Below are 51,070 nucleotides of genomic sequence, written 5' to 3' on the forward strand. Positions count from 1 at the left end.
TTACGACGCGCAGCCGCCCCATTTGGGCTGTCTTCGCGCCGACTGCCGGCTATCATCGCGGCTCGCTCGGTGGCCTTTATGTCGGCGCCGTGGCTGAAGCCACGCTTGGCGCCGGTGTCGGTGCGAATGTCTTGGTCGGTGGTACCGCGGGATCGATCCATCTCCAGCCTCTCAGCGTAACAGGCCAGCTCGGTCTCAATATTGCAGCGGCCGGCGCGTCGATGACGCTAACCCCGGCCTGACAAATTGCATTAGGGCCCCTTTCGTCATCGGAAGGGGCGCCAAGCTTGGATGAGGAGTTTGATGGTTGATTCGGCAAATATAGCAAAAGCGTCCGCTGGAGCGTGTAAGGCTCGCGGTCTCGCGCTGTTTATGCCGGCTCGTGGGAAAATCAAAATCGTAAGCGCAACCGGTCAAGCGTGGAATCTTTCGATTTTCCGCGCGCGGGAATCAGCAGCAGCGGCATTAGAAGCCCTTTGCGGCCTCATGTCACGTCCTGAAATGTGCTGATATCGCACTGGCGCCTTACGAATTAGGATATAGTATAGTTAGTTTGATTGGAGCCAAAACGACCGATGGATGCACATTTTTGTGCATTGCTATAGACGGCCGACAGGTGTCCAATCAATTCACGAAACATATTGATTCTCAACGAAATGTTGTTTCCATTGCGGTGGTACGGCTATTTCGGGAGCCTGTGGCATAAACCTTGAATGGAGGGCCCATGCTGAATGAATCCGTGTTCGATGCGTTTACGCGTAACTATGAAACGCGACGCGAAACTGAGATGTCCATCACAGAATACTTGTCGCTCTGCAAGCAGGAGCCGCTTGCCTATGCCAACGCGACGGAGCGTCTCCTTGCAGCGATAGGCGAACCGGAGGTATTGGACACCGCCAAGGATCTACGTCTCGGCCGGGTCTTCATGAACAGGACGATCCGGACCTACCCGGCCTTCACTGGCTTTTACGGCATGGAGGAGACGATCGAGCGTATCGTTTCGTTCTTCACACATGCCGCACAGGGGCTCGAGGAGCGTAAGCAGATTCTTTATCTGCTCGGTCCGGTCGGCGGCGGCAAGTCGTCGCTAGCTGAACGATTAAAGCAGTTGATGGAAGTCCATCCGATCTTTGTGCTGAAGGCGGGCGAGGAGGTCAGTCCGGTCTTTGAAAGTCCGCTCAGCCTCTTTGATCCAGCCACAATGGGGTCGCTGCTCCTTGAGGAATACGGCATTCCGACGCGGCGGCTGACCGGGCTAATGAGCCCGTGGTGCCTGAAGCGGCTTGACGAGTTCGGTGGCGATATTTCCCAATTCCGCGTCGTCAGAATGCAGCCTTCGCGGTTGCGCCAGATCGCCATCGCCAAGACCGAGCCGGGCGACGAGAACAATCAGGATATTTCTTCCCTGGCGGGCAAGGTCGATATCCGCAAGCTTGAGACCTATTCCCAGAATGATCCGGACGCCTACAGCTATTCCGGCGCGCTCAACCGCGCCAACCAGGGCCTGCTGGAATTCGTCGAGATGTTCAAGGCGCCGATCAAGATGTTGCATCCCCTGCTGACAGCGACGCAGGAGGGAAATTACATTGGTACCGAAAATATCGGCGCCATTCCTTTTTCGGGCATTGTTCTTGCGCATTCCAACGAGGCCGAATGGCAGAGTTTCAAGGCGAACAAGAACAATGAAGCTTTCATCGACCGCATCTGCGTCATCAAGGTGCCGTATTGCCTCCGGGTCACCGAGGAGCAGAAGATCTACGAGAAACTGATCGAAGGGTCGGAACTCGCGGATGCTCCTTGTGCACCGGGGACGCTTAAAATGCTGGCGCGCTTTTCGGTGCTTTCGCGCTTGCGAAAGCATGAAAACTCGACATATTTTTCCAAGATGCGCACCTATGACGGCGAAAGCCTCAAGGAGACCGATCCGCGAGCCCGTAGTGTCCAGGAATATCGGGATGCAGGCGGCGTTGACGAGGGAATGGACGGAATATCGACACGTTTCGCCTTCAAAGTGCTCGCTTCGACCTTTAATCATCACACGAGCGAAGTGGGGGCCGATCCGGTTCATCTGATGTACGTTCTGGAACAGGCGATCCGCCGCGAGCAGTTTCCTGACGAGATCGAGAAACGCTACATGGAGTTCATCAAGGCCGAACTCGCACCGCGCTATGCGGAGTTCATCGGCAACGAGATTCAGAAAGCCTATCTGGAATCCTATGCCGATTACGGACAGAATCTTTTCGATCGCTACGTGGACTATGCCGATGCCTGGATCGAGGATGTGGACTTCAAGGATCCGGATACCGGCCAGCTTCTCGACCGGGAACTGCTCAATCAGGAGTTGACGAAGATTGAAAAGCCCGCGGGTATCGCCAACCCGAAGGACTTCCGAAACGAAATCGTCAAGTTCTGCTTGCGGTCGCGTGCAAACAACAGCGGGAAAAACCCGTCTTGGACGAGCTATGAAAAGATCAGGGAGGTGATCGAGAAACGCATGTTCTCGCAAGTCGAGGACCTGCTGCCAGTTATTTCGTTCGGCACAAAGAAGGACGGCGAAGCCGAAAAGAAACACAGTGAATTCGTTTCGCGCATGACCACGCGCGGCTACACCGAAAGACAGGTTCGGCGCCTAGTGGAATGGTACATGCGCGTTAAGCAGGCAAGTTAACGCTCACGCGGGAGCTATCATGCACATTGTCGACCGCCGGCTCAATCCGCGCGGTAAAAGCTTGGAAAATCGTCAACGGTTTCTTCGGCGCGCGAAAAGCGCCGTGCAGCAGGCGGTGAAACGTTCTCTGCAAAGCCGTAATATTCGGGACGTGCTCGACGGTGGCGAAATCACCCTGCCGATTGACGGCCTGACAGAGCCGGGTTTCCGCCGGGGCGAGGGCGGCATCAGCGATCAAATTCTGCCGGGAAACAGAGCCTTCGTTGAGGGGGACATCATCCCGCGGCCGCCTGGCAGGAGCGGCGGCAGGCCGAAGGAAGCAGGTGAAGGCGACGGCGAGGATGGTTTCCGCTTCGTGCTGACGCGCGAGGAGTTCCTCGACGTCTTTCTTGATGATCTGGAACTGCCCGATCTCGCCAAGCGGCGGCTGACGGAAACTGAGGAAGAAAGCCCTGTGCGGGCCGGTTATTCGGTATCCGGTTCACCGTCCAACATTGCCGTCGGCCGCACGACTCGGATGGCGATGATGCGACGGATCGCGCTTCGCCGCCCGCGCATCCAGGAGATGGAGGCACTTCGGCGTGAGATCGGCGAATGCGAAGACGACGAGAAGCGCCTGGCTCTTGAGGCTAAACTCAAAGCGTTGACGGAAAAAAGCCGGCGCATTCCTTATATCGATCCGCTCGATGTGCGCTATCGCCGCTTCGAAAGCGAGCCGAAACCGGTGGCGAAGGCCGTCATGTTCTGCCTGATGGACGTCTCCGGCTCTATGTCGGAGCATATGAAGGATCTTGCGAAGCGGTTCTACCTGCTGCTCTACCTTTTCCTGTCGCAGCGCTACAAGAAGGTCGAGATCGTCTTCATCCGCCATACGGACAAAGCCGAAGAAGTCGACGAGGAAACCTTCTTCTATGGTCCGGCGACGGGCGGTACGCTGGTATCAAGCGCACTTGCGGCGATGCGCACGATTGTCGCGGCGCGGTTCGATCCGGCAGAGTGGAACATCTATGCCGCCCAGGCTTCCGATGGTGACAACTCCTATTCGGACGGCACCATGACAGGGCAACTGCTGCGTCATGAGATTTTGCCGCTGTGCCAGTATTTCGCCTATATCGAGGTCGGCGAGGAAGACAGCGACTCCTCCGTGTCCCGCTCACCGCTCTGGACGCTTTACGAAGGGATCCGTGCCGAACAGGTGCCCCTGTCCATGCGCAAAGTGTGTCGGCGCAACGAAATATTCCCGGTCTTCCACGATCTCTTCCAGAAACGTGATGCACAGTCGAAGGTGGCGCCATGACGACCACGTCGATGTCAAAGCAGCGGTTGCTGTTTAACGGCGCCGACTGGGATTTTCCAACGCTCCAGCGCGTTCATGACGCCTGCGAGGAGATCGCGCTCGGCGAACTTGGCCTGGATGTCTACCCAAATCAGATCGAGGTCATCACTTCGGAACAGATGCTGGATGCCTACTCGTCGACCGGCATGCCGCTCTTCTACCGCCATTGGTCCTTCGGCAAGCATTTCGCCCATCACGAGGCTTTCTACCGTCGCGGGATGCGCGACCTTGCCTATGAAATTGTCATCAACAGTTCGCCCTGCATCTCCTATCTGATGGAGGAAAACTCGGCGACGATGCAGACCTTAGTTATCGCGCACGCCGCGTTCGGACATAATCACTTCTTCAAGAACAACTATCTCTTCCAACTCTGGACGGATGCCGATGGCATCCTCGACTACCTCAATTTCGCCAAGAGCTACATCGCCCGTTGCGAGGAGCGCTACGGCGAAGTCGAAGTCGAGCGCACGCTCGATGCCGCGCACGCGCTAATGTCGCATGGCGTGCATCGGCACGCCGGCAAGACGAAGGTCGACCTTCGTGACGAGGAGCGGCGGGAGCAGGAGCGCCGGGTCCACGAAGAGCAGGTGTTCAACGATCTTTGGCGCACTGTTCCCACCGGCAAGAAGCGCACGGCAGCCGATGTCGGCCTGGAGAAGCGGCGCCTCGCCCTTGGCCTTCCTCAGGACAACATCCTCTATTTCCTCGAAAAATCAGCACCATTGCTGCAGCCATGGCAGCGTGAGATTTTGCGCATCGTCCGCCATGTCGCGCAGTATTTTCACCCGCAGCGCCAGACCAAGGTGATGAATGAGGGAACGGCCACCTACGTCCACTACCGGATCATGAACAGGCTTCACGAGCGCGGGCAGATCAGCGACGGAAACTTCCTCGAATTCCTGAAATCACATGCCAATGTCGTGTTCCAGCCAAACTACGACGATCGTCGCTTCTCGGGCTTCAATCCCTATGCGCTGGGTTTTGCAATGATGCAGGATATCGAGCGGATCGTGACGGCACCGACGGAAGAGGACAGGGCGTGGTTTCCGGACATTGCCGGACAAGGCGATGCAATGTCGGTGCTGCGTGACATCTGGGCCGATTATCGGGACGAGAGTTTCATCAATCAGTTCCTGAGCCCCAACCTGATCCGCCAGTTGCGCCTTTTCCATCTTTACGACGACCCGGAGCAGGAAGAAGGAATTCTGGTTTCGGCAATCCACGACGAACGCGGCTATCGGCGCATCCGCCGTCAGCTTTCCCGCGAATACGACATCGGCTGGATCGACCCGGGAATAGACATCGTCGATGTCGATCTTGCCGGTGACCGCCGCCTTCTCTTGCGCCACAATGTCACGAATGATTGGTTTCTTCAGGAGGCCGATACGAAGCTCGTCCTGCAGCATCTCGCCAATCTTTGGGGCTATGACGTCTTGCTTCAGGAAATCGATAGTTCAAATGAAGTGGTGAAGGAACACACCGCCAGCCCTCGCAGGCCCATTCAGTGATGCACTATCCGTATCGAGGGCTTCCTCGGAATGTTTTGGTGATCCCGGCGCGATTCGAACGCGCGACCCCCAGATTAGGAATCTGATGCTCTATCCTGCTGAGCTACGGGACCACTCCGTGCCATGCATACAAAAGGCTTGGCGGGAAGCCAAGCTTTTTTGAGGCTCTTATCGCGTATAGATTTTCACGCGCCCAAACGCTGTTCGGCAAGGCGGACCCAATAAGAGATGCCGTGGGAAATGACTTCGTCGTTAAAATCATAGGCCGGATTATGAAGGCCTGCGCTGTCGCCGTTGCCGATGAAGATGAAAGCGCCGGGACGGGCGTTGAGCATATAGGAGAAATCCTCGCCTCCCATCATCGGATCGATTTCAGGATTGACGTTTGCTGCGCCTGCTATGTCGCTGGCGACGGCAATCGCATGGGTGGTCTCGGTGGCATGGTTGACGGTGACGGGATAGTTGCGGTGGAAACTGATATCGGCCTGCGCGCCATGGGCAGCGGCCAGGCCGTTGATGATCTGCTTCAAGCGTGTTTCCGCCAGATCACGGACTTCGGCGTCGAGCGTGCGGATCGTGCCGGCGATCTGCGCGTCATTCGGAATGACGTTGTGGGCGAAACCCGCATTGAACTTGGTAACCGAGACGACGACAGAACGCAGGGGATCAGCACTGCGCGAAGCGATCATCTGCAGGTTGGTGACGATCTGCGCACCGATCGCAATCGGGTCGATCGTACGGTGCGGCTGGGCGGCATGACCGCCGAGGCCCTTGATTGTCACCGTGAACTCGTCCGTTGCCGCCATGATCGCGCCTTGGCGGGTGGCGAACTGCCCGACGGGAAGGCCCGGCAGATTATGCATCCCGTACACCTCCTCGATACTGAAGCGCTCCATCATGCCGTCCTGGACCATCAGGTTGCCGCCGCCGCCGCCCTCTTCGGCCGGCTGGAAGATTACGGCGATGTTGCCGTTGAAGTTGCGGGTCTCGGCAAGATATTTCGCGGCGCCAAGCAGCATTGCCGTGTGGCCGTCATGTCCGCAGGCATGCATCTTGCCGGGTGTCGTCGAGGCCCAGGGCTTGCCGGTGATCTCCGTCATCGGCAGGGCGTCCATGTCGGCGCGGAGGCCGATCGTGCGGCTGCCCTCTCCCTTGCCCTTGATCAGGCCGACCACGCCGGTGCGGCCGATGCCGGTCACAATTTCGTCAACGCCGAACTCCCTGAGCTTGCCGGCAACGAAGGCCGCCGTGTTTTCGACCGCGAAAAGAAGCTCCGGCCGGGCGTGGATATAGCGGCGCCATTCGGCCACTTCGGCTTGCATTTCAGCGGCTCTGTTTAAAATCGGCATACGTAACTTCCTGTCGCGAAATCGGGTTGTCCGGCGGCTTGCGCAATGCTGCGCCGCGGAATAACTTATTCAATGACCTTTGCCATGTCATGGCCATATAAGCTAAATAGGTGAAGCTTTCGAGATTTCCGGACATCTTAGGGACGAACCGTGTCAACGCGCCAGAAACGTTTGATTTCATTCGCAGCCACCGCTACCGCCGCTTTTTTCTTCTCGGTTCCGCTGGCGCAGGCCAATCCGCATATCCTCGTCGATGTCCAAAGCGGCCGCGTGCTGGAGCATGAAGAAGCCTTTCGCAAATGGTATCCGGCATCGCTGACAAAGCTGATGACGGCCTATACGGTGTTCAATGCAATCCGCGCCGGCGAGATCAGCCTCGAAACGCCGATCGTCATCAGCAAGCAGGCGGCTGCCCAGCCGGCTGCGAAAATGTATTACAAGCCGGGGCAGAAGCTGACGCTCGACAGCGCGTTGAAGATCCTCATGATCAAGTCGGCGAATGACGTCGCGGTTGCCGTGGCAGAGGCCGTCGCTGGGACCCAGGATGCCTTTGTCCTGCGCATGAATTCCGATGCAGCAAAGCTCGGCATGTCGGATTCGCATTTCGTCAATCCGAACGGCCTGCCAGGCAGGGGCCAATATACGACGGCGCGCGATCTCGCAGTCCTGACAGTCGCGTTACGGCGTGACTTCCCGCAATATGCGGGCTATTTCGCTCTTGAAGGCTTTACCAACGGCAAGACGAACACGGCCAATATCAATCTGCTGATCGGCCGTTTCGCCGGTGCGGACGGCATGAAGACCGGTTTCATCTGCGCGTCGGGCTTCAACCAGATCGGTTCGGCGACCCGGAACGGCCGCACCATCATTTCGGTCGTTCTGGGCACAGACAGCCTCGCGGCGCGTGCGGATGCGACGGCGAACCTGTTGCAGAAGGGCTTTACGACACAGTTTCCCGCAGTCGATACCTTGGGTTCGTTGAAACCCTACGGACTGGGGCAGGATCAGGTCACCGACTTGAGCGCCGATATCTGCAGTGCAAAGGGCGCCAAGGTGCGCAGCGAAACGCGCGACGAGGTCGGTCGCATGAAAGTGCAGTCGCCCTATATCCAGGAAATGGATCACGAGCCGCGCTACGTCTTTGCCGGCCTCATTCCCGGCCAGGAAGTCCAGCCGGACAAGATGGCAAAGGCCGAGGCAATCGGCGACCTTGCCAATGTGCCGGTACCGCTGCCGCGCCCGACGTCCTTCTAAGGCAAAGGAAAATGAGCAGTCATCACGACACGATCCCGGTCACGATCCTGACCGGCTTTCTTGGCGCCGGTAAGTCAACCTTGCTGAACCGCATCCTCAAGGATCCGGCGATGAAGGATGCCGCCGTTATCATCAACGAATTCGGCGATGTCGGCATCGACCATCTGCTCGTCGAAAGCTCGGGAGATGCGATCATCGAGCTTTCTGACGGCTGCCTTTGCTGCACGGTGCGCGGCGAGCTCGTCGATACGCTGGCAAACCTCATCGATGCGGTGCAGACCGGCCGGGTCAAGCCCGTGAAACGTGTCGTGATCGAGACTACCGGCCTTGCCGATCCGGCGCCGGTCATGCAGGCGATCATGGGCAACCCGATTATCGCCACCAATTTTGAGCTCGACGGCGTTGTCACGGTCGTTGACGCAGTCAATGGCCTTCAGACGCTCACCAATCACGAGGAGGCGCGCCGGCAAGTCGCAGTCGCCGATCGCCTCATCGTGTCGAAGCAGGCGATGGCATCCGCCGAGCTGTTGTCGGTGCTGGAGGCGCGGCTGCGATACCTCAATCCGCGCGCGGTGCCGATGGATGCTGACAGCGCATCCGCCGGTAGCGCGGAGATTTTCGTAAACGGTCTATACAACCCGGCAACGAAGATCGCCGACGTCAGCCGCTGGCTTCGCGACGAAGACGAGCATGATGATCGTCACCATCATGGCCACGATCACCACCACCATGGTCATGACCATCAAGATCCCCATGATGTGAACCGTCACGATGCGTCGATCCGGTCCTTCTCGATTGTCGAAGACAAGCCGATCGAGCCGATGGCGCTCGAGATGTTCATCGACCTATTGCGCTCCGCGCATGGCGAAAAGCTGCTGCGCATGAAGGCAATCGTTGCCGTTTCGGACAGGCCGGAGAGGCCCCTGGTCCTGCATGGCGTGCAGAATATCTTTCACCCGCCGGTGCGCCTTCCGGCCTGGCCGGATCCGGTCGACCGGCGAACGCGCATGGTACTGATCACCAAGGATCTGCCGGAGGATTTCGTGAAGAACCTCTTCGATGCATTTCTCGGAAAGCCGCGGATCGACACGCCCGATCGCGCGGCTCTCAGCGACAATCCGCTCGCCATTCCTGGCATGAAGATCTGAGATTATCGCTTGCGGATCAGGAAACGGTGACCGGTTTCGGTTTTCACCGTTTCCAGTAACGCGTGGCCGTCTTCCTTACAGAAATGAGGGATGTCGATCCCAGCCAGCGGGTCGGTCGTTTCTACCCGAATCAGCGCGCCGCTTGTCATGGAAGAAAGCTTGCGGCGGGTCTTCAGCACGGGTAGGGGGCATTTCAGGCCCCGCAGGTCATAGGAAAAGGCGTCCAAGCCGCTCAGTTCCTGGCCCAGAATTTCCAGAACGGCTTCTTGGTGGCTTCTGCCGTTTCCTGCGGAGGCAGTTCCGGCGCGAAGGCCAGAGGGTTCTGCGTCGGAACGGGGACATTGGCAGGTGCTACCGCTGCAACAGCCGTCGCATCGTTCTGAGCAGGGGCTGATGCCGGCGCCGGTGTTGCCGCGGCGGTCGCCGTCGCATTTGCCGCAGGTGCAGCGGGCTTCGACATCATTTCCTCAAGTTCGGCTACCTTGACCATGCGGCCTGCCTCCAGCGACGTGCCGGTCGGAGCATAAGCGAGTTCACGGCCCTTGCGCTGCTTGGCGACGACGGCTTTACGCTCGGCTTCGGTTGGGTCGTACCAAGCCATGCCGTCGAACTTCCTTTCGGCCCTGGCGAAGTCGGTCGCGTATGTTTTGTTATAGGCAGCAAGTGCTGAGGCCAGCGCTGGCGGCGTGGACATCGCTGGGCACTGGCCTGCCGGATTGAAGGCGGCGCTGCCCTGCGCCAACTGCTGGTTGAAGACATATTTCTTCTCGCAGACATTCACTTCCGGCGGACGCTTGGTGACCTCGAAATTGTCGTAGCCGACCTTCAGCATCTTCCAGAAGTCATAGTTCTGGTTCAGGCGATGCTTGAACATGTTTTCGGCCGTCATGCGGAAGGGAAAAGCCTGCAGCTGAACGGTTGCCTGGCCGCCCTTGAAGGCATCACGCGCGAAAGCGTAGATTTCCAGAACCTGCTCGTCGGTCATCGAATAGCAGCCGGAAGACGAACATGCGCCGTGGATCATCAAGTCCGAGCCTGTGCGGCCGTTGACGGCGTCGTATCGGTTCGGAAAGCCGGTGTTGATCGCCAGATAATATTTGGAGTTCGGGTTCAGGTTCGCTCGCGTCAGGTTATAGAAGCCCTCAGGCGCCTGCCGGTCGCCAGTCTTGACCTTCGGGCCCAGCCGGCCGGACCACGCGCAGATCTTGTAATCCGCGATCTTGTCGAAGCGGTTGTCCGTCTTTGCCTTCCAAACTTCGAGAGCGCCTTCTTCCTTGAAGATGCGGATCATGATCGGGGAATTGCGGTCCATGCCTTTCGTCCTCATATCGGCGAGGATACGTGCCGGCAGAGGTTGCTCAACCTTGTTCTTGACCTTCGACAGATCAGTATGGGTGACGTCCAAAGCGTCGTTGCAGCCGGCAAGAGCCAGTGCCATCAGCGAAACATAGGCAAAATGACGAATGCGCATTTCCCAACAAGCCCATTAAATCGATACGACCCGATCCGCGTCCATGGAGTCCGGGCGATCCCAGAATCATAGACGGCATATACTTCACAATTTCTTACCAGCCTATGACTTGCCCAAGGATATCCCGCAAGCGCGACTGTTACAGATAACATTATTGTGGCCAAGGTTTGGCCGCAATCCGGTCACGTATGCCGGGAGTTATGCGAGATTCCGGCCCATGGCGAGGAATTTCTGGCGGCGGTCGTTGCGCAACTGTTCGCCGGAACGCGGCGAAAGTTCGGCAAGGGCGCTGGCGATGACATCGCCGGTGGCGGCGATGACGCTGTCCGGATCGCGATGCGCGCCGCCGAGCGGTTCGGGAATGATGCCGTCGATGATGCTAAGCGACTTCAGGTCCTCGGCGGTGATCTTCATGTTGGTTGCTGCTTCCCTGGCGCGGGTCGAATCTCGCCATAGAATGGAGGCCGCGCCTTCCGGTGAGATCACGCTGTAGATCGAATGCTCGAGCATATAGACCCTGTTTCCGGTCGCGATCGCGATTGCGCCGCCGGAGCCCCCTTCGCCGATGATAACGGAGATGATCGGCACTTTCACGCCAAGGCACATTTCCGTCGAGCGCGCGATTGCTTCAGCCTGGCCGCGCTCTTCAGCACCCACGCCTGGATAAGCGCCAGCGGTATCGACGAGGGTGACGAGCGGAAGGCCGAAACGGTCAGCCATTTCAAGAATGCGGATCGCCTTGCGATAGCCTTCAGGGCGGGCGCTGCCGAAATTGTGCTTCAGTCGGCTCTTGGTATCGCTGCCCTTTTCCTGGCCTATGACGGCAATCGGCTGGCCGCGAAAGCGTGCAAGGCCTGCCTGGATCGCCGCGTCTTCGGAGAACTTGCGGTCGCCGGCGAGCGGCGTGAACTCTTGGAAGAGAATTTTAGCGTAATCGACGAAGTGCGGGCGCTGCGGATGGCGAGCAACCTGCGTCTTTTGCCAGGCGTTGAGCTTGGAATAGATATCGACCATCGCTTCGCGAACGCGAACCTCCAGCCTGCCGACCTCATCGGACGTGTCGATGCTCTCGTCTTCGGAAGCGAGCTTCTTCAGTTCGATGATCTTGCCTTCGAGGTCGGAGATCGGCTTTTCGAAGTCGAGATAGTTGTGCATGAGGTGCGTTTCCGTTCCTTGTGCCCGGGGCATCTTGCTGGCCTTGCCCCATGTCGCCGGTCCTATTCGTGCTTTTTCGCCTGTTTGGCAAGGGGGTGATGCGTCTGAACCAGTTGCTGCAGCCTTTCTTCAAGGACATGCGTATAGATCTGTGTCGTCGAAATGTCGGAATGTCCGAGGAGTTCTTGAACTACGCGAAGGTCGGCGCCATTAGCAAGAAGATGGCTTGCAAAGGCGTGACGCATGACGTGCGGCGAGATCATGGATGGCGTCAATCCCGCACGGATCGCAAGGTTTTTTAGTTCCCGGGCAAAAACCTGGCGGGGCAGATAGCCTTCCTTGGAGGCTGCCGGAAAAAGCCATGGACTATCAATCGGATCCTTCGCCTCGGCGTTCTTTTCTGCGAGCGAGCGGCCATAGGCCTTGAGTGCAGCGATTGCCGATTGAGATAGAGGTACGAGCCGCTCCTTATTGCCTTTACCGCGAATGATCAGGAAACGACCTTCTTGGTCGAGAACGCGTGCCGGCAGCGAAACGAGCTCGCTGACGCGCATTCCTGTCGCGTAAAGCAGCTCCAGAAGCGCCAACATCCGCTGGCGCTGCAATTGGCCGTCCGCAAGATTGTTGGCTTCGGTTTCGGCCTGGGTCAGTAGTCGCGTCACCTCCTCGACGCCCATTGTCTTTGGCAGAGCTCGTGCCTTCTTCGGCGCGTCGAGAACGCCCGTCGGGTCATCTACACGCAGGCCTTCGGCATAAAGGAACTTGTAGAATTGCCGCATGGCTGCCAGCCGGCGGGCCTGGGACGAGGACTTGAAGCCCCGTTTCGAGAGCGAGGAGAGGTAGGCAGCGAGATCGCCGGAGGCCGCTTCGGTCAGCCGCACGCTTTTGCCGTTCAGGAATGCATGGAGGTCGTCCAGATCGTGCTCGTAGGACTGCAGCGTGTTCACGGCAGCCCCTCGCTCTGCACTCATCATCTCAAGAAAGGCTTCCACGTGGACGCGGCTCAGATCCTTCATCGGATCACTTCTTCGCCGGTTTGATCGTGCCAGTTGCCGGCGGGTTGATCCGTTCCGACGGGATGCGGATCGTCACGTCGCGCGGCTGTGGCTCCACGAAGGTCACGAGCGCCACCATCCCGCCATAAATCGCCCCGGCGATCATCGCCAGGACAGCCAGTAGACGCAAGAGGGTCGGCATTTCGCAACTCCATGAGCTCTGCCTCTTTTATGAAGAAGCGGGTTTGCGTGCAAGAAGCGGCTTTTGAACCATGTTTCCCTGGTCCGCGACTTGACGCTACACCCGCATTTGTCGATACCGTTTGCAAACAAAGTGTGAATGGACCGATGAGTGACCCAGTTGTGAAAGTGGGAGACAGCCTGAAAGACAGAGCTCGCGCCACGCTCGGGTCCCGCAACCTGATCCTCGTCGGCCTTATGGGGGCCGGCAAATCCTCCGTCGGCCGTATCGTCGCCCATCAGCTGGGTATTCCTTTCATCGACAGCGACGGAGAGATCGAGCGCGTTTCCCGGATGACCATCTCGGAGCTTTTCGCAGCTTATGGCGAAGATGAGTTCCGTGCGCTTGAAACACGCGTGATGAAGCGGTTGCTGAAAAACGGGCCGCGCGTGGTATCTACCGGCGGTGGCGCTTTCATCAACGATCGGACGCGCAAGCACATCAAGAAGAGCGGTCTTTCCGTCTGGCTGAAGGCCGATCTCGACGTGCTGTGGGAGCGGGTCAGCAAGCGAGACACGCGCCCGCTCCTGAAAACCGAGAATCCAAGGCAGACGCTCGAAAACCTGATGAACGCGCGATACCCGATCTATGCCGAAGCCGACATCACCGTGTTGTCGCGCGATGTGCGTAAGGAAGTCATGGCTGACGAAGTGCTGAAAGCCGTGATCGAAGCCCAAACCGAAAGTACCCTATCATGAATGCGATCACCTCCTCTGCCGAACGAAAGGTTCACGTACCGCTCGGTGAGCGCGCCTACGATATATTGATCGGGCCGGGTCTGATTGCGCGTGCTGGAGCGGAAATAGCGTCCCGGCTGAAGGGTCGCAAAGCTGCGATCATCACGGATGAGCATGTGGCGCCACTCTATCTCGAAGCTCTCGTTAAAAGCCTCGAAGGCGCAGGTATCGTGTCCGCGCAGCTTGTGCTGCCCGCCGGCGAGAAGACGAAGAGCTTCGAGCATCTCATGACCGTCTGCGACAAGATCCTGGAGGCGCGCGTCGAGCGGAATGATTACGTCGTTGCGCTTGGCGGCGGCGTTATTGGCGATCTTGCCGGCTTTGCCGCCGGCATCGTGCGTCGCGGCGTGCGCTTCGTGCAGGTCCCGACGTCGCTGCTTTCGCAGGTCGATTCTTCCGTCGGCGGCAAGACGGGCATCAACAGCCGACACGGCAAGAACCTTATCGGCGTCTTCCATCAGCCGGATCTGGTCCTTGCCGACACGGATGTTCTTAACTCTCTCAGCGGGCGCGAATTCCGTGCCGGCTATGCAGAAGTCGCGAAATACGGTCTTATCGACAAGCCGGATTTTTTCGCTTGGCTAGAAACAAACTGGAGCGCCGTCTTTGCCGGCGGCTCTGCGCGTATCGAGGCGATTGCCACAAGCTGTCAGGCGAAATCCGATGTCGTGGTCGCTGACGAGCGCGAGAACGGCCCACGGGCGCTTCTCAATCTCGGCCATACTTTTGGGCATGCTTTGGAGGCGGCCACAGCCTATGAGAGTGCGCGCCTGGTGCACGGTGAAGGCGTTTCGATCGGCATGGTCCTCGCGCATGAATTTTCCGCGCGCATGAACCTTGCAAGCCCTGATGACGCGAAGCGGGTTGAGAAACATCTAAAAGAGGTCGGCCTGCCGACGCGTTTGTCCGATATTCCGGGCGCTCTTCCGCCGGCTGAAACGCTGCTCGAGGCGATGGCGCAGGACAAGAAAGTGAAAAACGGCAAGTTCACCTTCATCCTGACGCACGGCATTGGCCGGTCGTTCATCGCCGATGACGTGCCGGCTTCCGAAGTGTTGGGCTTCCTCAAGCAAAAGCAGCCGCAATGACACTCGACGGCACGCTGGCATTTCTTGCGGTTTACTGGCCGGAAATCGTATCCATCGTGGCCCTCGTGCTAATATCAGCCTTCTTCGTTGGTTCGGAGACTGCACTGACGGCAGTCTCTCGCAGCCGCATGCATACGCTGGAAGCCAACGGCGAAATGCGCGCCGGTCTTGTGCGCCAGCTGATCGAGCGGCGCGACCGGCTGATCGGAGCGCTGCTGATCGGCAACAACCTTGCAAACATCCTGTCTTCGTCTCTGGCGACCAGCTTGTTTCTCGGTCTCTTCGGCAGCTCGGGCGTGGCGCTTGCAACGCTTGCGATGACCGTGATCCTCGTCATTTTCGCGGAAGTTCTGCCGAAGAGCTGGGCGATCTCGTCACCTGACCGTTTTGCATTGAGCGCGGCATTGCCAATCAAGCTCTTTGTCGCTGTCGTCGGCCCGATCTCATCTCTCGTCAATGCCGTCGTCCGCCGGATCCTGGGGATCTTCGGCGTCACCCTCTCGCGTGAAATCCCGATGCTGACGGCGCACGAGGAATTGCGCGGTACCGTCGATCTGTTGCATCGCGAGGGGGCGGTGGTGAAGGCTGACCGGGATCGTCTTGGCGGTATACTCGACCTTAGCCAGCTCGAACTCTCCGATATCATGGTCCACCGCACGGCGATGCGCGCGATCAATGCAGACGACGCGCCTGAGGTATTGGTTCGCACGATCCTCGAGAGCCCGTATACCCGCATGCCGCTGTGGCGCGGCACGATCGACAACATCATCGGCGTCGTCCACGCAAAAGACTTGCTGCGCGCGCTGGCCGAGCCGAACGTGGGGCCGGAGAATCTCGATATCGTCAAGATTGCCCAGAAACCCTGGTTCGTGCCGGACAGCACGAATCTCGAAGATCAGCTCAATGCGTTCCTGCGCCGCAAGCAGCACTTCGCCCTCGTCGTCGATGAGTATGGTGAGGTGCAGGGCATCGTGACGCTCGAGGACATCCTGGAAGAGATCGTCGGCGATATTTCCGATGAACACGACATCGATATGCAGGGCGTGCGCCAGGAATCCGACGGCTCGATCGTTGTCGATGGCAGTGTGCCGATCCGGGACCTCAACCGCGCGCTCGATTGGCAGTTGCCCGACGAAGAGGCGACGACGATCGCCGGCCTCGTCATCCATGAATCGATGACGATCCCGGAGGAGCGGCAGGCCTTCACTTTTTACGGCAAGCGCTTCATCGTCATGAAGCGCGAGAAGAACCGCATCACCAGGCTACGCATCCGTCCTGCTGCGGAGAACGAGACCAAACCGCTCTGAATCTTATCCGGTCGCTCCGTGGCTGGTGAGCAGGCGCAGGATTTGCACTTCCTTCGGCAGTTCGATCAAAAATTCGCTGTCGCGTTCGAGGTGATGGATCTTCGTGGGATCGGTGCCGGCAAAGGTGCTCATCGCCTCGATATTTTCCCAATAAGAGATCGTCACGAATTCGCTTTCCGTGTCGCGGTCTTCGCGAAAAGTCTGGACGCCAAGTGCTTTCTCGATCAGCGGCTTGATGCCCGCTTCGTAGTTATAGGCTTCGTATTCGTCAGCTTTTTCTCTTGGCGTACGCCCGCGCCAGATGCGGGCAATCGTCGGCTTCATCATGCCTGTTTCCTCCTTGGTGAAAGGAGAGCAAACGCTTATATGAGGGACGTGTTCCTACCAGCTGGTTGCTTCGCCGGGTGCGGCGAGCTCTACGGCGAGCGCATGCAGCCCTGCGTCAAGTTCCGGCTTCAGCAGTTCGGTGACGGCGCGGTGGCGGGCGAGCCTCGTCATTCCTGCAAACTTGGCTGAGACGATGCGCACGCGCATGTGCGTTTCACCGGTGCCGGTGAAACCCGGCTGATGGCCGGCATGAAGGCGGCTTTCGTTGATGACGCTCAGGCGCTCGGGCGCAAAAGCTTCGGTCAGTTTTTCTTCGATGCGGGTCTCAAGGGTCACGATTTCGTCCAGTTGCTTCGCAAAAAGGGGGTTCCCACCAAGCCAGCAACATTCGTGTTTGTCAATTCTTGTCGTCGCTTCGCGGCAGGCCCATAATTAGCGCCGTCATGAGACTCGATTCCAAATATTTCGATCGCATCCGCACCCGCCGCAAACGCGAGCAGGAAACCGAGCAGGCTCCTCCGACCTGCCAGTGGGACGGCTGTGATAAAAAAGGCGTGCATCGCGCTCCTGTCGGACGCAATGCCGAAGGGCAGTTCTTTCTTTTCTGCTTCGAGCACGTCAAGGAATACAACAAGGGCTACAATTATTTCTCCGGCCTCTCGGATGGCGAAATCGCCCGCTACCAGAAGGAGGCGGTCACCGGACATCGTCCGACCTGGACCGTCGGCGTCAACAAGGCGGCGAAGGACAGCCCGCTGCATTCGGACATCCGCTCCGGCGCCTATAGCCGTGTGCGCGATCCCTTCGGTTTCGTCAGCGGCGCCAAGGGCAGCGGTCCGCGTTTCCCCGAGCAACGCAAGTTGAAGAGCCTGGAGGCCAAAGCCTTCGATACGATGGGGCTGCAGGCAGGTGCCACCTCTGCCGAGATCAAGACCCGCTACAAGGAACTGGTCAAGAAGCATCATCCCGATGCCAACGGCGGCGACCGCGGTTCCGAAGAGCGCTTCCGCGCCGTCATCCAAGCCTATCAATTGTTGAAGCAGAACGGTTTTTGTTAATTCCTGTCCTTGCTCTCCGCCTTCAATCGGGTATGGTCCAAATCGGCTGAGGCCGCAGGCAACCGCGGCATGGATCTGTGCGTTTTGCCAACGCCGCCTTTGCCAACCTTCCGGACGCGGCGTTTCTTGTCCGGGACTTTGTTCCAGAATGCTCGCAAGCGGTCATTATCCCGCCGAGGTTTCGCTTCAGTCCCGGAGAGGTATCGTGGACGTTCCACCTTGAACGGGCGCAGAACAAAGCTGCGGCGTCATGGTTGCGAAATGGCCTGAGATAGTATGGCAGGGTGGAAGCACCCGCCTTGGAGACATGATGAGCAAGATTGACCTTGATATTTCCGAGCTTCCAGACACCACCGTTTCGGTCAGGGAAGTCTTTGGGATCGATTCCGATATCCGCGTTCCGGCTTACAGCAAGGGCGATGCCTACGTTCCGGACCTGGATAACGACTATCTCTTCGACCGCGAGACGACACTCGCCATTCTTGCAGGTTTTGCCCACAACCGCCGCGTCATGATCTCCGGCTACCACGGCACCGGTAAATCCTCTCACATCGAGCAGGTCGCTGCCCGCCTCAATTGGCCCTGCGTGCGCATCAACCTCGACAGCCACGTCAGCCGTATCGATCTCGTCGGCAAGGACGCGATCGTCGTCAAGGACGGCCTTCAAGTCACGGAATTCAAGGACGGCATCCTGCCCTGGGCCTATCAGCACAATGTCGCGCTCGTCTTCGATGAATATGACGCCGGCCGTCCGGACGTCATGTTCGTCATCCAGCGCGTGCTGGAATCTTCAGGCCGCCTGACGCTGCTCGATCAGAGCCGAGTCATTCGTCCGCACCCGGCCTTCCGCCTCTTTGCGACGGCAAACACCATCGGCCTCGGCGATACCACCGGCCTCTATCATGGCACGCAGCAGATCAACCAGGCGCAGATGGACCGCTGGTCGATCGTCACCACGTTGAACTACCTGCCGCACGACCATGAAGTGAACATCGTCACCGCCAAGGTGAAAAGCTTCCAGAAGGACAAGAACGGCCGCGATACCGTTTCCAAGATGGTCCGCGTCGCCGATCTGACACGCGCTTCCTTCATGAACGGCGATCTGTCGACTGTCATGAGCCCGCGTACGGTCATCACCTGGGCCGAAAACGCCGATATCTTCGGCGACCTCGCCTTCGCCTTCCGCGTCACCTTCCTCAACAAGTGCGACGAACTGGAGCGTCCGCTGGTCGCCGAGCACTATCAGCGCGCCTTTGGTGTCGAGCTCAAGGAGAGCGCAGCCAACATCGTGCTGGAGGCTTAAGGCCCGTCGATCATGGCATCACGTGGTGACAATTCGAAAGCAAGACCAAACGCCCCGGTCGACGTCGAGCCCTTGCGGCGCGCGATAACCGGCTGCGTGCGCGCGATTGCAGGCGACGGCGAGGTCGAGGTGACTTTTGCCAACGAGCGCCCCGGCATGACGGCTGAGCGTATTCGGCTACCCGAGCTTTCCAAGCGGCCAACGGCGCATGAGCTGGCGGTGACGCGCGGTCTAGGCGACTCCATGGCGCTTCGGCTTGCCTGCCACGATGAAAAAGTGCACGCGACGATGGCGCCGCAGGGCTCGGACGCGCGTGCGATCTTCGACGCCGTCGAGCAGGCGCGCGTCGAATCGATCGGCACGCTGCGCATGGAGGGCGTGGCTGCGAACCTGCGTTCGATGACCGAGGAGAAGTACTCCAAGGCGAATTTCACCGGCATCGAGCGGCAGGAGGATGCGCCGATCGGCGAGGCCGTCGCCATGATGGTGCGTGAGAAGCTGACCGGCCAGAAGCCGCCCGCCTCCGCCGGAAAGGTTCTCGATCTATGGCGACCCTTCATAGAGGAGAAGGCGGGTTCCGAACTCGATGACCTTACAAGCGTCATCAACGATCAGCAGGCTTTCTCGAAGGTGATCCGCCACATGCTCTCCGCTATGGAAATGGCGGAAGAATACGGCGACGACGACAGCGAAAACGATGAGGACAACGAGCAGGATCAGGAAGACCAGCCGAGCGGCGATGAGTCAAATCAGGACGAGGTCGATGATGACGCGGGCACCGATGCCGCGCCGGTCGAAGATAGCGAAGTTGCCGACGAGCAGACGGAGGACGGCGAGACCGAAGGCGCCGAGATCTCCGACGACGACATGATGGAAGAGGGCGAGGACGAGTCTGAAACACCGGGCGAAACCCGTCGTCCAAACACGCCCTTTGCCGACTTCAACGAGAAGGTCGACTATCACGTCTTTACCGAAGAGTTCGACGAGATCATCACCGCCGAGGAGCTTTGCGACGCTGCCGAGCTGGAGCGCCTGCGCGCCTTCCTCGACAAGCAGCTCGCGCACCTGCAGGGCGCTGTCGGGCGGCTCGCAAATCGATTGCAGCGTCGCCTGATGGCGCAACAGAACCGCTCCTGGGACTTCGATCTGGAAGAGGGCTATCTCGATACCGCCCGCCTGCAGCGCATCATCATCGATCCGATGCAGCCGCTTTCCTTCAAGATGGAGCGGGACACGCAGTTCCGCGACACGGTCGTGACGCTTCTGATCGACAATTCTGGCTCCATGCGCGGGCGCCCGATCACCGTTGCTGCCACCTGCGCCGATATTCTGGCCCGCACGTTGGAGCGTTGCGGCGTCAAGGTCGAGATCCTTGGCTTCACGACCAAGGCCTGGAAGGGCGGGCAGGCGCGTGAGAGCTGGCTTGCCGGCGGCAAGCCGCAGACGCCCGGCCGCCTCAATGACCTGCGTCACATCATCTACAAGTCGGCAGATGCGCCGTGGCGCCGTGCGCGCACCAATCTCGGCCTGATGATGCGCGAAGGGCTGCTGAAGGAAAATATCGACGGCGAGGCGCTGATCTGGGCGCATAATCGTCTTCTGGCTCGCCGCGAACAGCGCCGCATCCTGATGATGATCTCCGACGGTGCGCCGGTCGACGATTCCACGCTTTCGGTCAATCCCGGCAATTACCTCGAACGTCATCTGCGCGCCGTGATCGAGCAGATCGAGACCCGTTCGCCGGTCGAATTGCTTGCGATCGGCATCGGCCACGACGTGACGCGCTATTATCGCCGCGCCGTGACCATCGTCGACGCGGACGAGCTTGCGGGCGCGATGACCGAGCAGCTGGCCTCGCTCTTCGAAGATCAGGCAGCACAGCCGCGTGGCGGCCGTTTGCGACGCGCAAGCTGATGCCGAAAGGAACCGGCGCATAATGATCCGTCTGTCCCGCGCGGCTTTGCTTGTTCTTTGTCTCGCTGGGGCTGTTTCCATCGCGGTTGCGCGCGAGAGCGTGGATATCAGCAGCCGCTTCATCTCGACCTTCAAGATTGGTTCCAGCGAGACGAGATTCGGGCCGCTGGACTTCCTTGTCGGGCTGGTAATGGTGTCCGGCAACCGGCTTTTTGGATCTTGGTCGGCGATCCGTTTCGTGCCGGACCGGAAGCATTTCGTTGGTGTGCTTGATACCGGCCACTGGCTGACCGGCAGTATCGAGCGCGACCAGCAGGGACGGCTTTCCGGTTTGTCCGGCGTTGAAATCACGCCTATGAAAAACGCCAGTGGGACCACTTTCGAGGGGAAGGGACGCATGGATGCCGAGGGTCTTGCCCTCAAGGGCGACAAGGTTCTGGTTTCCTTCGAACAAGACCACCGGGTCGAAGCCTACCCCGACCCTGGGTTCGAGACCTCGTCGTCAGTTGGCTCGATCCCCATTCTCGTGCCTATACGGTCGTTGCGAAGCGGCCGCGGCTTCGAGACGCTAGCGGTGGCTCCGCCCGAGAGCGCCTTGAAGGGCGCTGCCGTCATCATTTCGGAAGAGAGCCGGGATCGGAAGGGGAATATCTACGGCGCAATCCTATCCGGGCCGCTCAAGGGCAGCTTCGCGGTGACGCGCAACGGTGATTTCGATCCGACCGATGGTGCGTTTCTGCCGGGCGGCGATCTTTTGCTTCTGGAACGTCGTTTCAACATCGCCAACGGCATCGCTATGCGGATCCGGCGCATCGCTGCGGCAGAGATCCGGCCGGACGCCGTCGCCGATGGCGACATTTTGTTGACGGCCGATTTCGGTTACCAGATCGACAACATGGAAGGCCTGGACAGTTTTCAGGCGCCGGATGGCAGCACGCATGTGATCATCGTTTCCGACGACAACCACTCCATTTTGGAGCGGAACCTCATGCTGGAATTTCGTCTCACTGAGTAAAGGGCCTTTTCGAAGGCCGGCTACTGGCGATCAGCTTGCGCGGGCCGGCTGCATCGGCCGCAGCACGTTCATGAGTGCACCGTAGGGCAGCAGCATGACGAGACCCATGAGCATCTTCACCGAGAAATCGCTGATCGCCCATGAAATCCAGCGCGGCGCCTGAGCGGCCATTGCACCGAGGACCGGGGCCTGCTCCAGCGCAAACGGATCGTTCGGGCCGAGGAAGACGAAGAAGGCGGCAAAGGCGAAGGAGAAGAAGATCGCCGTGTCGAGCGCCGAGCCCACCAGCGAGCCGACGAGCGGCGCACGCCACCAGGTCTGGCGGCGAAGGCGATTGAAGACGGCGATATCGAGCAGCTGGCCGGCGAGGTAAGCCGAACCGGAGGCGATCGCGATGCGCGGCACCGATGTGAAGAAGGAAAGCCCGATGCCGACGACAAAGCCGGCGAACACGACCTTGCGCGCTACCTGAGGACCGAACTGGCGATTCGTGAGATCGGTGATCAGGAAAGCGACCGGATAGCTGAACGCACCCCAGGTCAAGATATCGGCTAGCTTGATGCCGGCGACTTCCGCGTTCACGGGAAACTGGACGAGGAAGTTGGAAGCCACGACGACAAGCGTCATCAGAGCGATGTAGAGGAGGGTATAGCGGGTCTTCAGCATTTTTTTATCCTGGGTGATGCCACCAGTTGGGGTATCGGGCCGGCAAAGCAAAAGGCTTGTCCGGTATTAGCCGTGCAAGCCTTTGAAGCCGTATGGAAGAAGGTGTCGAAGCTTATGCGGCTTCGGCGGTCTTCTTGACAATCTGACGGCGCAGCAGACGGGCACGCATCGACAGTTCGTTTTCGCTTGCCTTGATGAGGAAGGCGTCGAGGCCACCGCGATGCTCGACGGAGCGCAGCGCAGCTGCTGAAACACGCAGACGGTAGCGCTGGCCGAGAGCGTCGGAGATCAGCGTAACCTGGCACAGGTTCGGCAGGAACCGGCGCTTGGTCTTGTTGTTGGCATGGCTGACATTGTTACCAGTCAGGACGGCCTTGCCGGTCAATTCGCACACGCGGGACATTGAACACCTATTCTTGTTTTTCTAGGCCATCGTATTACCATGCCCCGGCAAACGCGGGTCTGCAATCCAACAGGCCATAATTGGAAAGTTGCGGTTCTATAGTCAGACCGGCCGCCCGCGTCAAGCCAAACCTTGGCCTTTCCCGCAATTCTGTCAAAAAGCTCGTGTTTGCTTCTATGCGCGGCAGGAGTATAGACCGCTTGTGCAGGGCATTGTCTGCCCTTGAAAAAGGCTCTCTTCATGGCTCATCTGGGCAGGCGGATTTTCCTATCGTCAATTGCAGCGCTGATGTCCATCCCGGCTGGCGCAAGCGAGATCCGTCATCGTACGGAATATAGAGTTGCTCTCGGAATCCTGCCGATTGCGCGCGCCGCCTTCGTTACCCAGATCGACGATGATCAGCGCTACCAGGTTTCAGGCAATATCAGTTCGGCGGGCCTTGCCGATCTTGTGACGAAAATTGCTGCGAAAACCAACGTCACCGGTGTCCTGCGCAACGACCGACTGCAAGCGCAGCGCTACTACCTCTATTACAAGAGCGGCAAACGCGTGCGTACCTACGAAGTCCGCTACAGAAACGGCGATATCGTCTCCACGACTGTGAAGCCGGAACGGCGCCAGCCACGCAACTGGGTCGATGTCAAGCCGGGCGATATGCGCTCCGTGCTTGATCCGATCTCCGGGTTGATCTTCCCGGCGGATACGAAGCTCTGCTCGCAGCGCCTGCCGATCTATGACGGCGAGATGCGCATGGACCTTGTGCTTTCGCCAAAGGGATCCCAGGATTTTAGAACGGATGGGTTTTCCGGCAAGGCAACGGTTTGCGGCGTGCGCTTCGTGCCCAGGTCCGGCTACAGGAAAGGCCGCAAGGATATCGATTATCTGAGCCGAAGCGGCAACATGGAAATCTGGTTTGCAAAGGCGGATGCGGCCAACGTATATGCTCCGGTCTATGTTCGCATTCCGACGCAGTACGGAATGGTGACGATTACCGCGGTGAAATACCGTGCAAACTGACGGAGCTGGTCTGCGTCAAGGGGGACAGGTGAAGCTTCGGGCGACATTGATCGGGTTCACGGCCATTTTGATGTGGTCGTTTCTCGCGCTCTTCACCGCTGCATCCGGCGAGATGCCGCCGTTCCAGCTTTCGGCGATCTGCTTTGCGATCGGTAGCATCCCGGGCATTGCCGTGTTAATCCTCAACCCGTCTCGCATGGCGCTGCTGAGGCAGCCGGCGAAGGTCTGGATCATCGGCATTGCCGGCCTCTTCGGCTATCACTTCCTCTATTTCACCGCGCTTCGGAACGCGCCGGCGGTGGAGGCCGGCTTGATTGCCTATCTCTGGCCGCTGCTGATTGTCGTCGGCTCGGCGCTGCTGCCGGGCGAGCGGTTGCGCTGGTATCATGTGGCAGGCGCGCTCGCCGGGCTCTGCGGCACTTTCCTGATCGTCGGCCGCAACGGCATCGATTTCGACGGTGCCTATGCGATCGGCTACGGCGCTGCCTTCCTTTGCGCCTTCACCTGGTCCGGCTATTCGCTGCTGACGCGGCGCTTCGATGCGGTCTCGACCGATGTCGTTACCGGCTTCTGCCTTGCGACATCCACTCTGTCGTTCTTCTGCCATCTCGGGTTGGAAACGACCCTGTGGCCGGCAACGGCTTTCGAATGGATCGCCGTTGCCGGTCTCGGTCTCTTCCCCGTCGGCGCTGCGTTCTATGCCTGGGATTACGGCGTCAAGAACGGCGATATCCAGATCCTCGGTGCGGCAAGTTATGCAGCGCCGTTGTTTTCGACGCTCATCCTGACGATATTCGGCTTTGCCGAGCCAAGCTGGCGCATTGCGCTTGCCTGCCTGCTGGTCACCGGCGGTGCAGTGCTTGCGGCTCAGGAAATGTTCCGCCGCAAAAGCGTCGCAAAACAGGTTGCGGCGGCGGCTGAATAGATCTTACCCGCCCGGCTGCCAATCCATCGGTGCCATTTCCAATTTCGAAAACTCGAAGCCCGGTGCCACCGTACAGCCAACGAGCGTGTATTCGCCAAGCGTTTCTGCCGATTGCCACCAGTTTGCCGGAATGATCGCTTGCGGACGCTCGCCATTTACCAGGTCGATCCCGAGCATCAAGGTTTCGCTTTCCGCGCCGTCTGCTGACCTGTGGAGTGCCAAGGGCGCACCAGCGTAATAGTGCCAGACCTCCGCCGCATCGTGAACGCGATGCCAGTGCGAACGTTGCCCGGCTTTCAGCAGATAGTAGATTGCTGTCGAGTGCCCGCGATCCTTGCCATTGCCATCGCGAAACGTCTGCACGTACCAGCCGCCTTCCGGATGCGGCTGCATCGAAAGCGCCTCGATAATATCGTCGGGAGACATCAGAACTTGTCCTTGCGCCTGCGGATCTCCGCAAAGACTTCCTCGTCCGTCTTGCTTTCCATCAAGAGATTGCGGCGGATGGCGGGATCGGCGGCGCGAAGAAAAGGGTTGGTTTCCTTTTCCAGGCCCAGCGTCGTCGGGATCGTGAACCTGCCTTCGGCGCGCAAAGCCTCGATCTCGGCAACACGCGTCTTCAGCCGCTCGTTGTCCGGATCGATCGTCAAAGCGAAACGAGCGTTCGAAAGCGTATATTCATGGCCGAAATAGATTGCCGTCTCGTCTGGCAGCACGGCCAGCTTCTGTAGCGAATGCCACATATCTGCTGCCGGGCGCTCCAAGAGGCGGCCGCAGCCCAGTGCAAAGACCGTATCGGCGGCAAAAAGCAGCTTGTCGTCAGCGAAATGGTAACAGATATGGCCGACGGTATGGCCCGGTGTTTCGATGACGTTGACGACATGGTCGCCGAAGAAAAAGCTGTCGCCATCGGCCATCGATTTGTCCAGGCCGGGAATTGCCACGGCCTCGTTGACCGGACCGATGATCTCGCAGCCGAATTGCTCCTTCAATGCCAGATTGCCTTCGACGTGGTCGGTGTGGTGATGCGTGGTGAAGATGTGCGAAATCTTCCAGCCGCGCCGTTTAGCAGCCGCTGCCACGGCCGCCTCTTCCGGCGCGTCGATCGATGCCGTCAGTCCGGACTCCGGATCATGCACGAGAACGCCGAAATTGTCGGATCGGCAGAGAAAAACTTCTAATTCCAAAGGTTTCATTGTCCAAGCGGCCTCTTTCCCACGAACATGTCCGGAATGTAGAGGCTCCGGCCTTGAAGTCCAATCGCCCGCTGATAACATTTATTGCGATGCACACGGATATTGTCGATCTGCGCCAGTTCTATCACTCCGAGCTCGGCCGCCTTGCCGAGCACTCGATTGCCATGGCGCTGTCGTCGCTTTGGGTGCGCCTGCCGCAGGAGCGGCTCGTGGGCATCGGCTATGCCGTTCCCTTCCTCGACCGGTTCAGTGCCGATACCGAGCGCACCTTCGCCTTCATGCCAGCCGGGCAGGGCGCCGTGAACTGGCCGGTGGGGTCGTTGTCGTCGACCGCACTCATCTTCGACGAAGAACTGCCGCTTCCCGATTCGTCCATTGATCGTGTGCTGATGGTGCATTCGCTGGAATTCGCCGAAAGCCCGCGGGAGACCTTGAAGGAGCTCTGGCGCGTGCTTGCGCCCGGCGGACGCCTCGTCATCGTGGTGCCGAACCGGCGCGGCGTCTGGGCGCGCATGGAACATACGCCTTTCGGCTCCGGGCGCCCCTATTCGCGGGGTCAACTCACGCATCTGCTGCGCGAGACGAATTTCACGCCCGGCGCGACCGCCGAGGCGCTGTTCTTCCCGCCATCGAAGCTTCGCACGGTTCTCAGCCTTCGCCGCGCCTTCGAACGCATTGGCCGCACACTCTGGCCGGCCTTTTCAGGCGTCATCATCGTCGAGGCACAGAAGCGGCTCTATCAGGGCCTGCCGGTAGCCGCACGGGCTTCGCGCCGCGTCTTCGTGCCGGTTCTTGCGCCGCATGGTGTTCCGACGACACGCAGCCGTTAAGTCTCACTCGACAAAGGCCGCTTTCCGCTTTATTGCCACAGGGCAATTTCCGGCCGGAATTTCCGGCGTTTTTCAAGGTCGATCCCATGAGCGTTGAGATGAGCAAGCCTGTTCCGCGTCCCGGTATCCTCGATATTGCAGCCTATGTGCCGGGCAAGGAACATGCACCGGGCGTCGCCCGCGTCTACAAGCTCTCCTCCAACGAAACGCCGCTTGGCGCGAGCCCGAAGGCCATAGAAGCCTTCCGTGAGGCCGCCGGCCATCTCGAGCGCTATCCGGACGGGCAGGCGATCGAATTGCGCGAGGCGATCGCAGCGGTTCATGGCCTTAACCCGGCTAACATCATGTGTGGCAACGGCTCGGACGAACTGCTCGGCTTGCTCTGCCACGTTTATCTCAGCCCCGGTGACGAAGGCATCATCACCGAGCACGGCTTCCTCGTTTACAAGATTCAGATCATGGGCGCGGGCGCGACGCCTGTCGTGGTGAAGGAGACGGATCATACCGTCGATGTCGACGCGATCCTTGCCGCCGTGACAGACAAGACGAAGATCGTCTTCATCGCCAATCCTGGCAATCCAACCGGTACCTATATCCCGGTCAGCGAAGTCCGCCGCCTGCAGGCCGGTCTGCCGAAGCATGTCGTCCTGGTGCTCGATGCGGCGTATGCCGAATATGTCCGGCGCAACGACTATGAATCCGGCATCGAGGTCGTCTCCTCGAACGCGAACGTCGTCATGACCCGCACCTTCTCGAAGGTCTATGGGCTTGCCGCGCTCCGCGTCGGCTGGATATATGCGCCTGCCGAGATCATCGATGCGCTGAACCGCGTGCGCGGCCCGTTCAACATGAATACGCCGGCGATCGCGGCCGGTGCCGCGGCGATCCGCGATCAAGCCTTCGTTCAAGAGGCGACCTCCTTCAACCAGATGTGGATCGAGAAGGTTACCGGAGCGCTCGAAACGATCGGTCTCAAGGTTACGCCGTCGGTGACCAACTTCGTCCTCATCCATTTTCCGGACGTCGACGGCAAGCGCGCTGCCGATGCCGACGATTTTCTGACGAGCCGTGGCTATATCCTGCGGGCGGTTCGCAGCTACGGCTTCCCCAATTCACTCCGCATGAGTATTGGCCCCGAAGAAGCCAATCGCGGCGTCATCGAAGCGCTCGGCGAATTCATGGGACGCCCGGCATGACAGCGCAGTTTGATCGCATCGCGCTGATCGGCATCGGGTTGATCGGCTCCTCGATCGCTCACGACATCAAGCGGCTGGGGCTCGCCAACGAAGTCGTCGTGGCAACGCGCAGTGCCGAAACGCTGAAGCGTGCCGGGGAATTGCAGCTCGGCAGCCGTTATACGACGTCGTCGGCCGAGGCCGCCGAGAATGCCGATCTCGTCATCGTGTCCGTGCCGGTCGGCGCCTCGGAAAGTGTTGCCAAGGAAATCGCAGAAAGCGTGAAGCCGGGGGCGATCGTCACCGACGTCGGATCCACCAAGGCGTCGGTCATCGCGCAGATGCAGCCGCATATGCCACCGCATGTGCACTTCATCCCCGGCCATCCGCTGGCCGGTACGGAAAAATCCGGTCCTGACGCCGGCTTCCCGGGCCTTTTCGAAGGCCGCTGGTGCATCTTCACGCCGATTGCGGGCACCGACGAGGGGGCGCTCAAGAAGCTTCGCAAATTCTGGGAAAGCCTTGGCTCCAAGGTCGATGAGATGGACGCCGACCACCACGACAAGGTGCTCGCCATCGTCTCGCACCTGCCGCACATCATTGCCTATAATATTGTCGGCACGGCCGACGATCTGGAAACCGTGACGGAATCGGAAGTCATCAAATACTCCGCCTCCGGCTTTCGCGACTTTACGCGCCTTGCGGCCTCCGATCCGACGATGTGGCGCGACGTCTGCCTGCACAACAAGGATGCGATCCTTGAAATGCTGGCGCGCTTTTCGGAAGATCTTGCCTATCTGCAGCGCGCGATCCGCTGGGGCGAGGGCGACAAGCTTTTCGAGCTCTTCAGCCGCACCCGCGCAATTCGCCGCTCGATCGTCCAGGCAGGACAGGATGTGGACACGCCAGACTTTGGCCGCCCACATGCGCAGGATACGAAGACGAACTGAGCCTCAGATCGGCGGGATTGTGCCGAGCGGGATGAAGCCGCTTACGGTGGCATTGCCGTGCTGGACGACGAGGTCGACCGAAACCCTGTCGCCGCCGACCGCGAGCGCCTTTAGAAGCTTGGCGGCGGTATCGACGGTCTTGGCGATTTCCGGAAGGGCCTGTTTCAGGCTGTCGCGCCAGGGGCCGAGTTGCTCGATCTCCAGCTTGAACTTTCCGGACAAAAAGCCTTGCTCATCGAAGGAGAAGGGGCCCGTCAACGTCATCACCTTGCCGTCGCCGATATCGGCCACGGCCTTGCGCAGCTCTCCGCTTGCCCCATAAAGCCCTTGCGGATCGCTTCCGTCGATCATTCCGCCTCTGCCTGCAAGGGTGATATCGGCGCTCGCCGAGAATTTAGGGAAGACCTGCGGCCAGTCCTTGATGACGGCATTTGCATCTTCGAGTGAGAAGGCACCGTCGAGATCGCCTGCATTCTGGCGGAGGTGGACTTCCGTGTGTCCTGCATCGACATTGACCGTTTGCCCGGTATAGGAGGAAACAGCGGTCGCCTTGAGGCCGTCGATGATCATGGAGGTGCGGTCGATGCCCCTCAGCCGCGTCACCAGGCTGGATTGCAGGTTTGCCCACTGCGCCGAGATCGAAAGGCCGTTTGCCGTGCGGATTTCAGCCGGCGAATCGAGTTCCCAGACGATATGGCCCGGCGCGTAAACTTGGGCTGCGGAGCGAAGTTCGCCAAAGGAAGCGGAGACGCCGTTCGTGTTGTCATCCACACCCACTTTCGAGCAATAGAGGCCAATTCGGAACGGATAGCCGCGAAAGTCGATATCGGCGCATTCGCCGCTGACGCCCGCCGTGCTGCGCGGCGCAATAACCTTGAGCACGGTCTCCTTGAGGTGGGCGGCTGCGTAAAACCAGCCGCCGGTATAGATCGCGACAACCAGAACGATGCCCAAGCCGAGCAACCAGAATTTTCTGCCGCTGCCGGATTGGCTTGACGCTGCCATGATGGTTCTCCAATGGTGAATCGCAAATGGGAATTTCGGTCTGGCCTGCGATATGGACGAATTTTGGGTATTTGGCTACGGATCGCTGATGTGGAATCCGGGCTTCGAGTTTCTTGAGCGCTCTCAGGCTCTCGTTTACGGCTACCGGCGATCACTATGCGTCCATTCCTGGGTTCACCGCGGCACGCAGCAAAATCCGGGTCTCGTGCTAGGCCTCGATCGCGGCGGCTCCTGCCGCGGCATAGCATTTCGCGTGGCCTTGGAAAGGCGCGACGAGGTGATGGACTATCTGCGCGCCCGCGAGCTCGTCACCAACGTCTATCTCGAGCGGCATGTGCCGCTATCGCTTCCCGGCCGACGCAACATCAAGGCAATTGCCTACATCGTTGATCGCGACCACGCCCAATATGCCGGCGCGCTCGATGCCTCTGTAGCTGCGCGCACGGTGCACGAGGCAAAGGGTCGGTCGGGTTCGAACGACGCTTATGTTTTCAATACGCTCTCGCATCTTAAGGAGATGGGCATTCGCGACCATTGGCTGGAACGGGTCGCCGGCGAGGTCGAGCGGCTGCGGGCCGTTTAGGCAGAAGCGGCCGTTGCCTTCCGCAATTGCGCCAGTCTCTCGACGGCGGTCGGCGGCAGTGGCAAGCGCGGATTGCGCGCCACCGTATCGACCAGAAGGTCGTCGCTCGCCTTCTCGGTCACATCGATTAGATGCTCGAAGAACGCATCCGGATCCATACCCGGCGGAATGGCAGGCAGGATGCGAACCTTGAAATGGCCGGGACGGCGCACGGCGCTGCGGCGCGGCCAGAAAAGGCCGGGATGCATGGCCACCGGCACGACCGGAATGCCGAGATCCCGATACATGCGGGCAATGCCGTATTTGTAGAGCGGTTCTGCGCCCGGTGCCCGGCGCGTGCCTTCCGGATAGATGATCAACTGACGGCCTGTCGCAAGCTCTTCCCTGGTGCGCTTCAGCACCTCGACCATGACCTTGCCGCGCGCGCCGCGATCGACCGGGATCATGCGCTGTTTTTTCGCATACCAGCCGAAAAGCGGGATCCACATCAATTCGCGCTTGAGGATGTAAACCGGGTCTTTCAACCAGGGCAGCAGTGCATAGGTGTCCCAGAAGGACTGGTGCTTTGGGGCGAGGATGTAGCTGCCGTCCGGCAGGTTCTCTATGCCATCGATCTCAAAGGTCGTCCCGACGATCTTTTCCATCAGCCAATGGTTCGAAAGTGCCCAGTTCTTAGGGATCGCATAGGCGGTCTTGCGGGGCACGACGAAATAATAGGGCGAAAGCACGATCATCCGGATGATGAGGTTGGCGTAGAAGATCGTATTGAAGAGAACGGAACGCAGGGCGATCATGAAATTTTCCAAAGCCAGTATCCGCGCAAACGGCGAGCTCGCCCTGCCTACACGATAATGGCTCTCATAAAAAGCGCTCGATGGAAATCAGCTCGGACCGGTGATGCTTGCCGAGCGAAGGCCGGGATGGCGCCCGAAGCCGGTGATGTTGCGCGCGCCTGCCAGAAGCACCTTGGCATATTCGGCGAGCATGACGCGAAGCGCATTTGGATCGGTGAACCAGGCCCTGGTCTTCAGGTCGGAATTGACGACCGGGTAGGGGATGAACTGCGTATCGGCATCGACGTAGGCGAGTTCGGCGAGACTGCGTGGCATGTGGTAGTTGTTGGTGACGACCAGAACGCTCTTGTAGCCCTTCGCATGGATCCAGTTTGCAGCTTCCTGCGCATTGCCGATCGTGTCGATTGCGTCATAGCCGATGTCGACGCAGCAATCGAAAAGATCAGCAGGCGCCGATGTGGTTTTGCGTATCTGCCCCGGCGTTGTCGACGGATGAACGCCCGATATGAGCAGCCGCTTGCCCGCGCCTTTCTCCAGCAGTTCGACGGCCTGATCGATGCGCTGATAGCCGCCTGTCAAAACGACGATGGCATCGGCCTTCGGTTCAGCCGGAGGTTTCAAGGTGGTTACGGAATCGGCGAACCGCAGGAAGCCGACGAAAAGCAGCGCGGTCGCCAGGACGAAGGCGAATCCGCCCCATCGCAACATCCGGCGTAGGGGACCACGACGCAGGGTTTCGACACCGTAGCTGGCTAGCGCCGGGTCGGGACGAATCGGAGTGCGTCTAGTATGGCCCATGGTCATAAATCGTGAATATATGCAGATTGCGGCAGGGAACAGACACTTTCGTGGCAAAAACGACTGAGCCTTCAATTCGCGATGCCATCGCTTCGCGTCGGGTCGGAGCGCAGCGTATCGATTTCATAGATCGTGCGCATCACCGTGAGCCGCGCTGTGAGCGTCGTCAGCAATGCAATGACGATCATCGTCGCAAAAATGCCGAGGTAGCCAAGGGCTCCGACCGAGAAGGTGCCGAAGAGAGCTGTCGCTTGATCGGTCTGCGGCGTCGCAATCGTACGGCTCTGCAGGAAGCCTGCAGCTAAGAAAAAGAGAGCTGCCAAAGCGCTGCCGATTGCCGATCCCTTAAGACTGATCTTCAGGAAATGCTTCTGGAATTCAGTCGCGACGAAGGAACTTTCGGCTCCCACGAAATGCAAGACCTCGACGATATGGCGGTTGCCGGAAAGTGCGCCACGTGTCGCAAAGACGACCGTCAGCACCATGGCGATGAAGACGAGCAGCAGCACGCCGGTGCCGAGCATGACCGTTGTATGTGCCATTGAAACGAGGCGATCGACCCATGTGCGGTGATCGTCCAGCGACGCCTGAGGGATGCTCTCCTTCAGCAGTGAGCGCATCGCGTCAAAATCGGGCGGGTTCGTCTCGTCGATGGTAATAATCACGAGGCGGGGGACGGGAAGCTCCTTGATGTCAAGGCCGCTGCCGAGCCATGGCTCCAGCAGACGGGCCGTTGCCGCCTCATCGACGATCTGGCCGCTTTTGGTGCCGACAAAGGTCATGGCGATATCGCGTGCCTGCGTCAGCGCCTTTTCCATATCGAGACCGTCGTCCGGCTTGATCTGGATGGTGATCTCGCGGGAAATCTGGCTCTCCCAGCTGGCCGCTGTCGAACGCACCATGCTGACGCCGCCAAGCGTCAGGCAGGCGAGGAAGGCCATGATTGCGATGACCACCGTCAGTGCGTTGCCCTGGATATTCGAGGGCGGAAGGATCGGCGCCGTTGGCCGCACGCGCATCTCCGCCCGCTTCTGCTGTGGTTGGGCGGCGCTTTGCGCGCGGTTCTTTGATGCGGGCTCAATCATAGACGTCAAGATGCCCTTCCGAAAGGATCATGCGGCGGGCTTCCACCTGGTCCATCAATGTCAGATCGTGAGTTGCGATCACGACAGCTGTACCAAGGCGGTTGAGTTCGAGAAAGAGGTTCAACAGGCGGCGTGCCATCGGCGGATCGACGTTGCCGGTCGGCTCGTCGGCAAGCAGAACCTCGGGTCTATCGATCAGCGCGCGGGCGATCGCCGCGCGCTGTTTCTCGCCGCCGGAAAGCACCGGCGGAAGCACATTGATGCGCTCGCCGAGCCCCACCCATTTCAGCAGTTCGAGCACGTCTGTCTTGTAGGAGCTCTCGTCCTTGCCACGTACACGAAGCGGCAGTGCGACATTCTCATAGGTCGTGAGATGATCGAGCAGGCGGAAATCCTGGAAGACGATACCCACGCGGCGGCGAAGCAGCGGCAGCTCCGGCCGCGGGATGTCGGAAATGTTGCGTCCGAACATGCGGATCAGGCCGCGCGTCGGCTGCAGCGACATAAAAAGCAGGCGCAGAAGCGTCGTCTTGCCGGCGCCAGAGGGACCGGTCAGGAACTGAAAGGACTTTTTCGGAATATCGAAGGTGAGGTCCCGGAGAATCTCCGGGCCCATGCCGTAGCGCAAACCGACATTCTCGAAATGGATCAACGGGCAGTCCAGTCTTTCATGGTTTAACGCCATCGACTTGTTAACCAACACCGTTAACAATCAGTGAATTTCGTCGGAAAGATGCCTGTTTGAAGGCAAGCTTAGCGAAGCATTAACCATTAAAATTTACGACTGGGCAGGATTCGTTTCAATGCCGGATTTTAACCGTGCACTGAAACCATGTGGAGATGGGAGAGACCGTCAACATGGAAGCATCCACCTTCAGGCGCCGCGCGGCGAGCAACGCCTACGATTTCTTGCCGCCGGAGCCCGCCGCGCGTCAGCCCCGCTATCCTGGCCGTCCGACAGATGTCGCCGATGCCGAGTTCGTCGTTATCGGCAACCGGAGCCAAGGCTTCAACGCCAGAAGTTTCAATGACAATCGTAAGCGCGCCGCTGCCGCTGCCAAGCTTCCTGCGACGCCTGAAGCTTTCTCGAAGGCGACTATGTTTCTCGCGATCGCAGAAGAGTGGCTGCAGCGGGCGTCGCTCAAAAGCTTTATAGCCCTGGTCTTCATGCTTTTCGTTCTCGTTTTCGGCCTGACGGGCGGTTTCTCCGGCCTGGCGGGGAGCGATACTGCTGCCTTGACCTCGCCGCTTCACTTCACGCATGTCACGGTGGCGCCGCGCGAGGCAAATGGTATGCGCATCCTGGTTATCAACGGCATCATCGAAAACGGCAGTGGTACCACACAGACCGTGCGGCCGATCCGCGCGGATCTGATGAGCGGCGAGCAGCTGGTGGCGAGCATGGTCATCAATCCGCCGGCAGACGTCATCTATGGTGGCGAGAGCCGTGGTTTTTCGGCACGCGTGCAGCACTCTGGCGGAAAAATGCCCGAAGTCCGGCTTTCGTTCATGCCTTAGGGTGTTTCTGCCCTTCTAATGTGCTAACGGCTTACCCTTCGTTTCATGGAGCTAGCCGTATGCCTGTCGTGCGCGGAAAAATTATCGAACCGCTTTTCACTGCCGAGCAGATTGCCGAACGCAATCACGCAATGGCAAAGCATATTGCTGCGGGTCCGACAAAGGACCTGCTCGTCATTGCCGTGTTGAAGGGGTCGTTCATTTTTGCCGCAGACCTCATCCGCGCGCTACACGACAGCGGGCTTGCGCCTGAAGTCGAATTCATCACGCTTTCCAGCTACGGTACGGGAACGGTTTCTCAGGGCGTCCGCATCGTCAAGGATATCGACAGCGACGTGAAAGATCGCGACGTGTTGCTGATCGACGACATCCTCGAATCAGGCCGCACGCTGCTTTTCGCCAAGGAACTTCTCTACGAACGCGGCGCGCGCAACGTCAGCATCGCCGTGCTGCTCGACAAGAGCGTCAAGCGCAAAGAAAAGCTCGAGGCAGACTATGTCGGCTTCGAATGCCCGGATTACTTCGTCGTCGGCTACGGCATGGATGTCGCCTATGCCTTCCGTGAGCTGCCCTATGTCGGCGTGGTTACCGGCGACGCCTGACCTCATCGAGGATAAGACGGGTTGTTAACCATCCCTTCCATCGCCTTCTTTCGTTTACCGATCGAAAAGGAACGCCGTGCAATTTCCGTTCCGGGGCATGAAGACGGAGCGATGCACATCATGGCAAAAATTCTGATCACGGAAGACGAAGATTCGCTTCGCTCTTTCGTCGCCCGGGCCTTGCGCCTTGACGGTCATGAGACCGACGAAGCCGCCGATGGCGCCGAGGGGCTGGAGAAGCTGAAGGACGGGGTCTATGATCTACTGCTTTCCGACATCCGCATGCCGGTCATGGACGGCATCGAGCTTGCGCATCAGGCGAAATCGGCCTTTCCGACGCTCAAAATCCTGCTGATGACGGGCTATGCCGAGCAGCGCGAACGGGCCGATGACCTTGCAGAAAAGATCGTCGACGTCGTGTCGAAGCCGTTTGCACTTCCAGACATCCGAAAAGCGGTTGCCCGGGCGCTGGCTGCGTGAGACAGGTTGGCGACACCTTCCCTGCTCCCCATTCCTGTCCTTGACAGGAATTCCACCACGCTGCGTCGGCGCCGTGAGCGACCCATCATTTGAAAGAGAATCCACTGCACCCTAGGAGTTGGGTGGCGCATTGCGATCCAAGCTCAGCTACTGAATATCCAGCAGCCGTTCCAGATAGCGCCGCTCCATCTCCTGAGGCGGGTTGTTGCCGAGCTTTTCGCGGATCGCATCGAGAATTTCGCGTGCGCGCTGCACGTCGATTTCGTCCGGTACCTTCACTTGATCGCCGAAATCCGGACCCTCTGCGCGACGCGGACGACCGAGCGGATCGCGGCCGTTCTGGTTGCCCTGGCCAACCTGACCTTGTGGCCCTTGGCCTTGCTGGCCCTGTTGCGCTTGCATCATCTGGTTCATCATGTCCCGGGCGCCCTGGCGCAACGCTTCCAGCGCACGGCCCTGGCCCTGGAGGGCCGGTTCGCCGCGGCCCTGGCCGAGTTCGCGCCCGGCACCTTCCATTTCGCGCTGTGCCTGACCAAAGCCCGGTCCGGGTTTCATACCCATCTCGCCAAGGCCTTTCTGCAGTTCGCCGAGCTGCTTGCCAAGCGCATCCTGCTGTGCTCGGAGCTGTTTCAACGCATCGCGCAATTGCTCCTCGGTCATCTGCTCCGACGGTGACTGCCCCTGTTCGCCGTTCTGCCCCTGCTGCTGATCCTGCGGCTGGCCATCCTGGCCTGGCATCATCTGGTCAAGTAGCGGATCGTTCATACCCATATTCGGGTCGCCGCGCTGCATACGGTCCTTCAACTGTTGGTCCAGCTTGAAGGTCTGCTCCATCAGCTTCTGCTGGTCGCGGAGGATCTGGCCAAGCTTGTCCATCTGTTGGCGCATCTGGCTGTTGTCGCCCTGCTGTTGCTGTCCCTGTTGCGGCCTGCCTGCCTGTAGGTTGTTCATCATGCGCTGCAATTCTGAAAGCATCTGCTGAGCGGCATCGCGGTTGCCTGAACGGGCCAGATTCTCGATCTGGTCCATCATGCGCTCCAGATCCTGCTGGCGGATGACGTTCTGCGCGTTCTGGTTCGGCTGCATCGGCGCATTCTGCATGCGCTGAGCCAGTTCCTTCATGTATTCGTTCATCGCCTTGCGAAGCTCGTCCATGAGCTTCTTGATCTCCGGGTCCGGCGCATTGCGCTGAAGCGCGTCGGCGAGATTCTGCTGGGCGTTGCGCAGGTTGCGTTCTGCAAGCGAAAGGTCGCCATCCTCCATGCCGATTGCGATATCCCAGAGATAGTCGGCCGTATCCTTCAACTGCTCGTCGCCATTGGCGAGCTTCATGCGCGTGTGCGCCGATTGCAGCAGCAGATAGTTGGTGAGCTTGGGAATCGTTTCTTCAGGACGGATCGTCAGCGCCTCGTTAAGAGCGATCGCTTCCGGCATCTTGCGGGTATCGAGTGCGAAAACCTGGCGTTCTTCCGCAACGGCTGCGGCCAGCGGTTCGTTGAACGGCCGTGACGGCAGCGTCATTTCATGCGGCGGGCTCCGGCCGGTCTGGCCGGCTGCATCCTTGGCGACCAGCGTTACGCGTACGCGCTTTCCGGCCAGCGGATGCTCGGTCAGGTTCTTGCTGGTCACAGCCTTGGCATCACGCGCGTTGCGGCGCGGAATGTCGAGCCGGAAATCGGGGAATGGATAAAGCGGCTTTGCCTCCGGATCGGATTGGGCCGGCAGGATTTCTGCACGCGCTTCCTGCACGCCGTAATCATCCTTTACCGTGAAGCCGATTTCCAGCGCCCCGTTTACGCTGGGTTTGGGCAATCCGTCGAAGGCAATTTCGGGTGCCTTGTCGGGAATGACATTGAAGTTCCACCTGCGGCCATTGACGAGCAGCGCACCGTTTTCCTCAAGCTTCATCAAATGTGTCTGTGCGGCAAGTACTGGCGTGGCAGGACCCTGTGGCTTCGCCTGCGGCGCAGCACCAGGCTGCGGATTTGCCTTTGCCTCGGATGCGATTTCCCGCACCTCGCCGCTTTCTTTCCTGAATAAGACCTTTTCGTCTTTCGTCTGCCCGCCGCTGACGCGAACGGTCAGGTTCGAGAACTGCGGAATGTTGATCGCCTGCTCAGTGCCGGTTGCCGTCAGATAGACCGGAGCGCGGCTGGTATAGGAGGGCGGGGTGACCCATGCGTCGATACGCACAGCCGGATTGGTCGCTGCCGGCGCGACGGGTGGCTGCAGCGCGTCGGTGATTGAGCCGCCGTTGGTCGAAAGCGAGTAACCGAAGGCCGTGACGAGAAGGAGCGCCGGGATGGCACGCAGCGCGAAACGGTCGTGGGTTGCGATGTCCGGGCGGGGGAAGCCAGTGTCGAGGGCTGCTATCTTCTTCGCCATCCGCGTCTGATGTTCGCGCCAAAGCGCCTTTGCGAAGGGCGTGTCGACGGCCGGTTCATCTTCCTGCACCGTCACCGGCTGATGCGGTAGGCCGTTGCGCTCCTCAAGCAGGTGGTCGGCTTCGGCGGTATTGGGCCAGCGGAGATTGCGAAATGGGATGAGCGCGGCGAGGAAGGCGATGGCGAAGGCAATCAGCAGCCCGACACGCATGAAGTCAGGAACGGAGCGGAAGAGGCCGAACCAGGACGCTGCCAGATAGAAGGCCACGGCGGAAAGAACCGGGACAAGCGGTGGCAGGACCTGCTCGGATACGAGTACCAGGCGCGCAAAGAACCGCTTTACCGCGACGAGCCTCGCGAGAGAGGGCCGAAGGGCAAACGCGCCATGTCTTTGCCTGCGGGGGCTGTTCGTCAATCCGGTCTCCGCCAGTTGATGCTGGAGTAATGGAGGGCGCTTCCGGCGCTTGCTAGGCAATATGCTCGCATGGAGAAAAGATAACACTCTTTGTGGCGAAGGCGAGGGCAGGCGGTCGGCAAAGCCGTTTTTTCACCTCTATTCGCCAAAAAGTGATGAGGCTGTCACTCGATCCAGGCGGGTACGGAGTCGAGGCCGATCAGTTCTTCGTAGGTTCGGCGGGGCCGAATTACATGGAAATCGGCGCCCTTCACCAGAACTTCTGGCACCAGCAGGCGGCTGTTATAGGTGCCTGCCTGCACTGCACCATAAGCGCCGCCGGAACTGACCGCAAACAGATCGCCCGGCTTCGGCATCGCCATCTCTCGATCGAGCGCCAGATAGTCCCCGGTCTCGCAAACCGGCCCCACGATATCGGCCTTGATGCGCGGAGCATTTGCCGCTGAGATCACGACGGGCCGGATTTCGTGCCAGGCATCGTAAAGCGTCGGGCGGATCAGATCGTTCATTGCCGCATCGACAATGACGAAGGTCTTTTCGCCACCATCCTTTACATAGATAACTTCGGTAACGAGAATGCCGGCGTTGCCGACGATCAGGCGGCCCGGTTCAGTCACGATCTTGCAGTTCAGCCCGCGGAGCTGGTTCTTGACGATCGCCGCGTAGGCATCTGGCAGTGGCGGCGGCTCGTTGTCTTCCTTGTAAGGGATGCCAAGGCCGCCACCAATATCAACATGGTGGATGTCGTGGCCGTCGGCACGCAGGGTATCGACCAGTTCGCGCAACAGCTTGAAGGCATCGTCGAAGGGCTGCAGCTCGGTGATCTGGCTGCCGATATGCATGTCGATGCCGGTGACTTCGATACCGGGCAGCTTGGCGGCTTGTGCATAGACGGCGCGAGCGCGTTCCCAGGAAATGCCGAACTTGTTTTCTTTCTTGCCGGTCGAGATCTTCGAATGCGTCTTCGCATCGACGTCCGGATTGATGCGGAAGGAGACAGGTGCCTTCTTGCCGGCCTTGACGGCGCGCTGATTGAGGATTTCGAGTTCCGGTTCGGATTCGACATTGAAGCAGTAGATGCCGGCCTCGAGCGCGAAGTCCATCTCACGGGGCGTCTTGCCGACGCCGGAGAACATGATGCGGCTTGCTGGGATGCCGGCAGCAAGCGCGCGGCGTAATTCGCCCTCGGACACGACGTCGATGCCGGCGCCGAGCCTGCCGAGGGTCTTCAACACAGCCTGGTTCGAATTCGCCTTCATCGCATAGCAGACCATGGAATCGATATCGCTGAAGGCTTCGGCGAAGACCCGGTAGTGGCGCTCAAGCGTTGCGGTCGAATAGCAATAGAAAGGCGTGCCGACGGCCTTGGCGATCTCCGGAACGGGGACGTTCTCGGCGTAAAGGATGCCGTCGCGATATTCGAAGTGGTTCACGGGACGTGCCTATCAAAGCAAAGGATCGAGAAGGAATGGCTTGTCGACGGCGCCCGGCTGTTTCGTCGGCTTCGATACGTCGCCTTCCTTCGTTGCCATCGCGCTCGGCGGATCGAGATCGCCCTTGCGTCCACATCCGGCAACGGCAAGGCCGATGACGGCAAAGACAACCGTCAGGCGGATGAGGTGCGGCAAGCTGGTCTGCATGGGATTCCTCTTGGAGCGGCGCTGGTGGACATCTTCATAGCGAAGTTTATCCGCCTTGTGCACCCTGATTGTTTTCTCAGTTGCGAGCCCGCCAAAAGGCGATCTGCTTCCTCACTTCGGAGGGTGCCGTTCCGCCGAAGCTCTTGCGGCTTGCAACCGAAGCCTCGACAGTCAAGACCTCGTAGACCTTGTCGGTGATTGCCGGGTTGATGGACTGGAGATCGGCAAGCGGCAGTTCGGCGAGGTCGCAGCCCTTGCTTTCGGCAAGCGCCACGGCACGGCCGGTCACATGATGTGCATCTCGGAACGGAAGTCCCGCCTCGCGCACCAGCCAGTCGGCGAGATCGGTGGCCGTCGAATAGCCGGAACCGGCTGCGGCTTTCATGCGCTGCGTATTGACCGTCATGTCGCGGACCATGCCGGTCATGGCGGCGATCGCAAGTTCCAGGCTCTCGGCCGCGTCGAACACCTGTTCCTTGTCCTCCTGCATGTCCTTGGAATAGGCGAGCGGCAGGCCCTTCATGATCGTCAGCAGCGCAATCAGCGAGCCGTTGATGCGGCCGGTCTTGGCACGCACGAGTTCGGCGGCGTCGGGGTTCTTCTTCTGTGGCATGATCGACGAGCCGGTCGAAAATGCATCGGAAAGCCGCACGAAACCAAATTGCGGCGTCGACCAGATCACGATCTCTTCGGCCAAGCGTGAGAGATGCATGCCGCAGATCGCGGCGATCGACAGGAACTCGATGGCGAAGTCGCGGTCGGAGACGGTATCGATCGAGTTACGCGTAGGTTCCCGGAAGCCGAGCGCCTTTGCCGTCATGTGGCGGTCGATCGGGTAGCCGGTCCCGGCCAGCGCTGCAGCGCCAATGGGGCTTTCGTCCAGATGCTCGATGGCGTGGCGTACGCGCGAACGATCGCGGCCGAACATTTCGACATAGGCCATGCAATGGTGGCCGAAGGTGACGGGCTGAGCAGTCTGCAGGTGCGTGAAGCCCGGCATGACGCTTTCGGCATGTTCTTCAGCGCGGTCGAGGAAGGCTGCGATGAGGGTCGTCAGCATCGCTTCAGTCTTCTGCAGCTCTTCCTTCACCCAGAGACGAAAGTCGAGCGCTACCTGGTCATTGCGTGAACGGGCGGTGTGCAGGCGGCCGGCAGCCTGGCCGATCAGCGCGGCAAGGCGGGCTTCGATATTCATGTGAATATCTTCGAGCTGGCGGGAGAATTCGAAATTGCCGGTTTCGATTTCTGACAGGATCGTGCTTAGTCCGTGAACGATCTTGTCCTTATCGTCCACAGAAATGATGCCCTGATGGGCAAGCATCGTCGCGTGGGCGATCGATCCACGGATATCCTGGGCAAAGAGCTTCTTGTCGAAACCGATCGAGGCATTTATCTCCTCCATGATCGCGTCGGGGCCGGATGCGAAACGTCCGCCCCACATCTGGTTTGAGGATTTGGTGTCCTTTGTGCCGTCGGCCATGAAAGATGCCTGTCTTAAGGGCGCATGCCCTGGAGAATGAAATGACGACAAAAAAGCTGTTCAGGCTGCCATCCTTGAAATTGATCGCGGTAGCCGCCGTCGCAGGCGTAATTGCCGGTGCGGCAGCGGTTTACATTAAGGAAGCCGGGTATGGCAATGCCGGCGGTGAAACGGCCTCTGCCGAATGCACTGCGACCAAGGATCTCGTCCAGAAGATTACGCCGCTCGCCAAAGGCGCGGTGGCGGCGATGGTTGCTGTCAACGCGCCACGAAAGCTCACCTCAGTCGCCTTCAACGGTCCGGACGGCAAACCGGTGACGCTCGAGAGTTTTGCGGGCAAGACCGTGCTTCTCAATCTCTGGGCCACGTGGTGCGTGCCCTGCCGCGAGGAAATGCCGGCGCTGAACGCGCTGGAGAAGGAGATGGGCAGTGACAAATTCCAGGTCGTCGCGGTCAATATCGACACTGGAGATGACGAGAAACCGAAGGCTTTCCTAAGCGAAACCGGCGTCGATTCCCTGCAGTTCTATCGCGACAATACGATCGGCGTTTTCAACAGCCTCAAGAAAGAAGGGCTTGCTTTCGGCCTGCCGGTGACGTTGCTCATCGACGACAATGGGTGCCTGGTTTCGGCGATGAACGGCCCTGCCGCATGGGATAGCGGCGATGCGAAGGCACTGATCCAGGGTGCAACAGGGTCTTAGGGCTACCGCGTCGGGACGGGCGTATCGCCGCGATAATCGTAGAAGCCGCGGCCGGACTTGCGGCCGAGCCAGCCGGCCTCGACATACTTTACCAGCAGCGGGCAGGGGCGATACTTGGAGTCGGCGAGGCCGTCGTGCAGCACCTGCATGATCGAGAGGCAGGTGTCGAGGCCGATGAAATCGGCAAGCTGAAGCGGGCCCATCGGGTGATTAGCGCCGAGCTTCATCGCCGTGTCGATGGCATCGACAGTGCCGACGCCTTCGTAGAGCGTGTAGATCGCCTCATTGATCATCGGCAGCAGTATGCGGTTGACGATGAAGGCCGGAAAATCCTCAGCTACCGTGACGGTCTTTTCCAGCGAGGCGACGAATTCCTTTGCGGTCGAAAACGTAATTTCGTCCGTTGCGATGCCGCGCACCAGTTCCACCAGTTTCATAACCGGCACGGGGTTCATGAAATGAATGCCCATGAAGTGCTCAGGCCGGTCCGTTGCCGATGCCAGGCGGGTAATGGAGAGCGAGGACGTGTTCGTCGCAAGCAGCGCGCCCGGCTTTAGCACTGGACAGACCTGCGCATAGATCTTGCGTTTTACCGCTTCCTCCTCGGTTGCCGCCTCGATCACGAGGTCGGAGGGAGCAAGGTCATTGAGGTTGGCGGAGCCGGAGATGCGGGAAAGGGTTGCTTTGCGCTCCTCATCCGTCATCTTGCCGCTCGTTACCTGCCGGGCAAGGTTGCCATTGATGGTCGCGAGACCGGATTCGATGCGTTCCTGCGTCAGGTCGTAGAGCTGGACCTTATAGCCCGCAGCTGCTGAAACATGGGCGATGCCGCAGCCCATCTGGCCCGCGCCGACAATACCGATCGTTTTCAACACCGCACTCATCTCCAAACCCCCGTGGCAGCCGCCCGCTCCGCCCGTATTTTTCTTTCTAATGAAACTGCCGGGCAAAATGATCGCCCGGCAGCAGTAGTAGCTCCATAAGAGATAATTTTCCAGTCATTCGCAAGTGCGAAAAGCTGGCATTCTGCCCGTTTAAAGAGCTTTCTGCAGTTCCGGCAGGGCCTCGAAGAGATCGGCGACGAGGCCGTAGTCGGCGACCTGGAAGATCGGGGCCTCCTCGTCCTTGTTGATGGCGACGATGACCTTTGAGTCCTTCATGCCGGCAAGGTGCTGGATGGCACCGGAAATGCCGACCGCGATGTAGAGTTCAGGGGCGACGACCTTGCCGGTCTGGCCGACCTGCCAGTCGTTCGGCGCATAGCCGGCATCGACGGCCGCACGGCTTGCGCCGACGGCCGCTCCGAGCTTGTCGGCGAGCGGCAGGATGACTTGCCTGAACTTCTCGGCCGAGCCGAGTGCGCGGCCGCCGGAGATGATGATCCTTGCCGACGTCAGCTCCGGGCGGTCGGAAGCCGACAGCGCGTCCTTGACGAAGGTCGAAAGACCCGGATCGGAAACGGCCGGGATTGCCTCGACCGGAGCCGAACCGCTGGTCGCCGCAGCAGCGAAGGAGGCGGTGCGCACGGTGAGCACCTTCTTGGCATCGGTTACCTGCACCGTCTGGATGGCGTTGCCGGCATAGATCGGCCGCTTGAAGGTGTCAGGCGCGACGACTTCGATGATTTCCGACACCTGCGCCACATCGAGGAGGGCGGCAACGCGCGGAGCGACGTTCTTGCCGGTCGAGGTCGCAGCCGCAATGATCGTGTCGTAGCTGCCGGCGAGCGAAACGATCAGGTCGGCCAGCGGCTCGGCCAGATTGTTGGCAAGCGTGTCGCTTTCGGCCAGCAGCACCTTGGAGACGCCGGAAAGCTTGGCAGCGGCATCGGCGGCAGCCTTGGCACCCTTGCCGGCAACCAGGATGGTGACATCGCCGCCGATCTGGCGGGCAGCGGTCAGCGCCTTGGCGGTCTGGTCGGAAAGGCTTGCATTGTCGTGGTCAGCCAGAAGCAGAATGGCCATGTCGTATTTCCTTTCTCGCCTTAGAGGACGCCGGCTTCGGTCTTGAGTTTCTCGACGAGCTCGGCGACCGACTTGACCTTGACGCCTGCCTTGCGGCCACTTGGCTCTTCGGTCTTCAGCACCTTCAGCCGCGGGGTGGTGGAAACGCCGAAGTCGGAAGGGCTTTGTCTGTCGAGCGGCTTCTTCTTCGCCTTCATGATGTTCGGCAGCGAGGCGTAGCGGGGCTCGTTCAAGCGCAGGTCGGTGGTGACGACGGCCGGCAGCTTGATGTCGATCGTCTGCAGGCCGCCATCGACTTCGCGGGTGACGGTCGCTTTACCGTCGGTAATCTCGATCTTCGAGGCAAAGGTTGCCTGGGCAGAGCCCAACAGCGCGGCGAGCATCTGGCCGGTCTGGTTCGAGTCGTCGTCGATCGCCTGCTTGCCGACGATGATCAGGCCCGGCTGTTCGGCGGCTGCCACGCCCTTGAGGATCTTGGCCACGGCAAGCGGCTCGACCGTCTCGTCGGTCTCGACCAGGATCGCCCGGTCAGCACCCATGGCGAGCGCGGTGCGCAGCGTCTCTTCGGCCTTGGCCGGACCGATCGACACGACGACCACTTCCTCAGCCTTGCCGGCTTCCTTCAGCCGCAGCGCCTCTTCCACCGAGATCTCGTCGAACGGGTTCATCGACATCTTGACGTTGGCAAGCTCGACGCCCGTGCCATCCGGCTTGACGCGGATCTTCACATTGTAATCAACCACCCGCTTCACGGGGACGAGAATTTTCATGGGGTCCTTCCTTCAACTCTTTCGCCAAGAAAATGCGCGCTTCGGCGTCGCTCCGATTGTCGAATGGCGACATGGATACGCGTTTTTCCTCCAAATACAACGCTTGCCGGTCGCAGACAGACAAATTGCGTCTCGAATTATATGACGTTTACGTTCACGTCAATATTCGAGGCGACGCCATGTTTCTTTTCAGTGTCCGGGCGCTCCGTCGTCAGCGGCGACGACCGCCCGCCTCACAGCGGGCGTGCTGAAAACGGCGCGGGGCGTGACGATCTCGCGGTCGAACAGCGGCACACCCTTGCGGCGCATGAAGAAGACGAGAACAGCGCCGGCGACGATGCCGCCGGCATGGGCGCCCCAGGAAACATTGCCGTCCGGATCGACAAGCAGCATGAAGAACTGCTGGCCGATCCAAAGCAGCAGCGGCACGAAGGCAGGAAGCGGCAATGGAACACGGAAGAAGACCAGCACCCAGATTTTCACGCGCGGGTGAAGGATGACATAGGCAGCAACCACCCCTGAGATCGCACCTGAGGCGCCGACCAGCGGCGCCTGCGATTCCGACACGAGCAGGCCATGGCAAAGCGCGCCGAAGGCGCCGCAAACGAGATAAAAGATCAGGAAGCGGAGATGGCCCATGGCATCCTCGACATTATCGCCGAAGACCCAGAGGAAGATCATGTTGGAAACGAGGTGCCAGAAGCCGGCATGCACAAAAGCATGGGTGATGTAGGTCAGCGGCTCGGGAACAATCGCGAGGCCGGGTGCAAGTGTTGCATAGTCAAAGGAGACCGCCGGTATGTAGCCCAGGCCGACTGATGTCGCCTGAGCCGTCTGTTCCGGGGCGAAGAAGCCGGTGAAAAGCCAGACGGCAATGTTCATGCCGATCAAGCCCAGCGTCACCCACTGGACCTTGATGTGTTTCAGCGTATTGGCGTCGTGCAGCGGTATGAACATGAAGCCTGCCCCTGGCTATCGTGACCGCGAGAAGCCTATCTGTTTTTTCCAGGAACCCAAAGCACATCCGCGTTGCCGCGGTCATTGGCGTGGCGCGCGGCAACGAAGAGGAAGTCCGAAAGCCGGTTGACATATTTCAGGGCCGCTCCGCTGACGATTTCGCCCTCCGTGCGGGCAAGTTCCACCATCAACCTTTCTGCGCGGCGCGCGATTGTGCGCGCCAAATGAAGATAGGCAGCTGCCGAATGACCGCCGGGCAGAACGAAAGATTTCAAGGGTTGCAGATCGGCATTCAGTTCATCGATCTCGGTCTCGATCCGCGCCACCTGCGTATCGATGATGCGCAACGGCTCGTGGACCGGCGGCTTGCCGTCGTCGGGTGTCGCAAGGTCAGCGCCGAGGTCGAAGAGGTCGTTCTGGATCAGCGTCAGCATTCTTTCAAGAACCGGCATGCCTTGCATGTGCAGTCTTGCGACGCCGATTGCGGAGTTGACCTCGTCGATCGTGCCATAGGCTTCCACGCGCAGGTCGTACTTGAGACGGCGCGGCCCGCAAACGAGCGCCGTCGTGCCGTCGTCGCCGGTCTTCGTGTAGATCTTGTTGAGTGTTACCATGCCTGTCCCCTCTCTTCCCGGCGTTAAGTAGGGCGGCCACCTCCTGTCAGCCAGAGGGTCAGCATGATCAGGATCACAGCGATCGCCTGCAGCAATACGCGGAGCTGCATCAGCTTGTTGGAAGTGTTCGCGTCGCCGCCCTTCATCATGTTGAAGAGGCCGCGGACCAACACGAGCGCGACGAGGCCCATGATGATGATCGCGAGAATATAAGTGGCCGTGGACATGGAAGTCGGCTTTCTTGGTTAGTCGGTCCAGCGCATCAGGCGATAAAAAAGGTCCGCCGGAATCAGCCTCTTCAAGAACATGCCCTGTTTTGCCGGTGTCGTTACAGGATAATGTGGCTTCGGACTGTTCGAGTTCAATGCGTGTTTCAACACAGTATAGACGGCGGCGGGTTGAAGCTTATGTCGATTCTTCGGGCCAGTCCCGTCAAGACGCGCGAGTTGTCGGCGGTAATCTGCCGCATGCACCGAATTGCGGATGTCGACGTGTTCATTGAACTTCGCGAGCGCGTTGGCGGTAAAGCGCGAGGCAATCGGGCCTGGTTCGATCAGGCACACGTGGATGCCGCTGCCCTGAAGTTCCATGCGCAGCGTGATGCTCAGCCCCTCGAGCGCAAACTTCGAAGCGGTGTAGGCGCCGCGAAAACGATAGGGCACGACGCCCAGAATGGACGAGCATTGTACGATGCGGCCCGAGCCGCGCCTTCGCATCAGAGGCAGTATTTGCCGTGTCAATTCATGCCAGCCGAAGAAATTCGTTTCGAACTGCGCTCGCAGCACGTCTGTCGTTAAATCCTCGACCGCGCCGGGCTGGCCGTAGGCGCCGTTGTTGAAAACTGCGTCGATGCGCCCGCCGCTTGCCTCGGCTACATCGCGAACAAAATCACTGATCGTATCCGACCGCGTATAGTCCATCAGGAAGGCTTCGATGCCCTCATCCTGCAGCGGTCCGAGGTCGGCTTGTTTTCTGACCGCTGCAAAAACGCGCCAGCCGTCGACCTTCAGGGCTCGCGCGCAATAGGCACCGATGCCAGATGAGCATCCAGTCACGATGATGGTGCGCTGCTCCGCCATGGAATGATTCCTGTACAAATTGGGACTCGTTTCCCATATTCGAACCGACGATACAATGACGAAGCCCGGGGGTGGAATGCCGAAGATAGTGCGTACGCTCTATGATGTGGCATACGACGCGATCTGCCACCTAATCGAGGATGACGGTTTCGCGATGGCGAGCCATGTCGCGTTGTCGATCCTGCTGGCGGTGTTTCCTTTTTTGATCTTCGGCACGACGCTCGCAAACTTCCTCGGAGCCGACCAGTTTTCCTCCACGGCCGTTCATCTCATTTTCGATACCTGGCCGGAAGCGATCGCCAAACCCGTTGCCGACCAGGTGCTGCAGGTGCTGACGATTCCGCGCGGCGGACTGCTGACGGTCTCGGTGCTGGCGGCCGCCTATTTCGCCTCGAACGGGGTCGAGGCGCTGCGCATATCGCTCAACCGCGCCTATCGCGTACAGGAGACGAGGCCCTGGTATTTCACGCGCCTTGCCAGCCTCGGTTATGTGCTGATCGCGGTGATCATTTTTGCCGCCATCAGCATCCTGCTCGTCGCCGTGCCGCTCGCTCTCGATTACGCGCGGCAATGGTTTCCGCTGTTTGCCGATACGCTCGAAATTGTTTTCAGCTGGCGAATCTACGGAACGCTTTTCGTGCTGACGGTCGGTCTGCTCGTCGTTCACCTCTGGCTGCCTGCCGGCCGCAGGCGCGTTTACGACGTTATCCCTGGGGTTTTGCTGACATTGCTTTTCTGGCTCGCGGGCGCGCTGATCTTCGCCTTTTACCTCGCGACCTTCGCGAATTACACAGCGACCTACGCGGGTCTGGCATCGGTGATGGTCGTGCTGATCTTCCTCTACATGGTCGGCGTGATCTTCATCATTGGCGCGGAAATCAATGCGGCGCTGATGAAATTTCGGGTGCGCGCCATCTTCGCCCGCAATTTTTTAAGCGGGCAGGGCAGCAAGCTTTCAAAGACCGATAAGATCCCGGATATCGGCCGCCGATAGCCCCTTGCTACGCAAATCCGCGAGCCCGGTATCGCCATCGCTTTTCGAGAGCTTGCGACCCTTTGTATCCCTCACCAGCCGATGATGGTGGTAGACCGGCTGAGGCAGGTCGAGCAGCACCTGCAGCAGCCGGTGGACCGATGTTGCGTGAAAGAGGTCGAGCCCGCGCACGATATGAGTGACGGCCTGCAGCGCATCATCGACAACCACCGAAAGGTGATAGCTTGAGGGGGCATCCGAGCGCGAAAGAACGACGTCCCCCCACACCGATGGATCGGCGGCAATCCCCCCGGTCTCGCCGTCGCCGGTCTCGTTCCATGATAAAACACGATCGGCAGCCTGCAGTGCCCGCCCCATATCCAGACGCCAAGCGTGTTTCAGGCCTGAAGCAAGCATCTTGCGCCGCTCGCCTTCACTTCGGTCGCGATCGTCGGAGGGATAGTGCGGCGAACCGTCCGGATCGCGCGGCCAGAGGTTGCCTCCGGCTTCGGAAGCGGACACTCTGGCTTTCACCTCGCCGCGCGTCAGAAACGAGGGATAGACCAATCCGCGCTCGATCAGACCATGCAATGCTGTCTGATACTCCGCGAAATGGTCGGATTGTCGCCGGACGGGCTTCTCCCAGTCGATTCCCAGCCATTCGAGATCGGCATAGATGCCTGCTTCGAATTCGGGTGTACAACGTGTCTGGTCGATGTCTTCGATGCGCAGCAGCAGGCGTCCGTCCATTGCTGCGGCCATATCCTGGTTGAGGAAGGCCGAAAGCGCGTGGCCGAGATGCAGCGGGCCGTTGGGACTGGGCGCAAAACGGAAAATGGGCTTTTGACGCTGAGTCGTGGTCATGCTTTCTTCTGCCACGAATTCGAAACCATCGCGAGGCAACGTGCAGATCATTCGAAGCGACGAGGATATCCGCGAGGGACTGAAGCATCTGGTTCGTCTCGACCCGCGGCTCGCCGATATTGCGAAGGAGGCGGGTCCGATCCCGCTGCGCCTTCACGAGCCGGGTTTTGCGGGCCTTGCCCATATCATCGTTTCGCAGATGGTTTCGCGCGCAAGCGCCGATGCCATTTGGCGGCGTATGTCGCTTGCTGAAGGAGTGCTGACGGCCGAAAGCTATGTCGCACTGCGACCGGATGCCTGGCGGGAATTCGGTCTGTCGCGTGCCAAGGCGACGACACTGTCGGGTATCGCCGAGGCAGTCGTATCCGGCCGCCTTGATCTCGCTCTGCTTTCCTCGAGGCCGCCGGCGGAGGCGCTTGCCGAGTTGACGGCGTTGAAGGGGATTGGTCCGTGGACCGCGGAAGTCTATCTGATGTTTTGCGGCGGGCACGCCGATGTCTTCCCATCAGGAGATGTCGCCCTGCAGAACGCCGTCGCTGCTGCCTTTGGTCTCGCACAGCGTCCGCATGCGAAAGTGCTCGCCTCGCTTGCCATGGTCTGGTCTCCCTGGAGATCGGTCGCAGCAAGGCTTTTTTGGGCTTACTATGCTCAGAAACTGGGTCGCGGGCTCCTGCCGGTCGGCTGATGGACAACGCTCATCGAATTGTCGTTATTGACTGAATTTATTGGGCTTCACAAGGCTGTCACAACCGGCCTAATATAAGGATGCAGATGCCGAATCGCTCAGGAGAGTACCTTGACGATTGCAGTCTCCCCCCAGGCCCTGCCGGCGCTCGTCCTGAACGCTGACTACCGGCCTTTGAGTTATTATCCCTTGTCGCTCTGGTCCTGGCAGGACGCGATCAAGGCGGTTTTCCTTGACCGTGTGAATATCATTGCGGAATACGAACATTCGGTTTCCTCGCCGAGCTTCTCGATGCGGCTTCCGAGTGTCGTCTGCCTCAAGACCTACGTTCCGCCTTCGCGGAACCCAGCCTTCACCCGGTTCAACGTCTTTCTCCGCGACAAATTCGAATGTCAGTATTGCGGCGAGAATGATGATCTGACCTTCGACCACGTCATCCCGCGCGCCCATGGCGGCGAGACCACCTGGCAAAATGTCGTGGCGGCCTGCTCACCCTGCAATCTCAAAAAGGGCAGCAAGCTGCCGAAGCAGGCAGGCATGTTCCCGTCGCAGAAGCCGTATCAGCCGACCGTGCAGGACCTGCACAAAACCGGCCGGGGGTCGCCGCCGGCAGCTCGGCACAGCAAGCAGCCTGACACTC

Annotated in this window: 55 protein-coding genes and 1 tRNA gene; 26 read left to right on the plus strand and 30 right to left on the minus strand. The window is 59.6% G+C overall.

What is annotated here, in order from left to right; translation table 11 throughout:
- The 4 genes from C9413_RS01020 to C9413_RS01035 form a co-directional block, all read left to right on the plus strand.
- A partial coding sequence (locus tag C9413_RS01020) for a DUF992 domain-containing protein (protein ID WP_170250117.1) occupies positions 1–242 on the plus strand: 242 nt, incomplete at its 5' end.
- A gap of 482 nt (positions 243–724) precedes the next feature.
- On the plus strand, positions 725–2,668 hold the full coding sequence (locus tag C9413_RS01025) for a PrkA family serine protein kinase (RefSeq protein WP_039846313.1): 1,944 nt from the start codon (positions 725–727) through the stop codon (positions 2,666–2,668).
- Between the two features lie 19 nt (positions 2,669–2,687).
- Positions 2,688–3,965 carry a YeaH/YhbH family protein gene (locus C9413_RS01030; RefSeq protein WP_039846312.1) on the plus strand — a complete coding sequence of 426 codons (1,278 nt, stop codon included), beginning with the start codon at positions 2,688–2,690 and terminating at the stop codon, positions 3,963–3,965.
- Positions 3,962–5,512 carry a SpoVR family protein gene (locus C9413_RS01035; RefSeq protein WP_039846311.1) on the plus strand — a complete coding sequence of 517 codons (1,551 nt, stop codon included), beginning with the start codon at positions 3,962–3,964 and terminating at the stop codon, positions 5,510–5,512. Before C9413_RS01030 ends, C9413_RS01035 begins: the two co-directional genes overlap by 4 nt.
- A 36-nt stretch (positions 5,513–5,548) precedes the next feature.
- Here the strand turns inward: C9413_RS01035 and C9413_RS01040 are convergent.
- Positions 5,549–5,625 (minus strand) — tRNA-Arg (locus tag C9413_RS01040).
- A 72-nt stretch (positions 5,626–5,697) separates the two neighbouring features.
- A complete protein-coding gene (locus C9413_RS01045; RefSeq protein ID WP_039846310.1) occupies positions 5,698–6,861 on the minus strand; it encodes a M20 aminoacylase family protein in 1,164 nt (387 codons plus the stop codon).
- Positions 6,862–7,032: 171 nt separating this feature from the next.
- Between C9413_RS01045 and C9413_RS01050 the strand changes: the two genes are divergently transcribed.
- Entirely contained in the window at positions 7,033–8,115 is a 1,083-nt protein-coding gene (locus C9413_RS01050) for a D-alanyl-D-alanine carboxypeptidase family protein (protein WP_210263369.1), read from the plus strand.
- A gap of 11 nt (positions 8,116–8,126) precedes the next feature.
- Positions 8,127–9,263, plus strand: a complete 1,137-nt coding sequence (locus C9413_RS01055; protein WP_039846308.1) for a GTP-binding protein — start codon at positions 8,127–8,129, stop codon at positions 9,261–9,263.
- 2 nt (positions 9,264–9,265) lie between these two features.
- Here C9413_RS01055 and C9413_RS01060 read toward each other — a convergent pair whose 3' ends face one another.
- From C9413_RS01060 to C9413_RS01080, 5 genes are all read right to left on the minus strand, one after another.
- Entirely contained in the window at positions 9,266–9,490 is a 225-nt protein-coding gene (locus C9413_RS01060) for a sulfurtransferase TusA family protein (RefSeq protein WP_039846307.1), read from the minus strand.
- A gap of 5 nt (positions 9,491–9,495) precedes the next feature.
- Positions 9,496–10,734: a murein L,D-transpeptidase family protein gene (locus C9413_RS01065; RefSeq protein ID WP_039846306.1), complete on the minus strand. Its 1,239-nt coding sequence runs from the start codon at positions 10,732–10,734 to the stop codon at positions 9,496–9,498.
- Between the two features lie 198 nt (positions 10,735–10,932).
- Positions 10,933–11,889, minus strand: coding sequence for an acetyl-CoA carboxylase carboxyltransferase subunit alpha (locus C9413_RS01070; RefSeq protein WP_039846305.1), 957 nt, complete (start codon positions 11,887–11,889; stop codon positions 10,933–10,935).
- 62 nt (positions 11,890–11,951) lie between these two features.
- Positions 11,952–12,905 carry a site-specific tyrosine recombinase XerD gene (gene xerD, locus C9413_RS01075; RefSeq protein ID WP_039846304.1) on the minus strand — a complete coding sequence of 318 codons (954 nt, stop codon included), beginning with the start codon at positions 12,903–12,905 and terminating at the stop codon, positions 11,952–11,954.
- Between the two features lie 4 nt (positions 12,906–12,909).
- Positions 12,910–13,086 carry a hypothetical protein gene (locus C9413_RS01080; protein ID WP_022718059.1) on the minus strand — a complete coding sequence of 59 codons (177 nt, stop codon included), beginning with the start codon at positions 13,084–13,086 and terminating at the stop codon, positions 12,910–12,912.
- 146 nt (positions 13,087–13,232) lie between these two features.
- On the opposite strand from C9413_RS01080, the gene C9413_RS01085 reads away from it, so the two are divergent.
- The 3 genes from C9413_RS01085 to C9413_RS01095 are packed head-to-tail and all read left to right on the plus strand — an operon-like array spanning position 13,233 to position 16,257.
- Positions 13,233–13,823 (plus strand): shikimate kinase, encoded by a 591-nt coding sequence (locus C9413_RS01085; RefSeq protein ID WP_039846303.1) that lies wholly within the window; start codon positions 13,233–13,235, stop codon positions 13,821–13,823.
- Positions 13,820–14,950: a 3-dehydroquinate synthase gene (gene aroB / locus C9413_RS01090; RefSeq protein WP_039846302.1), complete on the plus strand. Its 1,131-nt coding sequence runs from the start codon at positions 13,820–13,822 to the stop codon at positions 14,948–14,950. Before C9413_RS01085 ends, aroB begins: the two co-directional genes overlap by 4 nt.
- Positions 14,947–16,257 carry an HlyC/CorC family transporter gene (locus C9413_RS01095; protein WP_039846301.1) on the plus strand — a complete coding sequence of 437 codons (1,311 nt, stop codon included), beginning with the start codon at positions 14,947–14,949 and terminating at the stop codon, positions 16,255–16,257. Before aroB ends, C9413_RS01095 begins: the two co-directional genes overlap by 4 nt.
- Positions 16,258–16,260: 3 nt before the next feature.
- On the opposite strand, the gene C9413_RS01100 is transcribed toward C9413_RS01095, so the two are convergent.
- Entirely contained in the window at positions 16,261–16,584 is a 324-nt protein-coding gene (locus C9413_RS01100; protein ID WP_039846300.1) for a hypothetical protein, read from the minus strand.
- 54 nt (positions 16,585–16,638) lie between these two features.
- Complete coding sequence (locus tag C9413_RS01105; protein WP_028740097.1) at positions 16,639–16,923, minus strand: BolA family protein; 285 nt, start codon at positions 16,921–16,923, stop codon at positions 16,639–16,641.
- A 104-nt stretch (positions 16,924–17,027) separates the two neighbouring features.
- Between C9413_RS01105 and C9413_RS01110 the strand changes: the two genes are divergently transcribed.
- From C9413_RS01110 to C9413_RS01125, 4 genes are all read left to right on the plus strand, one after another.
- Positions 17,028–17,642, plus strand: a complete 615-nt coding sequence (locus C9413_RS01110) for a J domain-containing protein (RefSeq protein ID WP_039846299.1) — start codon at positions 17,028–17,030, stop codon at positions 17,640–17,642.
- 310 nt (positions 17,643–17,952) lie between these two features.
- Complete coding sequence (cobS, locus tag C9413_RS01115) at positions 17,953–18,945, plus strand: cobaltochelatase subunit CobS (RefSeq protein ID WP_022718065.1); 993 nt, start codon at positions 17,953–17,955, stop codon at positions 18,943–18,945.
- Positions 18,946–18,957: 12 nt separating this feature from the next.
- Positions 18,958–20,859, plus strand: coding sequence for a cobaltochelatase subunit CobT (gene cobT / locus C9413_RS01120; RefSeq protein WP_039846298.1), 1,902 nt, complete (start codon positions 18,958–18,960; stop codon positions 20,857–20,859).
- 22 nt (positions 20,860–20,881) lie between these two features.
- Positions 20,882–21,874, plus strand: a complete 993-nt coding sequence (locus C9413_RS01125) for an esterase-like activity of phytase family protein (RefSeq protein WP_170250118.1) — start codon at positions 20,882–20,884, stop codon at positions 21,872–21,874.
- 30 nt (positions 21,875–21,904) lie between these two features.
- On the opposite strand, the gene C9413_RS01130 is transcribed toward C9413_RS01125, so the two are convergent.
- Together C9413_RS01130 and rpmB are read right to left on the minus strand one after the other, a co-directional pair.
- Positions 21,905–22,540: a queuosine precursor transporter gene (locus C9413_RS01130; protein WP_039846297.1), complete on the minus strand. Its 636-nt coding sequence runs from the start codon at positions 22,538–22,540 to the stop codon at positions 21,905–21,907.
- Positions 22,541–22,652: 112 nt separating this feature from the next.
- Positions 22,653–22,943: a 50S ribosomal protein L28 gene (gene rpmB, locus C9413_RS01135; RefSeq protein ID WP_022718069.1), complete on the minus strand. Its 291-nt coding sequence runs from the start codon at positions 22,941–22,943 to the stop codon at positions 22,653–22,655.
- 240 nt (positions 22,944–23,183) lie between these two features.
- Here rpmB and C9413_RS01140 point away from each other — a divergent pair, with 240 nt between their 5' ends.
- Positions 23,184–23,960: a DUF3108 domain-containing protein gene (locus C9413_RS01140; protein ID WP_039846296.1), complete on the plus strand. Its 777-nt coding sequence runs from the start codon at positions 23,184–23,186 to the stop codon at positions 23,958–23,960.
- Positions 23,961–23,988: 28 nt separating this feature from the next.
- On the plus strand, positions 23,989–24,885 hold the full coding sequence (locus C9413_RS01145; protein WP_039846295.1) for an EamA family transporter: 897 nt from the start codon (positions 23,989–23,991) through the stop codon (positions 24,883–24,885).
- Positions 24,886–24,888: 3 nt separating this feature from the next.
- On the opposite strand, the gene C9413_RS01150 is transcribed toward C9413_RS01145, so the two are convergent.
- Together C9413_RS01150 and gloB are read right to left on the minus strand one after the other, a co-directional pair.
- On the minus strand, positions 24,889–25,311 hold the full coding sequence (locus tag C9413_RS01150; RefSeq protein ID WP_039846294.1) for a cupin domain-containing protein: 423 nt from the start codon (positions 25,309–25,311) through the stop codon (positions 24,889–24,891).
- Entirely contained in the window at positions 25,311–26,081 is a 771-nt protein-coding gene (gene gloB / locus C9413_RS01155; protein WP_039846293.1) for a hydroxyacylglutathione hydrolase, read from the minus strand. Before gloB ends, C9413_RS01150 begins: the two co-directional genes overlap by 1 nt.
- A 53-nt stretch (positions 26,082–26,134) precedes the next feature.
- Here gloB and C9413_RS01160 point away from each other — a divergent pair, with 53 nt between their 5' ends.
- The 3 genes from C9413_RS01160 (at position 26,135) to C9413_RS01170 (ending at position 29,036) form a co-directional block, all read left to right on the plus strand.
- Entirely contained in the window at positions 26,135–26,911 is a 777-nt protein-coding gene (locus C9413_RS01160; RefSeq protein ID WP_039847020.1) for a class I SAM-dependent methyltransferase, read from the plus strand.
- An 86-nt stretch (positions 26,912–26,997) separates the two neighbouring features.
- Positions 26,998–28,107 carry a histidinol-phosphate transaminase gene (hisC, locus tag C9413_RS01165; RefSeq protein WP_039847019.1) on the plus strand — a complete coding sequence of 370 codons (1,110 nt, stop codon included), beginning with the start codon at positions 26,998–27,000 and terminating at the stop codon, positions 28,105–28,107.
- The gene (locus C9413_RS01170) at positions 28,104–29,036 is read left to right on the plus strand and encodes a prephenate/arogenate dehydrogenase family protein (RefSeq protein ID WP_039846292.1); all 933 of its coding nucleotides are present in this window, start codon (positions 28,104–28,106) and stop codon (positions 29,034–29,036) included. Before hisC ends, C9413_RS01170 begins: the two co-directional genes overlap by 4 nt.
- 3 nt (positions 29,037–29,039) lie before the next feature.
- Here the strand turns inward: C9413_RS01170 and C9413_RS01175 are convergent, their stop codons facing one another.
- The gene (locus C9413_RS01175; RefSeq protein ID WP_039846291.1) at positions 29,040–30,041 is read right to left on the minus strand and encodes a DUF2125 domain-containing protein; all 1,002 of its coding nucleotides are present in this window, start codon (positions 30,039–30,041) and stop codon (positions 29,040–29,042) included.
- A gap of 52 nt (positions 30,042–30,093) precedes the next feature.
- Between C9413_RS01175 and C9413_RS01180 the strand changes: the two genes are divergently transcribed.
- Positions 30,094–30,624: a gamma-glutamylcyclotransferase gene (locus C9413_RS01180; protein WP_039846290.1), complete on the plus strand. Its 531-nt coding sequence runs from the start codon at positions 30,094–30,096 to the stop codon at positions 30,622–30,624.
- On the opposite strand, the gene C9413_RS01185 is transcribed toward C9413_RS01180, so the two are convergent.
- The 4 genes from C9413_RS01185 to ftsE all read right to left on the minus strand — a co-directional run bounded on the left by C9413_RS01185 (position 30,621) and on the right by ftsE (position 33,953).
- Positions 30,621–31,418, minus strand: coding sequence for a 1-acyl-sn-glycerol-3-phosphate acyltransferase (locus tag C9413_RS01185; RefSeq protein ID WP_039846289.1), 798 nt, complete (start codon positions 31,416–31,418; stop codon positions 30,621–30,623). The genes C9413_RS01180 and C9413_RS01185 overlap by 4 nt on opposite strands.
- 87 nt (positions 31,419–31,505) lie before the next feature.
- Positions 31,506–32,222 carry a YdcF family protein gene (locus tag C9413_RS01190; protein WP_039846288.1) on the minus strand — a complete coding sequence of 239 codons (717 nt, stop codon included), beginning with the start codon at positions 32,220–32,222 and terminating at the stop codon, positions 31,506–31,508.
- Positions 32,223–32,287: 65 nt separating this feature from the next.
- Positions 32,288–33,301 (minus strand): ABC transporter permease, encoded by a 1,014-nt coding sequence (locus C9413_RS01195; protein ID WP_039846287.1) that lies wholly within the window; start codon positions 33,299–33,301, stop codon positions 32,288–32,290.
- Positions 33,294–33,953 (minus strand): cell division ATP-binding protein FtsE, encoded by a 660-nt coding sequence (gene ftsE / locus C9413_RS01200; RefSeq protein WP_039846286.1) that lies wholly within the window; start codon positions 33,951–33,953, stop codon positions 33,294–33,296. Before ftsE ends, C9413_RS01195 begins: the two co-directional genes overlap by 8 nt.
- Positions 33,954–34,159: 206 nt before the next feature.
- Here ftsE and C9413_RS01205 point away from each other — a divergent pair, with 206 nt between their 5' ends.
- From C9413_RS01205 to C9413_RS01215, 3 genes are all read left to right on the plus strand, one after another.
- Positions 34,160–34,819, plus strand: a complete 660-nt coding sequence (locus C9413_RS01205) for a membrane protein (protein WP_039847018.1) — start codon at positions 34,160–34,162, stop codon at positions 34,817–34,819.
- 59 nt (positions 34,820–34,878) lie between these two features.
- A complete protein-coding gene (gene hpt, locus C9413_RS01210) occupies positions 34,879–35,421 on the plus strand; it encodes a hypoxanthine phosphoribosyltransferase (RefSeq protein ID WP_022718085.1) in 543 nt (180 codons plus the stop codon).
- Between the two features lie 120 nt (positions 35,422–35,541).
- A complete protein-coding gene (locus C9413_RS01215) occupies positions 35,542–35,901 on the plus strand; it encodes a response regulator (protein WP_039847017.1) in 360 nt (119 codons plus the stop codon).
- Between the two features lie 147 nt (positions 35,902–36,048).
- Here the strand turns inward: C9413_RS01215 and C9413_RS01220 are convergent, their stop codons facing one another.
- The 4 genes from C9413_RS01220 to argH form a co-directional block, all read right to left on the minus strand.
- Positions 36,049–38,700: a TIGR02302 family protein gene (locus C9413_RS01220; protein WP_039846285.1), complete on the minus strand. Its 2,652-nt coding sequence runs from the start codon at positions 38,698–38,700 to the stop codon at positions 36,049–36,051.
- Between the two features lie 164 nt (positions 38,701–38,864).
- Entirely contained in the window at positions 38,865–40,133 is a 1,269-nt protein-coding gene (gene lysA, locus C9413_RS01225; protein WP_039846284.1) for a diaminopimelate decarboxylase, read from the minus strand.
- Between the two features lie 12 nt (positions 40,134–40,145).
- Positions 40,146–40,340 (minus strand): lipoprotein, encoded by a 195-nt coding sequence (locus C9413_RS01230; RefSeq protein WP_039847016.1) that lies wholly within the window; start codon positions 40,338–40,340, stop codon positions 40,146–40,148.
- A gap of 76 nt (positions 40,341–40,416) precedes the next feature.
- A complete protein-coding gene (argH, locus tag C9413_RS01235) occupies positions 40,417–41,820 on the minus strand; it encodes an argininosuccinate lyase (RefSeq protein WP_039846283.1) in 1,404 nt (467 codons plus the stop codon).
- A gap of 41 nt (positions 41,821–41,861) precedes the next feature.
- Here argH and C9413_RS01240 point away from each other — a divergent pair, with 41 nt between their 5' ends.
- Positions 41,862–42,524, plus strand: coding sequence for a TlpA disulfide reductase family protein (locus C9413_RS01240; RefSeq protein WP_039846282.1), 663 nt, complete (start codon positions 41,862–41,864; stop codon positions 42,522–42,524).
- Between the two features lie 2 nt (positions 42,525–42,526).
- On the opposite strand, the gene C9413_RS01245 is transcribed toward C9413_RS01240, so the two are convergent.
- The 7 genes from C9413_RS01245 to C9413_RS01275 form a co-directional block, all read right to left on the minus strand.
- Positions 42,527–43,408, minus strand: a complete 882-nt coding sequence (locus C9413_RS01245) for a 3-hydroxybutyryl-CoA dehydrogenase (protein ID WP_022718092.1) — start codon at positions 43,406–43,408, stop codon at positions 42,527–42,529.
- 150 nt (positions 43,409–43,558) lie between these two features.
- On the minus strand, positions 43,559–44,488 hold the full coding sequence (locus C9413_RS01250) for an electron transfer flavoprotein subunit alpha/FixB family protein (RefSeq protein WP_170250119.1): 930 nt from the start codon (positions 44,486–44,488) through the stop codon (positions 43,559–43,561).
- A gap of 20 nt (positions 44,489–44,508) precedes the next feature.
- Positions 44,509–45,258: an electron transfer flavoprotein subunit beta/FixA family protein gene (locus C9413_RS01255; protein ID WP_040115857.1), complete on the minus strand. Its 750-nt coding sequence runs from the start codon at positions 45,256–45,258 to the stop codon at positions 44,509–44,511.
- Between the two features lie 189 nt (positions 45,259–45,447).
- Positions 45,448–46,215, minus strand: a complete 768-nt coding sequence (locus C9413_RS01260) for a rhomboid family intramembrane serine protease (RefSeq protein ID WP_039846279.1) — start codon at positions 46,213–46,215, stop codon at positions 45,448–45,450.
- Between the two features lie 35 nt (positions 46,216–46,250).
- Positions 46,251–46,829: a cob(I)yrinic acid a,c-diamide adenosyltransferase gene (locus C9413_RS01265; protein ID WP_039846278.1), complete on the minus strand. Its 579-nt coding sequence runs from the start codon at positions 46,827–46,829 to the stop codon at positions 46,251–46,253.
- A 23-nt stretch (positions 46,830–46,852) separates the two neighbouring features.
- A complete protein-coding gene (locus tag C9413_RS01270; protein ID WP_039846277.1) occupies positions 46,853–47,056 on the minus strand; it encodes a twin transmembrane helix small protein in 204 nt (67 codons plus the stop codon).
- Between the two features lie 18 nt (positions 47,057–47,074).
- Positions 47,075–47,908 (minus strand): SDR family oxidoreductase, encoded by an 834-nt coding sequence (locus tag C9413_RS01275; RefSeq protein WP_039846276.1) that lies wholly within the window; start codon positions 47,906–47,908, stop codon positions 47,075–47,077.
- Between the two features lie 76 nt (positions 47,909–47,984).
- On the opposite strand from C9413_RS01275, the gene C9413_RS01280 reads away from it, so the two are divergent.
- Positions 47,985–48,902, plus strand: a complete 918-nt coding sequence (locus tag C9413_RS01280) for a YihY/virulence factor BrkB family protein (RefSeq protein ID WP_039846275.1) — start codon at positions 47,985–47,987, stop codon at positions 48,900–48,902.
- Here C9413_RS01280 and gluQRS read toward each other — a convergent pair.
- Positions 48,864–49,745 carry a tRNA glutamyl-Q(34) synthetase GluQRS gene (gene gluQRS / locus C9413_RS01285; protein WP_039846274.1) on the minus strand — a complete coding sequence of 294 codons (882 nt, stop codon included), beginning with the start codon at positions 49,743–49,745 and terminating at the stop codon, positions 48,864–48,866. The genes C9413_RS01280 and gluQRS overlap by 39 nt on opposite strands.
- Here gluQRS and C9413_RS01290 point away from each other — a divergent pair.
- The gene (locus tag C9413_RS01290) at positions 49,744–50,430 is read left to right on the plus strand and encodes a DNA-3-methyladenine glycosylase (RefSeq protein WP_039846273.1); all 687 of its coding nucleotides are present in this window, start codon (positions 49,744–49,746) and stop codon (positions 50,428–50,430) included. The two genes, gluQRS and C9413_RS01290, sit on opposite strands and share 2 nt — an antisense overlap.
- Positions 50,431–50,541: 111 nt before the next feature.
- On the plus strand, positions 50,542–51,070 hold a 529-nt coding region (locus tag C9413_RS01295; protein ID WP_170250120.1), incomplete at its 3' end, for an HNH endonuclease.

Origin of the sequence: Rhizobium sp. SEMIA 4085 (assembly GCF_013004495.1) — a bacterium.
Classification (GTDB): Bacteria; Pseudomonadota; Alphaproteobacteria; order Rhizobiales; family Rhizobiaceae; genus Rhizobium; species Rhizobium gallicum.

Bases quoted from the DNA above. Each gene is read 5' to 3' on its own strand.
- xerD (WP_039846304.1), bottom strand. From the start codon at position 12,905: ATGAAGGATCTGAGCCGCGTCCACGTGGAAGCCTTTCTTGAGATGATG.
- hisC (WP_039847019.1), top strand. From the start codon at position 26,998: ATGAGCGTTGAGATGAGCAAGCCTGTTCCGCGTCCCGGTATCCTCGAT.
- gloB (WP_039846293.1), bottom strand. From the start codon at position 26,081: ATGAAACCTTTGGAATTAGAAGTTTTTCTCTGCCGATCCGACAATTTC.
- C9413_RS01110 (WP_039846299.1), top strand. From the start codon at position 17,028: ATGAGACTCGATTCCAAATATTTCGATCGCATCCGCACCCGCCGCAAA.
- C9413_RS01205 (WP_039847018.1), top strand. From the start codon at position 34,160: ATGGAAGCATCCACCTTCAGGCGCCGCGCGGCGAGCAACGCCTACGAT.
- cobS (WP_022718065.1), top strand. From the start codon at position 17,953: ATGAGCAAGATTGACCTTGATATTTCCGAGCTTCCAGACACCACCGTT.
- C9413_RS01215 (WP_039847017.1), top strand. From the start codon at position 35,542: ATGGCAAAAATTCTGATCACGGAAGACGAAGATTCGCTTCGCTCTTTC.
- C9413_RS01190 (WP_039846288.1), bottom strand. From the start codon at position 32,222: ATGACCATGGGCCATACTAGACGCACTCCGATTCGTCCCGACCCGGCG.
- argH (WP_039846283.1), bottom strand. From the start codon at position 41,820: ATGGCCGACGGCACAAAGGACACCAAATCCTCAAACCAGATGTGGGGC.
- C9413_RS01085 (WP_039846303.1), top strand. From the start codon at position 13,233: ATGAGTGACCCAGTTGTGAAAGTGGGAGACAGCCTGAAAGACAGAGCT.
- C9413_RS01195 (WP_039846287.1), bottom strand. From the start codon at position 33,301: ATGATTGAGCCCGCATCAAAGAACCGCGCGCAAAGCGCCGCCCAACCA.
- C9413_RS01055 (WP_039846308.1), top strand. From the start codon at position 8,127: ATGAGCAGTCATCACGACACGATCCCGGTCACGATCCTGACCGGCTTT.
- C9413_RS01250 (WP_170250119.1), bottom strand. From the start codon at position 44,488: ATGGCCATTCTGCTTCTGGCTGACCACGACAATGCAAGCCTTTCCGAC.
- C9413_RS01265 (WP_039846278.1), bottom strand. From the start codon at position 46,829: ATGGTAACACTCAACAAGATCTACACGAAGACCGGCGACGACGGCACG.
- C9413_RS01030 (WP_039846312.1), top strand. From the start codon at position 2,688: ATGCACATTGTCGACCGCCGGCTCAATCCGCGCGGTAAAAGCTTGGAA.
- hpt (WP_022718085.1), top strand. From the start codon at position 34,879: ATGCCTGTCGTGCGCGGAAAAATTATCGAACCGCTTTTCACTGCCGAG.
- gluQRS (WP_039846274.1), bottom strand. From the start codon at position 49,745: ATGACCACGACTCAGCGTCAAAAGCCCATTTTCCGTTTTGCGCCCAGT.
- C9413_RS01025 (WP_039846313.1), top strand. From the start codon at position 725: ATGCTGAATGAATCCGTGTTCGATGCGTTTACGCGTAACTATGAAACG.
- C9413_RS01130 (WP_039846297.1), bottom strand. From the start codon at position 22,540: ATGCTGAAGACCCGCTATACCCTCCTCTACATCGCTCTGATGACGCTT.
- C9413_RS01170 (WP_039846292.1), top strand. From the start codon at position 28,104: ATGACAGCGCAGTTTGATCGCATCGCGCTGATCGGCATCGGGTTGATC.
- C9413_RS01280 (WP_039846275.1), top strand. From the start codon at position 47,985: ATGCCGAAGATAGTGCGTACGCTCTATGATGTGGCATACGACGCGATC.
- C9413_RS01065 (WP_039846306.1), bottom strand. From the start codon at position 10,734: ATGCGCATTCGTCATTTTGCCTATGTTTCGCTGATGGCACTGGCTCTT.
- rpmB (WP_022718069.1), bottom strand. From the start codon at position 22,943: ATGTCCCGCGTGTGCGAATTGACCGGCAAGGCCGTCCTGACTGGTAAC.
- C9413_RS01070 (WP_039846305.1), bottom strand. From the start codon at position 11,889: ATGCACAACTATCTCGACTTCGAAAAGCCGATCTCCGACCTCGAAGGC.
- C9413_RS01255 (WP_040115857.1), bottom strand. From the start codon at position 45,258: ATGAAAATTCTCGTCCCCGTGAAGCGGGTGGTTGATTACAATGTGAAG.
- C9413_RS01270 (WP_039846277.1), bottom strand. From the start codon at position 47,056: ATGTCCACGGCCACTTATATTCTCGCGATCATCATCATGGGCCTCGTC.
- C9413_RS01230 (WP_039847016.1), bottom strand. From the start codon at position 40,340: ATGCAGACCAGCTTGCCGCACCTCATCCGCCTGACGGTTGTCTTTGCC.
- C9413_RS01095 (WP_039846301.1), top strand. From the start codon at position 14,947: ATGACACTCGACGGCACGCTGGCATTTCTTGCGGTTTACTGGCCGGAA.
- C9413_RS01185 (WP_039846289.1), bottom strand. From the start codon at position 31,418: ATGATCGCCCTGCGTTCCGTTCTCTTCAATACGATCTTCTACGCCAAC.
- C9413_RS01080 (WP_022718059.1), bottom strand. From the start codon at position 13,086: ATGCCGACCCTCTTGCGTCTACTGGCTGTCCTGGCGATGATCGCCGGG.
- C9413_RS01240 (WP_039846282.1), top strand. From the start codon at position 41,862: ATGACGACAAAAAAGCTGTTCAGGCTGCCATCCTTGAAATTGATCGCG.
- C9413_RS01290 (WP_039846273.1), top strand. From the start codon at position 49,744: ATGCTTTCTTCTGCCACGAATTCGAAACCATCGCGAGGCAACGTGCAG.
- C9413_RS01245 (WP_022718092.1), bottom strand. From the start codon at position 43,408: ATGAGTGCGGTGTTGAAAACGATCGGTATTGTCGGCGCGGGCCAGATG.
- C9413_RS01180 (WP_039846290.1), top strand. From the start codon at position 30,094: ATGGACGAATTTTGGGTATTTGGCTACGGATCGCTGATGTGGAATCCG.
- C9413_RS01150 (WP_039846294.1), bottom strand. From the start codon at position 25,311: ATGTCTCCCGACGATATTATCGAGGCGCTTTCGATGCAGCCGCATCCG.
- C9413_RS01275 (WP_039846276.1), bottom strand. From the start codon at position 47,908: ATGGCGGAGCAGCGCACCATCATCGTGACTGGATGCTCATCTGGCATC.
- cobT (WP_039846298.1), top strand. From the start codon at position 18,958: ATGGCATCACGTGGTGACAATTCGAAAGCAAGACCAAACGCCCCGGTC.
- C9413_RS01100 (WP_039846300.1), bottom strand. From the start codon at position 16,584: ATGATGAAGCCGACGATTGCCCGCATCTGGCGCGGGCGTACGCCAAGA.
- C9413_RS01045 (WP_039846310.1), bottom strand. From the start codon at position 6,861: ATGCCGATTTTAAACAGAGCCGCTGAAATGCAAGCCGAAGTGGCCGAA.
- C9413_RS01175 (WP_039846291.1), bottom strand. From the start codon at position 30,041: ATGGCAGCGTCAAGCCAATCCGGCAGCGGCAGAAAATTCTGGTTGCTC.
- C9413_RS01125 (WP_170250118.1), top strand. From the start codon at position 20,882: ATGATCCGTCTGTCCCGCGCGGCTTTGCTTGTTCTTTGTCTCGCTGGG.
- C9413_RS01140 (WP_039846296.1), top strand. From the start codon at position 23,184: ATGGCTCATCTGGGCAGGCGGATTTTCCTATCGTCAATTGCAGCGCTG.
- C9413_RS01035 (WP_039846311.1), top strand. From the start codon at position 3,962: ATGACGACCACGTCGATGTCAAAGCAGCGGTTGCTGTTTAACGGCGCC.
- aroB (WP_039846302.1), top strand. From the start codon at position 13,820: ATGAATGCGATCACCTCCTCTGCCGAACGAAAGGTTCACGTACCGCTC.
- C9413_RS01260 (WP_039846279.1), bottom strand. From the start codon at position 46,215: ATGTTCATACCGCTGCACGACGCCAATACGCTGAAACACATCAAGGTC.